This window comes from Paenibacillus sp. V4I3 (assembly GCF_030817215.1).
GTDB lineage: Bacteria > Bacillota > Bacilli > Paenibacillales > NBRC-103111 > Paenibacillus_E.
Genome location: NZ_JAUSZA010000001.1, coordinates 2,556,810 through 2,614,480 on the forward strand (window position 1 = coordinate 2,556,810; position 57,671 = coordinate 2,614,480).

Sequence of the window (57,671 nt, forward strand, 5' to 3'; positions counted from 1 at the left end):
TTACAGAGCGATCATTCTTTTTGATTCCCGAAACATTCTCTCTAGCAGGCTATACATTTATTTTCTCGACGGGTACGTTGTTTACAAGCATTGGTGTAACAATCTACATCACGGTCGTAGGGACCTTAGTTAACCTTCTCTTTACCGTCACAATGGCATACCCGTTAGCCCGCCGGAATCTGTGGGGCAGAAATACGGTGTTGAATCTAGTTGTATTTTCTATGCTTTTCTCCGGCGGCATGATTCCCACCTATCTCGTAGTGAAAGGCTTGGGGTTGCTGGATTCCTTCTGGTCTTTAATGCTTCCAGGTGCAATAAGTGCATTTAACATGATTGTCGTGAAGAACTTCTTCCAAGAGCTCCCTCCGGCTTTGGAGGAATCGGCCAAAATCGATGGTTGCACAGAGATCGGTGTGCTATGGCGAATTGTAATTCCATTATCTAAACCGGTTCTCGCTACGTTTGGGCTTTTCTACGCAGTCGGGCACTGGAATAGCTTTTTTTCTGCACTGCTGTACATCAACGATCCAACCAAATGGCCGCTGCAGGTTATGCTTAGACAAATTGTTTTGCTTTCCCAAGGAACGCTTGGCGATATGTCACAGTTGGATCCAAATTTCGTTCAGCCTCCGGATCAAACGGTCAAAATGGCAGTCATCGTAGTAGGCACACTTCCGATTCTGATGGTATATCCGTTCCTACAGAAGCACTTTGCTAAAGGGGTATTAATCGGATCCATCAAGGGCTAACCCAGTAGCTTTTCGCAATGCCGCAAGGTGATAGAGTAAGGCAGCGCGGATTTATTATAAGCTTGTACAATGAAGTTTAAAAACTAAGGGAGGCAAATTATCATGAAAAAGAATAACAAAGGAATGAAGCGTTGGGCGTCTAGCATTATAATGACTACATTAGCTTTGTCTGTTACGGCATGCTCCTCAGGCAGCGGTGGAAACGAGAAGCCTTCCGCTTCAGCTCCAGGCATTTCTGGAAGTCCGGCGAAAGAAGCTCCAATCGATATCAGTATCATGGCACCTATATTTAAAACAACTTTTCCGAAGGATGATAGCCCTGTAGCGGCAGAGCTTGAGAAATATACAAACGCTAATATTCACTTCGAATGGGCTCCAAACTCTTCCTACGGCGACAAATTTAACATCACGTTGGCATCAGGCAAGCTTCCTTCTATTATGGTTGCTACGGATAAAGGATCGAGCTTTATTAATGCGGCAAGAACAGGTGCTTTCTGGGAACTTGGACCTTATTTAAAAGATTATCCAAACCTTAGTAAAGCGAATCCTATCGTACTTAATAATACGACAATAGACGGCAAAATCTACGGAATATATCGCGGAAGAGCCCTGGGCAGAAACGCCATTGTATATCGTAAAGATTGGCTTGAAAACGTAGGTATGAAGCCGCCGCAATCCATTGATGATTTTTATAACATGCTGAAAGCGTTCACTTTAAACGATCCGGACAAAAACGGGAAAAACGATACCTATGGGATGGTTGTATCCAAATGGGCTGGAAGTTGGGCCGGTCCTCTTGATCAAATTTCCATTTGGTTCGGCGCTCCGAACAAATGGGGCGATGATGCCAGCGGCAAGCTTCAACCTGCATTTTTAACCAAAGAATATTTGGATGCACTCAAATTCATGAAAAAGCTGTATGATGAAAAATTGATCAACCAAGATTTCGCTGTCTTTGACACAGCCAAATACAATGATCCTATTTTCAACAGCCAAGCTGGCGTCATCGTTGATGTTGCGGACTCTGCAGCGCGTAATGAGGAGAAAATCCATCTTGCTATGGAAAAGGCTGGTAAGGACGATAAGAATAAGCAATATATGGATGTTATCGGTTCAGTAAGCGGTCCGAAAGGGCTGCGAGCTTTACCAACCTCCGGTTATGCAGGTATGGTGGCCATCTCTAAATCGAGCGTGAAAACGGAAAAAGAGCTTCGCCAAGTTCTTTCATTCCTTGATAAAATGAACGATGAGAAAGCACAAATCCTTGCGAGTAACGGGATTGAAGGAAAGCACTACAATAAAGTTGAAGGCGGTATCGAGTCTAGCAAAGATGCGGCATTGATGGAGTCCGAAGTGGAAGGCTTGAACCAGATACTGAACTTCCTTCCGGAAGATAAGTCGTTGCGCGTTGTACAGACACCGACACGGAAAAAGCAGGATCAGGTTCAAAAAGATAATGAGAAAATCGTTCTGGCTAACCCGGCTGAACCGTTAATCTCGAATGTATACACACAAAAAGGTCCGCAATTGGACAACATCATTAACGATGCACGTGTTAAATTTATTGTTGGTCAAATCGATGAAGCAGGCTTCAAAGCTGCGCTTGACCTTTGGAAGAAGAGTGGCGGCGACGATTATGTGAAAGAAATCAATGAACTTTACGTTAATATCAAAAAATAAAGGATCTAAATAACAAGGAAGCTAGCTGCTTCGTCAAGTGCACCCCTTATAGTAGACATTGGATAAACACCACTGGTGTTAAAACCGATGAGTGCTATAGGGGGTGCTCTTTTTAATGATGAAAACCTTCAATTAAAGTAGTGTTATGAATGGATAACACAGATGAATGCTATGATATAATGGAACACAGGAGGGGTGATATGGAAGCGCTTGCACTTCTGCTTTTTGAGCGTATGGGTATTCTGTTGATCGTAACATTTATCCTGACGCGAATTCCTATCGTTCGTCAGCTTCTGGACAGAAAAATCTCCGTTATGAATACGGTTTATTTCATCTGTTTATTTGGCCTGTTTGGCATTCTTGGCACCTATGCAGGTGTGGTGATCGAGGGGGGAGTTATCTCGTCTTCCTTTTGGATCTTTCCTCTGCAAGCCGATCAAGCATTAGCACATTCCGCTCTAGTTGGCGTTGTCATCGGAGGTTTAATGGGAGGTCCTATTGTGGGGATCGGTGCAGGTTTAATTACTGGAAGCCACTTATATGTGATGAGTGGATTTACAGGTTTGGCGGGCGGAATCGCCGCTCCTCTGACCGGATTATTAGCAGGCGGAGTGGCGAGATTCTTCTTGCAGGAACGGGTCATTTCTCCGGCTAAAGCCATTTTTATTGGCATGTTCGCGCCCATCGTGCAGATGGGAATCATCCTTATTGTATCAGCGCCATCCGAGAAAGCAATTGAACTTGTGGACTTGATCGGAATTCCGATGGTGCTTACGAATAGCATCTCCATCGCGATATTCACAACTATGCTGCGTGTTGTATTTCGGGAAGAGGAACGCGCTGTTGCTTATGAAACTCAGCGCGCCCTGCATATTGCAGAAGCTGCGCTGCCTCATCTGAAGCAGGGACTAACTTATCAATCCGCAGATGCGATTGCTAGGTTACTGCTAAGGGAGCTTAAGACGGCTGCGGTTGCTGTTACCGATACGGAGAACATTCTTGCTCACGCTGGGCTCGGTGATAGGATTCTCATACCCGGTGAGCCGATTCGCTCTGAGCTTTCGCGGCAAGCCATTGGCACAGGTATGCTGCGAATCGCTCTTAACCACGAGGATATCCAACCGAATCATAGATTGCTTAGAGCTGCGATCATAGTTCCGATCAAGCAGGCTGGACAAGTTGCTGGTTTGATCAAGCTATATTTTAAAAAACCACAGGAAATTCGTTCGGTTGAGATCGTACTTGCAGAAGGATTAGGCAAACTATTGTCTTATCAACTTAGTGTGGCTATGCATGAGAGTATGGAGGCATTAATGAAGGAATCCGAACTAAGGATCCTGCAGTCGCAAATCAATCCTCATTTCTTATTCAATACTTTGAACTCAATAGTCTCCCTGATTCGAATTGAGCCTGATATGGCAAGGCATATTACCATGCAGCTTAGTACTTATATGAGGCTTAACATCAAGCTTATTGCGTCTCATACCATTTCGATCCAACAGGAAATCATGCACCTTAACTCGTATTTGGAAATTATCCAGATTCGATTTAAGGATCAGATCACGATGGAAGTTCAGTTGGACTCTGATTTGCTGATAGCTATGATTCCTCCCGTTACGCTGCAGCCCTTGGTTGAGAACTGTATCAAACATGGATTGAAAGATAGGAATCACGGAGGGCGAATCCGAATAGAGGTGTTGAACCATGAGGATACTTTACAAATCTCAATCGAAGATAACGGAAGCGGCATACCTCCTGAATTGATAGAGCAACTAGGCAAAGGTCCGGCAAATAGCAGCGAGGGGAACGGGATTGGTGTTTACAATGTCAATCAACGGCTGATCGGCTTGTTTGGCGAGGAATCTCGACTTTTTATCGAAAATAATGTAAATGGCGGATGTAGATTTTCATTTAACATTCCAGGGACAAGTACCGAGAGGAGGGGATACGTAGGTGAGAACCATTAAGGTCATGATTGCTGAAGATGAGTGGTTAGCCCGTAAAGAGCTGATCTACCTGTTGGGGATGGAAGAGGATATAGAGCTGATGCCGCATGCCTCCAACGGTAAGGAGTTATTAGAGCTTGTAAATGAATGGGAGCCAGACGCTATATTTTTGGACATTCAAATGCCGGAATTAGATGGCATGCAAGCCGCCCGTATGCTGAAAACTGCTGCACAAGTGCCCCTAATTGTATTTACAACGGCCCACGATGATCATGCGGTTGAGGCGTTCGGGTTGAATGCTGTTGATTATTTACTTAAACCTTATAGTCATGAGCGTCTAAAGGAATCACTGGCACGGATTCGCAGCAAGCTTTCCAATAGCCCACTGACGACATCGCTGCCTAGCAAAATGCAATTTTCCTCCAAAGCAAGGAACTGGAATAAACTATTGATCATAGATGGGGAGAAGCATGTCCTGCTTGATCCTGAGACCATCCTTTATGCCGAGAGGGAAGAGAAAAGCATCCATATCTATACGTATTCCAATCAGATTTATATGTCCAAAATGAGCCTGCAGGAATTGGAAAATAAGCTCAGGGAATTACCTTTTTTTCGTCCTCATCGCAGTTATTTGGTTAATTTAAATGGTATCGATGAATTAGTACCGTGGTTCAATGGCGCTTTTAATTTGATTTTAAAAAATGAAAAAAGAACGCAAATACCCGTTTCGCGGGAGATGGCCAAAGAGCTATTTAGGCTGCTCAAATGAAAATGAAACCGTTTAAAGCTCCTTTTTAGGCAATTCAGACAGGAAATATGACGATTCGCGACAGTCTTAATACAAAGGGCAAAAATTCGCATATAATCAATTTGAAGACGCTTACATTAGGGGGGCTAAGCAAATGTCAAACGGCAAGCCTATTCAATATGGGGAAGTGGCACAGTCAGAAAAATTCAAGAAATTAATCGGCAGCAAAAAACGATTCATCATTCCGATGACAGTCTTTTTCCTCCTTTTTTACTTTACTCTACCCATCTTAACCTCTTACACCAAAGTATTGAATAATCCGGCAATCGGCCCTATTTCGTGGGCATGGGTGTACGCATTTGCCCAGTTTCTGATGACTTGGGCACTCTGTATCATTTACTCCAGGAAATCTAAGGAATTCGACCGACAAATTGAAGAAATAAAATCGGAAATGGGGGGTAATCCGTCATGAGTCCAACTGCCGTCATTCTATTTCTTTGCATTATTTTATTAACGATGATTATTACGTATATATGCAGCTAAGAAAACCGATAGCTCGAATGAGTTCTATACGGGTGGCGGAGGATTAACAGGGTGGCAGAACGGGCTTGCCATTGCCGGAGATTATATGTCGGCAGCATCTTTCTTGGGAATCGCAGGGACGATTGCCTTGACTGGATTTGATGGATTCTTCTACAGTCTAGGTTTTCTAGTTGCTTATCTTGTCGTCCTTTATTTAGTGGCGGAACCGCTTCGGAATTTAGGGAAATATACGATGGCGGATATGATCGCGGCCCGATTTGCTAATCAGAATGTTCGTGGGGTTGCCGCATTAAACACGATCACCATTTCCATCTTCTATATGATCGCGCAGCTTGTTGGTGCGGGTGCCTTGATCAAACTATTATTCGGCTTTAATTACTATACCTCTGTATTAATTGTGGGCATCCTGATGACCATCTATGTGGTATTTGGCGGAATGCGGGCCACGAGTTGGGTGCAAATTACGAAAGCTGTTCTTCTGATGGGTGGGACGCTGATCCTGTCACTTATCGTTCTAGCTAAGTTTAATTTCAGTATTTCCGAAATGTTTACCCAATTGAAAACTGCGACACCCTTGAAAGAGGCATTTCTAAATCCTGGTAACAAATATAAGATTCCGATTGAAACGCTCTCCCTCAACCTTGCACTGGTGCTCGGAACTGCCGGATTACCGCATATTCTTACTCGCTTTTATACCGTAAAAAATGCGGCTACGGCAAGAAGTTCGGTCGTCTCTGCAACATGGGTTATCGGTATTTTCTATGTCATGACCTTATTCCTTGGCTTTGGAGCTGCGGCATTTGTTGGCGCAAAAGATATTACAGCGATAGATAAAGGCGGAAACATGGCTGCGCCGCTATTGGCCAAAGCACTAGGCGGGGACTTCTTGTTTGCTTTTATTTCCGCAGTTGCTTTTGCCACGATATTAGCGGTAGTTACCGGATTGGTGCTTTCTGCTGCATCGGCCTTCTCCCATGATTTTTACGGTCAAATCGTTCGTAAAGGCAAAGCGACGGATAAGGAAGAATTGAAAATAGCCCGTTTCGCTTCGATTGGTGTAGCCATGCTCTCAATTATCTTGGCACTGTTTGCTCAAAAGCTCAATGTAGCATTCTTGGTATCCATTGCCTTCGCTGTTGCGGCGAGCGCTAATTTACCAGTCATTCTCTTCACCGTCTACTGGAAAAGGTTTAACACGACGGGCGCGATTGTCGGTATGTTAAGTGGACTATTAAGCTGTATCCTTCTTGTTGCTGTGGGCCCAAATATTTGGGGAGAGGCAGGGAAGGCGATTCTGGTTGGTAATCCGCTTATTAATTTGGCCAATCCTGGCATTATCTCCATTCCGCTTGGATTCCTTGGAGCCTATATCGGAACGATGCTTTCCACGCAAAGAGATGATGTCAAATATACGGAAATTAATGTAAAAGCAAACACGGGTATGTAAGCAGCCCCTTCTCTTGAACGCCAAGAAACATGCAGTCAGCCTTTCCTAAGGCTTGCTGCATGTTTTTACTTTTTTGTGGGCCTAAATATGCTATTCTTTTAGTAGTAAATAAAGAGCAGCCTAGGAAGGAATCGGGTCATTATGAATTTTTCCGCGTTTGTCTTTTTCGTGGCCGTAGTGATTGGAACGCTGGTTATTACGTACCATTCTGCTAAACGTACAATGAATACGAATGACTTTTACGTAGCTGGAAATCGACTTACTGGCTTGCAAAACGGGCTGGCCATTTCCGGTGATTATATGAGTGCCGCTTCTTTTCTTGGTATTACGGGGACCATTGCGATATATGGCTTTGATGGTTTTTTCTATTCAATAGGTTTTCTAGCATCCTACGTGATTGTACTCTATATAATCGCAGAACCGCTGCATAATCTGGGACGTTTTACGATGGCAGATGCAATCGCAGTGAGGTTTCAAGAGAAGAATCTTAGAGGTTGGATGGCGATTAACAATATTTTGATCACGATCTTTTATATGATTGCTCAGTTGGTTGGCGCAGGGGGTATCATTCATTTACTGCTAGGTGTGGAATATTCCTCTGCAATCCTTGCAGTCGGCAGCTTGATGACAATCTATGTGGCTTTTGGCGGTATGCTTGCCACTTCTTGGGTACAAATCATTAAGGCTATTTTACTCGTGTGCAGTACTTTTATGATCAGCCTGATGGTACTTTCCAGATTTAATTGGAATCTATTTGATCTGTATGCGTATGTTTCGCAAGCAACTCCGTTAAAGGAGAAATTTGTGCAGCCTGGGAATTTATTTTCGGGACCCTTGGATACGCTTTCCTTTAATCTGGCTTTGGTATTGGGGACAGCAGGGCTGCCGCACATCATCTCCAGATTCTATACAGTCAAGGAGGCGCAGACCGTCAGGTCTTCCGTCATTCATGCAACTTGGCTAATCGGTGCATTTTATGTAATGACCATCTTTCTTGGTTTTGGTGCTGCTGCCTTCGTTGATCGAACTTTATTATTGGGTGAGGATAATATGGCGGCACCTTTACTCGCAAAGGCGCTTGGCGGCGAATTTTGGATGGCGTTCATTTCAGCGGTTGCTTTTGCCACCATTCTGGCTGTTGTTTCTGGGTTGGTGCTAGCCGCAACGTCCGCTTTTTCGCATGATATTTACAGTAGTATACTGAAAAAGGGAAAAGCCACGGAGGCCCAGCAGATGCTGGTTGCCAAATGTTCGGCGGTAGTGGTCGGCGTATTGTCTATCGTACTTGCTTTAGGTGCGCAGCGGTTAAACGTAGCATTCCTTGTCTCGCTGGCTTTTGCGGTAGCCGCTTCCGCGAACTTGCCTCTGCTGCTGCTAACGTTGTACTGGCGCCGGTTCAATTCAACCGGTGCCATAATCGGGCTGTTAACGGGACTTATCGCTTCGATCTTGTTCGTGATTCTGAGTCCCAATGTAATGGATCCATCGTCTGGCTGGATTCGCCGTGAAGCACTGTTCCCTTTGAATAATCCAGGAATTGTTTCTATACCGCTTGGATTCCTTGGAGGGATTCTGGGTACCTTACTGACTTCGAAGAAGAATGATCCAGATCATTACGATAAGATGATGGTTCAATCCCAATTGGCACGGGTGGAATTGAGAGAATAGGTGTGGGAATGTGATTAGGACATAAAAAACTGCTTGAGTTGATCTCAGGCAGTTTTTTTATGTTTATTTTTTTACATGGACAATAATATCTTACACCATAACTATTTAATCATTTTGTGCAAATGATGGTCATTACATGAATGGTAAGGAAGCCGGTCCTGGGAATATAATCATAGAACGAAAGGATAAAATCATTATTTATATCAAATAGAGGAGAGGTGTTCACTTGAACCAATTTGGAATTATAGATCATCCTTCAATTCGCCCTATTCAGATACAAGATCGTTGGTGCGTGCACAGTTATTATACTTTATCCCCCTATGCACCGGACGGGTCAGGTCGTATTCTGTTAGCGGGCGGTGATTTAGAGAAGCACACCGGAGAGGTGTTCATTGTTTCTCCGAAAGGAGAAGTGCTGGATCGTTTTGGACAAACTGCACTCCACTCCGGGTTCTTTCATACGGGTCTATGGCAATCTTGGAGCCCGGATGGAAAATATGTATATTACCAAAGCGGAACCTTCAATCGACCGCGAATTATTAGACGCGAATTAAGTACAGGAACAGATCTGACAATGGAAGGCGACATGGAGGGAGCGCCACCATTCGGCGAGCCGATTATTTCCGGTTTAATGGGGATGCTCTATGCGGCTGGCTACGGATATGACCGATTTCAACCCAAGCTGTCACCTGTCCCTTTCCAGATGAGGGGAGATCATGGATTGTTCCGATACTCGTTTGATCCGAACAAGAAGGAGCTAGCTCTAAGTACATCGGAAATATTGGAACGGCATCCACATCGCGATCATCTGCTTCAAAGCGATCAAGAGGTCAAGCAGCGGCTGGGAAGCGCCGAAGGCTTAACGTTGATGAGCTATTGCGTCCGGTGGAATACAAACGGTAGTCGGCTGCTATTCTACTTTGGAAACCATTGCGTGGACAAAAGCAGAGGAGAGCCTAGATTGGCATACGTATTTACGGCAGACAAAGATCTGAAGGAACTGCATCTGGCCGTTGATCTAAGCTATGGGAAGCAAGGCGTTCACTGGTTTTGGCATCCAGACGGAGAGCACTTGATCGGATATGGGCCGGATCCGGAAGACTTGTCTCTTTTATGTCTGGCGCAAGTTCGTTACGACGGTAGCTGTTACCAAAGAATCAGCAAGCATTGCAGCGGGGGACATCCAAGTATTTCGCCGTCGGATCATAATCTGCTCGTAACGGATACAGGAACAATACCTGGAGAGGTTCTATTCATTGATGTACGAACGGATCAGGTCATTCAAAGCTTATTCCTGCCTCGTGTATTCGGTGAGAAGGAACCAAGCGGCAGAAATCCTTATCGTGTATGCCATCATCCCGTGTTCTCCCCGGACGGCAAAAAGGTACTTGTGAATACACTTCCTAATCAGTACGCTGTTGTATGCGAGATTGATGTCGCGGAGGCATTGAAATGAGCCTTTGGACGATTTTGGATGGAGCATACAGCATGCCGGGTAAACAAACATGGGGCCGGAGATTGGCTTGCAGATTCGGGTACTGGTTGGCATCGCGTCACCCGAGGTCAAATATACACCCGACTTGCCTAATTAGCCCCGAAGCGAGAATTTGTCCGCGGGACGGAGCGATTGAGATCGGTGAACATTCTACGGTCGCTCTTGGAGTATTGCTACAGGGGAATGTAACCGTTGGGAAATACTGTTCGATACAGGCTTATTCCAATATCGTAGGATATGGATTTTCTCAAGATACAAGCGGGCGAATCATGATTGGAAATTATGTGCGCATTGCTTCACATGCCATCATCATCGCAGGCAACCACCGATTCGATGACGTGGATAATCCGATTTACAAGCAAGGGGTTGAATTTGCGCCGATTACGATTGAGGACGATGTTTGGATCGCCGGAAGGGTAAACATTACCGCTGGAGTTACGATCGGCAAAGGCTCAGTCATTGGAGGAGGTTCTGTTGTGACGCGGGATATACCTCCTTACAGTGTTGCCGTTGGTGTACCCGCCAAGGTTATTAAACGAAGAATAGCTAATGATTAAATCAAAGTGCAGTCTCACTAATCAGGGGGGGCTGCATTTCACTTTTATGCCATGTACTTATTTCGCAAAAATGTGCAGCAAAAGAGTTGAACATTTTTGCCAGAAGAGAGAAGAGGCGTTTGGAAATGGCTATGTATCAAGGTTTCAATAAGATATGGAGGCAAAAGAGTCGCGTAGACGAACAGCTTTGACGTGGGGTAAATTGAAGCTATCAACTTCGAGACAGAAGGACCGACCAAGGATAGGAGGAGCATTAACCATGAGTAAGGCATCAATTTCACCAGATTCAATTCTTCATGGCAAAAGAGGAAAGTCACCAACGAAGTCGCGAATGAAATGGAAGCAAACCATGAACATTTTATTTCGTGACCGTTTTTTATATCTACTCGCATTGCCAGGCATCTTATTTTTTATCATTTTTAAATATGTTCCCATGTGGGGCTTGGTCATTGCTTTTCAAAATTATTCGCCTTATGCGGGTATTCTGAAGAGCGATTGGGTGGGACTTGAACATTTTGCGCGGTTTTTTGGCAATGAGGATTTCTATCTGTTGCTGCGGAACACATTAGCTATCAGTACTTTAAATATATTGCTGTTTTTTCCGGCACCGATCCTCTTTTCCATTATGTTAAATGAAGTTAGGCAGATGGTTTTCAAAAGAGTGGTCCAAACGGTTATCTACTTCCCTTACTTCCTGTCATGGGTCATTATTGCCGGACTCAGCTTTATCATGCTCGGACAGTCGGAAGGCGTGGTTAACGCAATCCTTGTGTTCCTCGGTTTTGACAAAATAGCGTTCTTGACTTCTCCTGGATTGTTCTGGATTATGTTAACCCTGCAAACAATTTGGAAAGATGCCGGCTTCGGAACGGTCATATTTCTGGCAGCAATCGCCGGCATTGATCCAACCCTATATGAGGCCGCCAAAATGGATGGGGCTAGCAGATTGAAACAAATCAGGCATGTTACTTTACCAGGAATACGTAATGTCATTATTGTTCTTTTGATATTACGACTGGGGGACGTTATGGATGTTGGATTTGAACAAGTATTCCTAATGGGCAGCGCGGCCGTATCGAACGTTTCGGATGTGTTCGACACGTATGTGTACAGAAATGGCATATTAAATGGGGAATTCAGCTATACGGCATCTGTTGGTTTGTTCAAGTCGTTTGTTGGGTTAATTATGGTGGTAGCAGCCAACAAGCTTGCTAAGATGTTTGGCCAAGATGGTCTATATTAACAAGAGGGGGGAGGAAGCTATGCATAAACAAACCTTTTCGGAGAAAATGTTTGAAAGAACGAATACGTTGCTGTTGGTCTTAATTGGAATTGTTTCGATCTTTCCCCTTTATTATGTATTCTGTGTTTCATTCACAGACCCTGCTGTATATTTGAAGGGTGGACTTATCCTATATCCGCAAGGTTTTACCTTAGAGAATTACCGATACCTGCTATCTACGCCGCTGTTTCCGCGTTCCATGGGCATAAGCGTTTATCTTGCCGTAATAGGCACGGCAATGAGTTTGATGGTTACTTCCGCGCTAGCCTATGCATTATCCAGAAAGCGCATGCTAGGCAGAAAGTCGATACTGCTGCTGATCTTGTTCACAACTTTATTTCAGCCCGGTTTGATTCCGAATTATTTGTTAATCAAGGACTTGGGCTTGATTAATTCCTTGTGGGCGCTCATTCTTCCCGCGTTAAGCAGCGGTTGGAATGTGTTTCTGATCAAAAGCTTCTTTGATAGCATTCCCTCAAGCTTGGAAGAAGCAGCTGTTATTGACGGATGTAACGATGTTCATGTGTGGTGGCGGATTATTTTACCGCTATCTCTTCCGGCGTTGGCTACATTCGGATTGTTTTTTGCGATAGGTTATTGGAATGTATTTTTTAATGCGGTTCTTTATATCAATGATTTCCAAAAATGGCCGCTGCAGCTGGTGTTAAGGCAGATGCTGATCGATTCCAGTACTTCGGCCGGTGGGGGGAACATTCTCGAGGAAGGGCAAATCATAAACCCGCAATCGATCAAGATGGCGGCCGTCCTTATTGCTACGATCCCCATTCTAATGGTATACCCATTCCTTCAAAAGCATTTTACCAAAGGAGTTTTGGTAGGCTCTATCAAGGAATGAGATCATACAGTATGTTGAGTTGCCAAAAAGGGAGGAAAAAAACAATGAAACACCTCACATCCATTCGAAAGAAGTCGGCCGTACTTCTGGTTTTAACGCTTGCAACAGGTACACTGCTGGCGGCATGCGCTAAAGAAAGCGGCACACCCGCTACGAATACAAGTGGCAGCTCAATGCCAACTGCCAGTGCGAAAGCGTTAGAACCACCAACACCCATTAGCATTATGTCTACGTTCTATGGAGCAGAGCCTCCTGGCCCGGATAATGTGGTGATCAAAGAAATCGAGAAACGGACCAACACCAAGCTCACCATTACATGGGTGTCTCCAAACAGCTATAACGAGAAGGTAAACGTTACCCTCGCATCCGGAGAAATTCCGGACATTACTTTAATCGGGGATAATTTTGCGTCAAATGTAAGAACTATGGCCGCTCAGGGCGCCTTTTGGGATTTGGAGAAATATATAAACGACTACCCTAATTTGAAAGCTTACCCGAAGGAAGCCTATGATAATACCCGGTACCAGGATGGTAAAATGTACGCCATCCCCCGCGTTCGGGGATTGGAAGCGGGCATGTTGTCCGTTCGTAAGGATTGGCTGGATAAGCTAAATCTGAAGGTTCCGCAAACGATGGACGATCTCTATAAAGTGATGGAAGCATTTACAAAGAATGACCCTGACGGAAATGGTAAAGCGGATACGGTTGGATTGGTTGGCAACATTGATTCAGGCGGCTTAAGTTTGGGCAGTTTCAATGGGATTATAAGTACGTTCCAAAATGCCAATGACAGTTGGAAGCTCGACAATAGCGGTAAATTGATCAACATGACAACGGATCCATCGACGAAAGAGGCGATTGCTTGGCTGCGAAAAGCGTATGCGGATGGGTTGATTCACAAGGATTTTGCTACGCTCAAGAATACACAGGCGAGAGAATCTGTCATGGCAGGTAAAGCAGGGGTTTCCTTTGATGCTGTCTCGACAGGATGGGTGCTCACGGAAGGAATAAGAAAGACGGATCCTAAGGGAGACATGCTTCCTCTGGTTTCATTAACGGGTCCAAGCGGAAATAAATATAATAGTAAAAGCTTGGGCTACAGCGGTGTATTTGTCATTCCGAAGTCAGTCCCTGAGGCTAAATTGAAGAAAATTTTGACATTTATTGATTACGGCGCTTCCGATGAAGGCTATGAGTTGGGTGCATATGGGTTTAAGGACGTTCATTTCACTAAAGACGGCGACTTCTATAAACAGACGGAGCAGGCTCAAAAAGATATTGTTTCAACGTCGGCCTTCGGCCAAATTTTCACTAAGTACAATAAATATACCTATGCGGTTGCTCCCAATATCGCAGCAGATTATTACAATCGAAATAAAGGAATCATTGATGAAATAAGCAAGATCAGTATTTCTAGCCCAGCTACAGGACTTTATTCCGAGACATGGACCAAATACCGAAATGAATTTTTTAAGAAGACAACAGATCTTCAGGTGAAAATCATTTTGGGAACAGAGCCGCTAGAAAGCTGGGATGCTTATGCGACGAAACTGGCGGCGGATCCGAATTGGGTTAAAGCGATGGAAGAGATGAATGCAGCGTATAAGAAGAAAGCTGGCAAGTAAAGCAGGTATGGCTTGGGATTTGTTTAATACTAACATCTAAGAATCTTACTAATGTTACTAGAGGTGGGCAGATCGCCATGAGGAAGCTAAATCTGAATTATTATTATAAAAACTTAATCATTGTATTTATAGTAACCTGTCTTCCCATGGCGATCATTGCTGCTTGTAATTATTTTATTGCTGTTAAACAAATAGAAACGGAAGTAAAGCGAAGCCATCAACTGCAGCTTCAACAAATCTATAACAGTATGGAAAAACAACTGTCTCACCTGGAATTAATTGGCAATCAATGGGGATTTAATCCGATTTTTAACAGCGACTTGCTTAATGGCGATTTGCGCCAGAAACCAGATGCGACGCGAGAGTTGCTGGTGTCTTTAAGGATATTGAAGGAAACCAACCCTTTGATCGACAATGCGGTGCTGTATTTGCAAAAAGACCAATTATTAATTTCCGATGATGAAGGGATCAATTCAATAGCAGAAGAACCAACCAAGCAAACGTTTCAACAGCTTTTAACTACGAAATCATCCCTTTTCTGGTGGGATCATCCTGTCAGCGCGCTCAAATATAAAAACAAAGTGAACGTAGCTCTTGTTCACAAAGTTCAGGGACTGGAAGGAGCTCCCTTCGGTATCATCATTCTGTATATCAATAAGAGCCAGTTAGATGATTTGTTATTTCCTCTTAATCCTGATGGGGAAGGGGTCGCCTTCATCCTAAATAAAGAGGGTGAATGGGTAACAAACGGCAGACGTCAAAGTTCGGGACCTAACGAAATGGATGAAGCCGTTCGGCAGGAAGTATTACAACAAGGACGCCAAGGCGGCGATTTTATCTATAATCAGAACGGGGCAAGTTATTCCGTTACGATAGGGGTGTTATCGCGAAACGGTTGGAAGTATGTAGTGGCTACGCCGCTTTCCAAACTAACAGCACCAGTCATTTTGGTTTCGAAGCTTGGCCTTGCTGTCAGCTTGATAGGGTTACTGGTTGCTGTTGTCCTTTCCTTGTTGGCATCCCGAAGCATTTACAGGCCGGTTAAGCATTTGGTAGGTATGTTCATGGATAGCGTTGGGGGAGGAGCAGCACCTGCTGAGAAAAATGACGAATTCCAATTCATCGAAGGAAAATGGCGGAAGATGATTCATGAAAGCAGAGAGCTGCACGTGAATCTGGAGCAAAGCCGTCAATCGTTGAAGGAAGGGTTATTGCTGCAATTAATACAGGGACACTTATATTTCTTCTCCGAAGCTGAGCTGAAGAAGAAGATGTCGCTCCACGGCTGGAATGCAGACGATAAGGGCTTTGCTATTATCCTGGTCCGGATGGATGGCATCGCAGATAAGAAAGGAAAGTTTCATGAAGGCGACGAACAGCTTGCAACCTTCTCTGCGGTCAATATTTCACAAGAAATATTGAAAAGCAGTTCTAAGGATGCAGAAGTGATCAATTTCTATGATCTTTCTTTTGCTGTTTTACTTGCTTATCCGTCAGAGCTTCCCAAGGAGCAGGTCAAGAGCGATGTATTCCGACTGTCTGGAGAATTGATCAATATTCTGACTCGATTTACGCAAATGAGATTTACCGTAGGCGTAGGAAAGCTCGTATATCTTGCACAAGATATTCATAAATCATTGGAGGAAGCAAGGGAAGCACTGAGGTTCAGAGATTTAGACAAAAACGAACAGATCTTAGATATGGATAATTTGCTTCCGCAGGTAGCCCCTCATGTTAACTATCCGTTTGATATTGAAAATGCGATCATTCAATCCATGAAAATGGGTGTGGAAAAGGAAGCAGTTAGGCAGCTAGAGAGTTTTGTTAAAATGTTAAAGCAAAGCCAAGGCAAGGAGATGCTGTTCCAACAAGGAATGCTGCAGCTTCTGGGAAGTATTCTGCATGCTTTACTGAAATCAGGTGTGTATTCGGCAGCACTGCATCGCGATGGTAACCTATTCGAACAATTGAGCGCCATTAAAGTCCCGGAAGAGATGCTTCGATGGATGCGATCAAGAATCATACAACCGTATGTCGCCGAGCTCTCCAACACGCGGCAGAAGATCATGAAGCAGATCGTGAATAAGGTGATAGACGCCATTCATGAGCATTACCATACTCCGATTTCTCTGGAATCCTGCGCGGATGCACATGGGATCACTTCCTACAATTTAAGCAAGGAATTTAAACAATACACGGGGACGAACTTTATCGACTTTCTGACAAATATTCGTTTGGAGAAAGCCAAGGAGCTTTTGCGGACAACCGATATGAAAATGAACGATATTGCCGAGCAAGTAGGCTATCAGCCGACTTATTTTATACGGATTTTCAAGAAGGTGGAAGGGAGTACTCCTGGTCGTTACAGAGAGATGAATGTTACACATTTTTCTGTTGATTCATGATAAATTTATAAAATAACACAATGGCTGATTGTGAAAATGAGCCCAATGACCTGAGGCAAAGCCTCAGGTTTTTTGCATTTTATAAACTAAAAATTTCGGCGAATAAGACAAAAAATAATTGTTTCATTCATGTTGCAGTTTAACTTGAAAGTATAGAATAAATCTGTAATTACAGTCGCTTATCTCTGTGATAGGTTCCTTTCCTTGGTTAGTTAGGAGAAACAAATTTTACAAATTTATTTAAGGAGGTTGGTTGTGAACTTGTTGGACGTGTAATGTAATTTCCAATCATGAAAACGCTATCAGCATGTGTTTTCGTAAAATCAAATGGGTTTCGATACATCCATTTAATTAGGAGGTAAAAGATGTTAATAAAAGTAATTAAACATTTGATTCGATTTGTTGAGCTTACAGCTCTGGCTTTGTTACTATTTATTTTCAATCCTTTTGTTTATAACTCGGTATCAGCAGAAGAAACACAACCACAAGAAATAGTTTATGTATCCCCAAGCGGTTCAGATATGACCGGAAATGGGATGGAAAGCAGTCCTTTTCTAACCATAACAAAAGCACGTGACACAGTCAGGGAATCTATCGCCAATCATACCATGACCGGGGATATTACCGTATATCTACGGGGAGGAACATATTTTCAAAGCAGCACGCTTACATTTGAACCGGAGGATTCCGGACTAAACGGCTATAACATTATCTATAAGGCTTATCCGGGGGAAACCCCGATCATTAGCGGGGGCCAGCCTATCACTGGGTGGCAATTAATGTCGGCAGGGCTTTACAAGGCCCCGGTCGATTCACTTGACTTCCGGCAGCTATATATCAATGGCGACCGTGGCGTCAGGGCGCGTACACCGAATGCAGGAAGTTTTTATAGATTAAAATCCTTTGATAACGACAACAAGACCATCAAAGTGAACCTCTCCGAAGCCGATGGCTTGGTTGGGGGATCAGGCACTGCTGAAATGGTCATTCAGACCCATTGGGCGGACCGGCATCTTCTAGTTGAATCCGTCAATATCGGAAATACTGAGGCGACCATAACCCCCAAGGAGCCTGAAAGGGACCAGGTTATCGGCAATGAAAATCCAAAAAGCGAATCCAATCAATCCTATCATTTTGAGAATAAATTGGCCTTTTTGGATCAGGGCGGGGAGTGGTTCTTAGACAAGGAGAATCAAGAAGTCTATTATCAACCTCGTCCGGGCGAGGATATGTCTACTGCTGTCGTTATCGCCCCCAAATTGGAAACCGTGGTCAAACTTACGGGCACCGTGGATAATCCCGTACATCATATTCAATTCCATGGTGTGAGTTTCGAGCATTCCACCTGGCTGAAGCCTAATGATGGTTATGCCGCCGTACAGGCGACATATTATACGGTCGGAGGCCTCTGGTATGGCGGCAAGCTTCCCGGAGCGGTACTGATGGAAGCTGCAGGCAATATCCGGTTTGAGCGCAATACGTTCAAGCATTTGGGCGCAACGGGGTTGGACCTGAGTTACGGCAATTTCGATACATCCATTGTGGGCAATGTGTTTACGGATATTTCCGGCAACGGTGTTGGGGTAGCAAGCAAACTCTATACACTAACTGCAGCTCCGACCGATCCTCGAATGATTGATAAAAGAATTCAAATTAATAACAACTATGTCTCAAAAACTGGGCAGGACTATTATGGCGCCGTAGGAATTTTTGGAGGCTATGTGGAAGAACTGACGGTAGAGCATAATGATATTACAGATTTGCCTTATAGCGGAATGTCGGTAGGCTGGGGCTTTACCACTACTCCAACGGCACTGAAGAATAACATAATAAGGAATAACCATATTTATAATGTCATGAATTTGCTGGATGACGGCGGCGGAATTTATACTTTGTCCTATCAGCCCGGCACCCAAATCAAAGAAAACTATATCCACGACGTTGTCCGTTCGCCCTGGACCACTGTCAACTTTCCGGATAAAGAATGGTGGCGGAACCTTGGGATTTACCTGGATAATAGAAGTTCAGGAATGACAGTTATGAATAATGTTATTTTGAATGCGGAAAGAACGATTAAAACCAACATTGAACCGTACGGGTCCAATACCTTTATACGTAATCACAACGACCTTCAGTGGGTCAAGGATCTTGCTGGGATCGAGCCTGCCTTTCAGGACATCCGTTTGACGGTAGCGGGAAACCCACCGCCTGCTGTGCTGGATACTATGCCGCCGACCCTGTTGAGCGCTGAGACGAATGAAACGGGAACTGAGATTTTGCTGACTTTTAATGAACCGTTGGAAGCCATCTCGGACTCGGGAATCTTGGACGCTTCCAAATTTATCTTAAACGGTACGACTGCCGTGGTATCTTCCGCTGTTTTGGATTATGCGGATGTCAGAAATGCAAAGGCAAAGCTTTTACTGAACAAGACCGCTGGTTATGGCAAGACGGTTACTCTCACACTGTCGGCAGGCGCAGTAAAGGATGTAGCATTAAATAGTATTCAAGAAGCAAATAGTTTCAGTATCACCAATAATACGCTTATCCCATATTTTATGAAGGTTTCCATGGTAGGGTCGCCGATTCTGCATGTTGGAGAGACTACACAAATTAAAGCTGCTTTTACAACCAGAGACGGCATGCCGGTAGAAATATCGCAAGGTATCCTTGCCTATAACTCTGCGGATAGCAGCATTGTAACGGTAAATAACGGTAATGGTATGGTGACAGGGATAAAAGCGGGAGAAACTAAAGTAGCTGTTAGTTTCCAAATTGACGGAATTGAATTCCTGTCTAACGTAAATCTGCTTGTTATCCCTGCGGGCACTCCCCGGCCCGAGCTTGTGAACATTGCAAAAGGAAGGTCGGCAACGGCAACAAGTGAATATAGCTCAACCTATGCCGCAAGCAAGGCTATCGATGATAATATCAATACGGCCTGGATTACAGCCGGAACAGCATCATGGACGGTAGATTTAGGTGAACAGGTTGACTTATATCGGCCTCGTAGAATCGAATTTGTAACCAGACAGGATGCTGATCAAAATTCTTCGCGAATCAACTTTGAAATCAGGGCGTCGAATGACAGTACATTCGCAACTTATACAACATTGGGAAGCCAAGGGCCTGGTGTATTACCGTATAGATCGACATGGTCTGTTGATTTGACAGATACAAGCAGCTATAGATATATACGCTTTGTCAAACCGGTGAATTTTGCAGCGGTAGCTGAACTCAGGGTACTGGCTGAGCCCAAGGATTCTCAGAATGAGGTTTCATCAATAACCGTTCAACCGGGAGATGCGAAATTGACAGTCTCATGGGACGAACCGTCGGATGCAAACTTTGCTGGAGTTAAAATTTATCACGACGGTGCGGTTGTGAAATCGGTTGCCAAAGGCACGAAGTCAGCCGTCATTGAGAACTTGGCAGGTGGCGTACCTTATACTTTTATTATGAAAACCTTTACTAATTCTGGCGTAGAATCATCCGGGATAAGTGTTACCCGGACACCCATTCTGGTAGATGTTATTGGACCGACACTTGTGAGCGCAGTAACGGATGAGACAGGAAAGGTTATTGCTGCGACGTTCAGCGAGGCACTGGATAAAGCTGCTTTGCAAGCATCAAGATTTATCCTCGGAGGAACAGATGCTATCGTCACGGAGGCTGCGTTGGATAGTACCGACACCCAGAACAAAACAGTAAAGATAACGTTGAATAAACCGATCGGTTATAAGAAAGTAATTACACTTTCGCTTGCAGAAGGCGCAGTGAAGGATGCAGCGTTAAATCCAATTCTAGCTGTAAATAACTTTAATATAGTGAACAACATGCTTATACCTTATTTCATGCAGCTTTCTATGCAAGGGACGCCGATTCTGAATGTTGGAGAGACTGTACAAATCAAAGCGGCCTTGACAACCAGAGCCGGCGAGCCAGTGGATTTATCACAAGCCATTTATGCCTTTAACGCTGCGGATAGCAGCATTGTAACTATAAATAACAGCAATGGAAGGGTGACAGGTGCGAAAGCGGGAGAGACTACGGTAACTGTCAGTGTTACCATTGATGGAGTTGAAGTCCGGTCTATTGTAAATATCCTTGTCATTGCTGCAAACACGACAAAGCCTGCACTTGTGAACATTGCAAAAGGAAGACCGGCAACGGCAACAAGTGAATACAGTGCGACTTACTCGGCAAGCAAAGCAAACGACAATAATATCAATACGGCTTGGGTAACAGCCGGTACTGCATCATGGACGGTAGATATGGGTGAACAGGCAAGCTTGTATCGGATTCGCCGAATCGAATTTGTAACCAGGCAGGATGCCGACCAAAATTCTTCGCGAATCAACTTTGAAATTCGGGCATCGAATGACAGTACATTCGCAACTTATACCGTACTGGGAAGCCAAGGAGCTGGTGTGTTGCCATATAAATCAACATGGTCGGTGGACGTGACGAATATAAGCAGTTACAGATATGTACGTTTTGTCAAACCTGTCAACTTTGCAGCGGTAGCAGAACTGAGGGTACTTGCAGAGCCAATTGTTGACAATACGCCACCGGTTACAACTGGCTTATTAGAAGGTACCAAGAGCAGTGATGGGATCTATACTTCCGATGTGATGTTAACCTTAGCAGCATCGGATGCTTCGGTAGGATCAGGAATTGATAAGACGGAATATAGCTTTGATGGAACAAACTGGCATATTTACAATGGCCCATTGGTGTTTACAAATGAAGGCATAACCAATGTGAGCTTCAGGTCATATGACATAGCAGGCAACATAGAAATCCAACACACGATAACGATTCAGATTGATCAAAAACCTCCAGCAGATGCAACCTTAGTTGCCGATCTTACTGCGCCGACTAACAACGGTGTCACTGTAACGGTCAGCTATCCAACTGACGCAACTATGAAAGAATACAAAGTGGGCATGAATGGTGCATGGACCGCGTACACTGCTCCTGCCCTCATTTTGGATAATGATACCGTGTATGCAAGAGGAACGGATGCTGTGGGCAATGTATCCAATATAACCAACTACGCAGTAACTAATATCGATAAGATTGCACCGGTAAGTATCGCATCTGTAAGTCCAGGCATCCCTAATGGAAGCAATGGATGGTATACGTCCGCTGTAACGTTAAACGTATATGCAATGGATAATTTATCAGGCGTGGCGAAAATCGAATACCAAGTGAATAACGGAGAATGGATAACTTATTATGGTTCCATTCCTGCCTTTGAGGAAGGAACTTATAAGGTCGGTTATCGCAGTATGGATCAAGCAGGAAATGTAGAACAGATCCAGAACGTCGAGTTTATGATTGACAGAACGGCACCAATTCTCGCTATTCAATTAGACAAAACGTCTATATGGCCGCCAAATCATCAAATGGTCACCGTTAGTGCAGTGGTGTATTCGAGCGATGCTGCATCAGGTGTTGCCTCTGTGGTATTAACCTCCATTACATGCAATGAACCGGATAGCGGCGAAGGTGATATTGGGGCAGATTTGGGGACAACGGCTACCTCTTTTAGTTTGCGTGCTGAAAGATTAGCTACTGGTACGGGACGCATATATACAATTACTTATACGATAACCGACCAAGCGGGCAATAAATCAACATCAGTAAGCACAGTTATTGTACCGCATAACCAATAAGTTAAGTTATACCAGACAGCAAATCCGTGAGTTTGCCCAGCTTGTTGAGAAACTTCAACAGGTTCTTTTTATTTAACTGGCATGCAGCCAATTATTCGGCGAATAAGATAAAAAATAATTGTTTCATTCATGTTACTACTAGACCTTAAAGTATAGAATAAATCTGTAATTGAAGTCTTTTGTCTAAATATAAAGATCCTTCTCTTTGCTAAAAGGATAATCAAATTTTACAAACTTATATTTAAGGAGGCTTGCTATTCATGAACCCGTTGTACATATCGCAAAAGCTATACGAGCACTACGAGCATATGGACGAGGTAAAGCATTATTACGGATTGTTGTCCATCTACGCGCTGCTGCAAACTGCTGAAGAGAAGCAGGATCGGGTACTGTTAGAGAAATGCAAACACATCTTGTCTCGCTTTCCGGACCGAATTGAGCACCCGCGTTACAATTTTCCAAGCTACCGTATTGGCGGTATCCCCAAGGCTTATGCGCTGATGAAAGGCTATATGCCGGAGGCGAGCAATCAGGTAAGAGAGTATGCCGAGGAAATGATGACCGCCACAAGGGATCGTAAAGGCATTATGTCGTATCCGTATGCTCCAGAAGAGGAATTGATATGGATCGATGTCGCTATGGCAGTGACTCCATATTTGCTGTTCGCGGGACTTGCGCTTGACGAACAGCGGTATATCGACGAAGCGGCCAATCAAACGTTTCTTATGTATGAGGAATTTCTCGACTCCGAAAATGGCTTGCTTCATCAAAGCAAGAATTGGGCAGGACCTGGGAAATTTTCCGAGGATCATTGGAGTAGGGGAAACGGATGGGGATATATGCCTCTAGCCGAGCTCGTGCAGCATCTTCCGCCAAGTTCCGTCCATCGGCCGAAGGCGGAGAAATACTTCAAGGATTTATCGACGGCACTGCTTCCCTATCAGTCCAAACGAGGCTTATGGAGACAGGAAATTCCGTTTGAATACTCCTATGAGGAAACGTCGGGAACAGGACTAATCCTATATGGAATTGGCATTGGATTGCGTATGGGGCTATTAGACAAGGACACTTATTTCCCCGTCCTTCAGAAAGGTATAGAAGGGTTGAACAAGATTAGCATCAATCCGGATTATTCAACAGAACGCAGTTGTCCAGGATGTTTGTGTCCTGGCGAAGGCGAGGATAGAGGTACTGTGCAGTCCTATGTAACGTTGATGCTGCCGCATCGAGATGAACATCATAGCTTCGCACCGTTAATGTTTTCTATGGTTGAGGCTTACCGAAACGGAATCTATGATGTTCCTCGTAATGACTGAACATGAATCAGGCAGCAACGGGGCATGCCGAATAGGTCATGACAATGGGAGGTCTGGTTTTGGGAAGAATTCTCGGAAACTTGGAAGAATTACGCAGTCGTATTTACAAGGATACAGGTAAAATAAGAGATCTTTGGACATCGATGGAGGAGCGGGTCAGGGAGCATACGAAATCTCCAGGTTTGATGCAGCCGGGAGATACACAGGAGTGGTGGCACCTGATTTGGGAAAGACTCAGCGATGCCGCATTTGTGCAAGCTGTCAAACCGAGTGAAGAGCTGCAAACGTGGCTTAGAGAAATTGTACTTGAGGTCTGTGATAAACCAATCAATGAATGGATAGGCCCCTGGTTCAGGTCAAGAAGCCTTCCACTAATGGGAACTTTGGAAACGGCTCATACCTCAATCGCCATCGCAATCGTGATTGACTTATGCCCTGAGCTATTCAGCGATGAGGAATTGTTGATTATTAAGGTCAACTTGAGAACCAAGGGGATGGATCCGTGTAAGGCTGCTGCTAATCAATATTTGAATGCGAGAGATCAAATTAGCAATTGGTTTATGGTTCTATTAAACGGTATAGGGACGGTCGCAGCGGTACTGGATGATCGGGAAACCGTTGCGGAAACCGTAGAATATTACAAGGCAGCGGCTATGCTCTATAACGAAGATAGCTACGGCGAGTCGGTGCAATATAGTAATTATGCAACCATTCATTTAAGCCATTTGCGAGAAATCTTGACGCGATACGATCCGAACCTCGAAGAGAATCTGGATATTGGGTGTTATGCGAAGCTGATGCCTTGGTATGCGGCGAGCTTTATGTATATGAAGCCGCTTGAGGGATGGGGATTGGAGCGATATCCCAGAACGGTGAACTTTGGCGATAGCTCAGCTATGTTTCGCCCTTCTGGGGATGTACTGCTCCATGTAGCTGCCCGAGCCAAACGACAGTTCCCGATTGAATCCGGTATAGCACGCTGGTTATTCGAACGAATGTACGCAAATCCACGATTAGGACCTGATGAGGGTGCATCTTTCGGTTTTAATAATAGCTCCCAGTTTCTCAGCATTCTACTTTATCAAGAAGCAGCGGAAGCGTTGACGCCGGAGCAGGCAGGGATTCCGCTCCTGTCATCGTTTGAGGTGGGTAACATTATTGCAAGAGATCGCTGGGAGCGGCCGGTTACTGTGCTGGCAATTCAAGGGGGCTTCAAGCCGCATCATATCACTGCCCATCGGCATGAGGACCAAAATAGCTTTATTCTGTCACATAGGCAGGAACGTTTCTTTGTCGACCCGGGTCACTGCTGCTATAGATTGAGAACACAGGACTTCACGAAATCAACAACTTCGCACAATACATGGAGTTTTGAAGCGGAGGATAAGGTTGGAAACCCGTTTGTGATCGAACAGAAGCCCGTACACGGGAACATTTACAAACCGACATCCCTGTTTAATCATAATCGCATTGTCAAAGAATTGGATGGCATTCATGTAGTCCGATCGGATGCGGCAGAGCTTTACGGCGAGCCGATCCGCAGTGCAGAGCGGACATGGATCGCGGCGATGCCGCACACCCTTTTTATCATCGACAGGATTCAAGCTGACCGTCCGGTTAAGGTGAGGAGCCACTTTGTGATCAATAACCGTGATAATCGGTTAAAGGCAAAGGTAGCCGCAGAAACGAAGCTAGTGTTCAGGCGAAACGAAGCAGGAATGAAATTTTTTCAAGTGAGCGCTACGTCAGATGGGGAGATTAACTCAAACCGACTGTCGTTGGACTGGGGATATGTTCACGATTGTTATCATCCGCTGCCGAATCAAAAGGGGCAAGGGGCGGAAGGTAGTGCTTCTATATTCCGTTATAAGAGCGAGAGGTATCAGACACAGCACACCATCATTTATGCCATTGCAATGGATGATACGGAAACGGTAAGGCACTGGCACATACTGCCATTATCGGACCATCATTTCTATGTTGAGCCTCCGGCAAAGACGGGGGGATATTCCTTACAATTGATGGAGAATGAAGATTTGATTGTTAAGGATCATTCGAGTGGTCGGGAGTACCTCATTAGCCAAAGCGATATGACTCCGCGGTAAGGTAAAGACTTAGCGATATCTTTGCATGTCATCGCCTATTATCCTGTGATGTAATCTGAAGGGTTCGCGCCTGTCAGCTTTTTGAATAAGCGGCTGAAATAGTAGATATCCTGAAAGCCTACCGACAACGCTGCTTCCGTCACGTTACATTCTCCGCTTAGCAGGAGATCCTTGGCTTTGTTGATACGGATATGGTTCTGGTATTGTATGGCGGTCATACCGGTGATTTTTTTGAACAACAAACGAAAATGAGAATCGCTCATGTCCGCAAGCTTTGCAAGCTCATCGATGGAAAAATGGTTCTTATAATTGGATAGAATCAAGTTGGCTGTTTGCTCGATCGCGTTATAGTGGGCAGACCCGTGAATCGTCCGATCCTGTTCCTTGATAAGGTGATACAGAATATCCATAATGATGCTTTTGCATTTTATAACGAAACCGCTCCGCTTGCCGGACCAAACCAGATTAAGCTCTGCGAAAAGGGAGGGAAGCCTGTATAGATGCGGGCTGCGAGTCACATGATCCAATCGGTCCAAAGATTCCTGGGAATTCTCGTTAAGGAATTGAATATCGAATGCCACTGTATAAAAGGACCAGGGATTCATCGGATTAGAGGAAGCTGAACGCACAAGGCCTTTTGGAAAAAACAGCAGATCCCCTTTTTTAACACTTATTTCTTTTCCATTAATACCGTATAAAGCCTCACCATCCTTGCAGAAAGCGATAATATAGGCATCGTGATTGACGATCCGGTCATATTTCCAATGTGGATTCGGTTCCCGTTCGTAGACATTTCCGATGCTTGATATGTTGAAGTCATAATCATTTTGTACATGAAGATTAGACATTGGTTCATCGCTCCATCGAAATAGGATTGTTATTTTTATTATAATAACGCGATTAGATGAATGTCCAGCACTATGTAAGCCTTATCATTAATAATCAATTCGTACAAATCAAATAGTGGAGGGAAACAAGATGAATTTGGATCAATTGAAAGCCAATCGAAGCAAAAGGGAGCTCAAGCCGCTTCCTATCTCCGATAAGGAGCTATGCGAGCGCTTTGGCCAAGTGTTTACAGCGGCCGTAAACGATGTATTAAGGGAGAACGGCCTTCTTCATCAAGTGCTGCCGAGCAACATCATGCCATTGAAGGATGAGATGGTGTTATGTGGGGTGGCGTTTACCGTCAAGGGCTCGAAGAATCTCACTTTGGAAAGCGAAATGGAGCAGCGGGCTAAAATGCTTGAGGAGATCGGTGCTGGATCGGTGGTCGTCTGGGATACGAGTGAGGATGATGAATCGGCGCAGTGGGGGGAAGTGATGACCATGGCGTCCAAACTGCGAGGGTGCAAGGGGGCTGTGGTTGACGGAGGTGTCCGGGATACGAACAAGGTCCTGGAGCTTGAGTTCCCCTTGTTTTGCAAATACAGGACATCCAATGGTATGCTCGGAAGATTTCGCATGATCGATTGGCAAATACCCGTCATGATCGGCCAAGTGTTCATTTATCCAGGGGATATTATTTTCGGAGACATTGACGGCGTTATCGTAATTCCCAGAGACATGGCCTATGACGTCCTTCTCAGGTCAGAATATATCAAAGAAAACGAGAAAGAGATAAAGCAGATGGTGCTAGATGGACTAACGCCGACGGAAGTTGTGAAAAAGGGCGGATATTTTTAACGCAAAAAATCAAAGGGAGGAATGAACATGAAAGCAGCCGTATTAACGAAATGGGAAAATATCGAAATCCAAGAAGTGCCGGTTCCCGAACTAGGAGAGGAAGAATGCCTCATCAAAGTCAGGTATGCGGGAATCTGCGGTACGGACCTCCATATTTATGAAGGGCATCATCCGACAGCGAAAACACCTGTCACAATGGGGCATGAGTTTGTCGGGACAATCGAACAAATAAACACGAAGAGCGAGACTTCTTTTAAAATAGGCGACAGGGTGGTTATGGAGCCCCTAATCAGCTGTGGCACATGCGAAGCTTGCAAGGAAGGTAATTGGCATGTCTGTCGGAGCCTTAAGCTCTTCGGCATTCATACGAACGGAGGTTTTGCCGAATATTTGAAAGCATCACTGGCTAAGGTGATTAAGGTTGACGACGCGCTTTCAGACCGGATTGCGGCCATGACGGAGCCGTTTGCGGTGGGATTTCATGTGAATCGAAGAGCCGGTGTGAAAATTGGTGATCGTGTATTAGTGATTGGTGGAGGCCCTATTGGCTTGATCGTTGGCTTGGTCGCACGGGAAGGTGGTGCTTCACAGGTGGTATTCTCGGAGATCAATCCTGCTAGGGTCGAACAAATCCGCTCGTTTGGTTTTAGGGATGTGATTAATCCAGCTGAGGAAGACGGTGTGAAAAGGGCGAACGACTTGACTGCTGAAGAAGGCTTTGACATTGTCATTGAAGTATCCGGGTCCCAAGCGGGAATCCTCTTTGCCACACAAGCGTGTAGGATAAGGGGGACAGTTGTCTTCGTAGGTTTTCCAAGCAAACTACCACAATTAAATGTACTGCAGGGGATTTTTAAAGAACTTACCATGATTGGAAGCCGAGTGTATACGTTTGGTGATTTTCAGAAAACGATTAAAATGCTTGGGAATATGGCCGCTTCAAATCAATGTGATCTGGAGAAGCTTATCAGCGACATTTGCCCATTGGAACAACTGGAGACATCTATTCAAACGATGAAAGCAGGCAAAAATAACGGGAAAATTTTAATTGAATTTTAACGGAAAAAGGATGTGGTTCGGATGAATCGGTTAAAAGATAAAGCCGTTGCCATCATCGGCGCTAGCGGGGGTATGGGCCAAGCTGTCGCCAAAGCATTAGCTGCAGAAGGGGCTAGGCTTGCATTGGGATCGCGAAGTGAGCAAGCTCTAGCAGAACTGACTGCCTGTCTTGTAAGGAACGGAGCCGAAGCCGTTTGTAAGGCATTAGACGTAACAAGTGAGCAAGAAGTACAGGCATTCTTCGACATGGCATCACAGGCTTTTGGCCACCTTGATGTACTATTGAATTTGGCGGGTTTAAGTATTCCTGCTTCGATTGCCGAGATGTCCGTGGAGCAATATGAACAATCCATCGATGTGAATCTGAAGGGTACTTTCCTTTGCTCTAAACATTTTATTCCGCTTGTGAACACGGAGCACGGGGCTTTGATTGTCAACATAGGTTCCATGGCTGCCAAACGGGCGAACTCTGGAGCGCCCCTCTATTGTACTGCCAAGGCTGCCGTCAATATGTTCTCGCAGGGACTGGCCTTACAGTTGGTGGAGAAAAACATTCGAGTCACCACGTTAAACCCGGGAGCTACGGATAGCGGCTTTTGGGGGACGCGACCGGTCGCGAGGGACAAATTCATGACGACCACCGACGTAGCTGAAATGCTGATGTTTGTTCTTCAAATGAATCCACGAGTCGTTGTTCATGAAATCAATTTCGAGTCATTTGCGGTTTTTAAGTAGGTTCAATAAACGGATAGCCGCCCTCTGGTATTTTTTCCAGAGGGTTGGACTATGACTGCTCATACCTAGCCAAAGCTCTTTTGGCCGATTCAAGCATTCTCCTTTGCAAATGATCGCCTTGGGTGACACGCACGCGCTTACCCAAGAAACGAAGTTTGCTAAGGACATATTCGGCTTCATTATTTTGAAAGGTTAATCGGATTGTATATGATTCTTGAATTTCATCGTAATCAACTTGCTTCTCAAAACAAGAGAAGGCATACAAAATCCGGGATAATTCTCGATTGTACTCCTTTATAACCTCAATCGTTGCATGAATCTGACGTTTTTGCAGCAGTTTCTCTATATCTAAACCAATTTGGGCAACTCGCTCAGGAGAAATGGACAACTCTTTGATCGATTCAATTTTTTCGAGTTTCGTACTCATCATTGCTCGATGTCTGATGTGATACCAGAGCAAGTACCATTCTTTTTTCACCAAGGAATACTCAAGCTTATAGGGAAAAGCCATTTCATTGGTAAAAGTCCGATCATCCTTCACTCTGTAAGTAAGTTGGATAGCGGCTTGACTCGTAATGAATCGACGTAATGCGCGAAGCATCGGGTGATAGACTAGCTTCTCCTTACTTCGAGCTTTCTCAATAAAGGCATCAGAAAAATCCAAGGTATTCTCATCAACTAGGACAGATTCAAGCTTTTCCAATGTCACTGAAGTGAAAGCATAGGACGCAGAGGGGTGGTTAAGCATGGTTTTCAGCCATGACCTTTCCTGTGAGGTAATCATGAAAGTGCCCGAATTCTCTAGCCGCGTAATCATTTGATAGTTAAATATTTTCTCGAACAGGTTCATAATACGTCTCGAGCTCCTTCCACTCCGCAATCATCTCATTCCGAAAATAGATCGGTTCAAGCACTTCGCAGCTAGATCCGAAGCTTCTAATCCAAGGCTTAATTTCCGTAGTTCCATTAACCTTAATTTCGAAAATAAACGAATCGATCTGTTCTTCCGTAATCTCTCCCCACTGCCCCTGAAGAAGGACACGATCTTTAATGAAATTCGGCCCCGTATGCGCCTGGGTTAAAAAATCTTACTTTCAAGATAACCGATCGTCCGGTATCAAGGACCCAACTATGCTTGATACTCTCCTCCAATACACTTTTCTTCTCATCAAAAAGGATTGAGTCGACAGTCTCACCTTGCTCAATTTGAGTCATGCCTTCCATACGATATTTCTTGATACCATGCCGGTAATCATAAGCAAGAAGATACCATCGTCCATATTGGTGATCGTAGACAATTTTGAGTGGTAGTGTTTTCTGCAGCTTCCCTTCCATTTCGCGTTCAAACAATGGATTTGTGTTTTTCGATGAATAGGACTGCGAATTTTTAGGCGAAAAGTATAAGAACTCGATTTTGCGGCGTTTTTGGATCGCTGATAGAAGGATGGAAAGATGCGCTTCATCCAAAATACGTGAGTGGTAATGATATTTATAAAGGAATGGTTCTATGGATGTTGGCTCGGATGAGGTCCGATTCATATGCTTTTTTAGCCCGTCTCGCAGTAAATAGCCTTGAACGGACGGTACCTGTGTATTCGACATCACATCAACAAAATCATAGAGGTCAAGAAGCTCATCCTGGCTAAGTTCATGGATTAAATCATTATGTATGCGATAACGATAGGGGCGTGGTCCAGGCACTTTTTTAATGACACCGACTTCTTCGAGATATTTCAAGTCGTTTCGAACCGTTTTCTCATCAGGAAGTGAGGAATCGGTTTGGATATCTTTACTACATACATCCAGCAGCTCAATAGCGGTAAGTGCCTGCTCATTCAAAGCAGTAAGCAAAGTAGAAATTCGTTGACTTTCGGATTCTTTCAATGACTTTGCTCGAAATAAGAACAGCAGCATAGGATCAGTTGAATCGAAATAGCTGTAGCGCAGCATCTCGGCGAATTCTTTCCTTTGCGTGTCCGGTGCTTGTTGATACATAGTCGCTACGATTTCTTTTAACCGGCGTAAGGTTTTATCAAAGGTATGAACCGAGATACCGAGCCTCTCCGCAAATTGCTGACGACTGTACGCACCGCTAGTGAGGACAAGCATTCGCAGAAATTGAATTTCTTTATCAAAGCTTTCCTTGGCCATTTGTATCCCTCGCTCTTCATTTCAACCTTTACTTATTGTAACAGGGGAGCGATATGGAGAAAATGGAAAACTTTTCACCTGTCGTCATACTTTCACCATGTTCGTTCGAAAGGAAATAAGCGAAGATAGCTTTAGAAGAAAAACGGAGGTTAACCAAATGGATATGAAAACAATCGTACACGGCGGTAATCATTATGAAAAGGAACTAGAGCATGGCAATCTACATGTTTTTGCTAACCCGGATGTTTTCCAATCCTTTGAGAACAAAGTATTCGAAATGGCAGATAATAACCTGCGTATTCCGCGTAATGTGCATATGAGCTATACCCCGGACGCCCATGTTGGTATTGGTACTTGCATTGGGACAACGGCAGTTTGGAGTATGAAAGACGGGTTCGTTTCCCCATCAATTGTTGGCGTAGATATCGGCTGTGGCATGCGCGTACATACAACATCCCTGCACAAACGTGATATTCAAGACAAGGGTGTTCGTAGAGCGCTAATCAAAGCGATCGAGAAATATGTTCCAACGAATGAACGAACGAATACGAATTATTCCGATATCGATATCATGAATGTGGTACAGGACGGGTTAAAGGGACTTCCCGAGAAATACGTTCCGAATGAACAGTGGTTGTCACATGTTGAGGAGTCAACATTCAAGTTTGACCATGCCTACCTTGAGAATTTGCCAGCAAAAATCCGTAAGTATGCCCATGGGCAGCTGGGGACGCTTGGCGGCGGGAACCATTTTATAGAAATTCAATATCTAGAAGTGGCGGAGGCTCATAAGGATGTAGGGGCAAAATGGGGCTTGTTCGACGGTCAAGTTGTCGTCATGATTCACTCCGGGTCCCGTGCATGGGGAGCTATGTTGGGTCAAGAATTCACCAAGGTTTTCAGAGAAGCCATGCAAAGCTGGGGAATCGAAAATCCCGACCGGAATCTCTTATATGCTCCTATTGCAAGTCAAGAAGGGCAAACCTACTTAAATCTGATGTATTCCGCTCTAAACTTTGCGGTAAGTAATCGACATATGATTGCCTTTGGCGTGCGTGAAGCTTTCAGGGAAGTATTTGGCGGGGATGAAGAGTTGCCTGTTCTATATGACCTCATGCATAACTATGCGCTAAAGGAATTTCACCGCAATCAGCCGATGCTCGTTCATCGAAAGGGAGCGACAAGAGCGCTGCCGCCAGGTCATTTCCTGAATACAGCTGCCTATAAAGAAACGGGACATCCGGCATTAATCCCCGGTTCAATGGGAACCTCATCCTACATTATGGTTGGGAAAGAGGAAGGACTGAAAAACTTCTACTCCATCTGTCACGGTGCGGGCAGAGCGAGATCACGGAAAGCAACAAAAGAGCTTGTCACCGTCGATCAATTCGCGCAATCGATGAAAGTTGGAACGGATGATGAGATTCTCGTTAATCATCGTTCTCTGCAAACCATCCTTGATGAATGTCCGCAAGCCTATAAAGATGTGGATCAGATTATTGATAGTGTTGTGGGTGCATCGTTAGCTGATGTGGTGGCGACTTGTAAGCCGATGGTTGCGATTAAAGGGGTTTAAGAAATTGTAGTGATGATAGACGTCAATGGACGTATAATCATAAATTTGGATGTATGTACGGATGACTTTACCTAGGCTAGGATTTCAAATAGTCCGGCAGTGCTCACACATCTCTATGTGTTTGTATACTGTAATGTTCATTTCGGCGTACATTCCCCAGGTGCAGGGGTTCGAATCCCCTATCGTGTGGAACGATTAGCTCAGTGGTAGAGCACTCGACTTTTAATCGAGCGAAAAACATCCCCTATTGATTGTGTATTGGAGTCTTCTGTGGCTCTCAGATAGCACACTGCACTAAGGCTATGCAGTCTGCAGATACCGATTGCAAGAATGCTTAAAACCGTTTGTTAAATAAAGGGAAGATAGACGGTTTGCTAGTGAAACCCGACATCTCCAACTAGTTTCAAATGGCTGTTATTCATTACTTGTATTCTTAAGCAGAATTCCGCCCTACTCGCAGGAGGACTCCAAATACGTGATCTATCATTCAAGGAGGTTTAACATGTTTAAAAAAGTGACGATACAAAATGACGAACGAGGACTGCTTTTTCGTAAAGGCAGCTACTATAAAAGCTTACAACCAGGCACTTATCGGTTGTCTCCATTTTCGGATGATAACGTTGAGATTCTAAATATCATGCACCCTTTTAATGTAAAAGGGAAAGATCTTCAGTTGTTTATGCATGACGAAATACTCATACAAGAGCTGGATATTGTGCAAGTTCAAGACTATGAATACGTTCTGCATTATGAAGATGGCAAATTTGTTGGTTTGTTGACAGCTGGAAGCTATGCCTTTTGGAATGCTTTGAAAAAGCACACCTATCTTCGTACAGATATACGTAATCCTGAATTACCAAAGGAAATTGATCCAGCTATCATTCCTAAGCTAATTGGTTATTATCAAACATTTGATGTGGCTAGTTACGAAAGTGGAGCTTTGTTTTACAACCATGTCATGCAAAAGGAGCTTGCTCCCGGCAAATATTATTTCTGGAAGGGACCTATAGGAGTCTCTGTGAAAACCATCGACCTGCGCCAACAACAAATGGATATGACGGGGCAAGAAATGATGACGGAGGATAAGGTAACTCTTCGACTTAACTTTGTGTGCCAATATCGTATTGTGAATCCACTTCGAGCGCTTGAAATCAAGTCGTTTGAAGAGCAAATGTACATTCAACTGCAGCTTGTTTTACGTGAGTATGTTGGTACGTTGAGATTAGATGAATTGCTGAAAATGAAACAGGAAATCACCACCTACGTTTTGTCACGCTTGAATGAGAAAAGTCTAGATTATGGCGTGCAGTTCTTATCCGCAGGTGTGAAAGATATTATTCTGCCGGGTGATGTTAAGGATATTCTGAATACGGTCTTGTTGGCTGAGAAGAAGGCTCAAGCCAATCTCATTACGCGGCGTGAGGAGACAGCTTCTACTCGGAGCTTGCTCAATACGGCTAAGCTTATGGATGAGAACCAAACCCTGTTTCGTTTGAAGGAGCTTGAATTTCTTGAGAAGATATGTGAGAAAATCGGGACGATCTCTTTCAATGGTGGAGGTAACTTACTAGAGCAGCTGAATTCGCTTGTTGGAGATAAAAACATTTCTAAGTAATGATAAATTTTATTAATAGGCACGATCATTATAATTAATCTTTCCGCCGCAACGGATTGACAGTACTTAGGTTTGACTCGTATGATGTTTGTAAATGAATGGAAAGGAGGCCGACGATATGATTCGCAATCAAATTTCTATGAATAACCTGACAATTGAAAAGCAATTCATACCATCGGTCTCAACCGGACTTTTGACGAATACGTAGGTACTCTTTGAGTAGGCCTAGTTTAAATTTGACATGATAAAGCCGTAGACGATGTTGGTCTATGGCTTTTTTTGCGTCCGCATAATACGAAGAGAGGGTGAGTCCCATGACATTTGATATGAATAAAATAGATAGTGAGCTTAAACGAATTGAACAAGAGGAAGGCGTGCGGATCCTTTATGCCTGTGAATCGGGTAGTAGAGCGTGGGGGTTTCCATCGAAAGACAGTGATTATGATGTGAGGTTTATCTACGTAAGACCTGTGGATTGGTACCTATCCATATTTGAGAAACGAGATGTCATTGAGCGTCCGATCAGCGATCAGCTGGACATCAACGGTTGGGATTTGAAAAAGGCGCTGAACTTGTTTCGCAAATCGAACCCACCTTTGCTCGAATGGCTCCAGTCGCCGATTCAGTACATGGAGCAATACGGTGTAACGGAGCAAATCCGCCAGCTTTCACCGTTAACCTTTTCACCGCGGTCCAGTATGTATCACTATTTGCATATGGCCAAAGGGAACTTTCGGGAATATTTACAGGGTGAGTATGTGAAAATCAAAAAGTACTTTTATGTGTTACGCCCAATACTGGCTTGCCAGTGGATTGAAGAGCGCGGCAGTATGCCGCCGATGGATTTTGAAGATCTGGTGGAGCAAATGCTGCCGGAATCGAAATTAAAACAAGAAGTATATACGTTGTTGACGCGTAAGAAGGCTGGCGTCGAATTCGACTTAGAGCCGAAAATTACGGTAATCAACGATTATCTAGATCGACAAATCGCTTATTTTGAAGAAACTGCCAAACATATCGCTGTCTCTGGTGAAAAGCAAGAAGCAGCATTAGATGCTTTATTCCGAGATGCGCTGAGGGAGGTTTGGGGTTCATAGAGAGGAACAAAACGAATGAAAGAAAATTATTTTCAGCAGGTCCAGCTCCCATCGGGAGTCGTCCATGTATACGCAGGACCTGAGTTGTTTAAAGCCTTAGAGTATCAAGTATTTCAGATGGCCAACAACAATTTGCAGATTCCAAATCAAGTGTATATGAGCTATACGCCTGACGTACATGTCGGAGTTGGTACTTGCATAGGCACGACAGCAGTATGGAATTCGCATGACGGCTATGTGTCACCATCTATTGTAGGCAGCGATATTGGCTGTGGAATGCGAGTGCATATGACGAATTTGCACAAGGATGAGCTGAAGGATGTGAAGCTGCGCCGCAAGCTGGTGAAGACGATCGAAAAGTACTTACCCGTGGAAGATCATGCACGTGGACATTTCTCGGACATCCGATTGGAGAACATCGTCACCAAAGGACTGCATGGGCTTCCAAAGAAATATATTCCCGACGGCTATACGCCTCGAAAGGCGACTTCGTTTACACATGTAGAAAGCAGCAAATTTACTTTGGATGAAAATGTATTGAATCGATTTCCGAGCCATGTTTGGCATCGATCACACCGTCAGCTTGGGACGCTCGGGAATGGGAATCATTTTGCAGAGATTCAGTCGATAGAGATTGCGGAAGAGAACCGGGAGGTGGCTGAAGCATGGGGGCTATTTGATGGTCAAGTGGTCATTATGATTCACTCGGGCTCGCGTGCATGGGGTGGCTCTGTGAGTCAATATTGCAGCAGTGACATGTTGAAGGTGATGCGGATGAACGGATTAGGAACGGCCGATCCTAAGTTGTTATTTGCACCTTTAGATCATCCGGCAGCCCAGACTTATGTAAATCTGATGTATTCGGCCCTCAATTATGCTGTTGTAAATCGCCATCTCATTGCTTATGCCATTCGAGAGGCTGGTAAAGATGTGTTTGGGTCGAAGTTTGAAATGACCACCTTGTATGATCTCATGCATAACTATGCTTGGGAGGAGAATCATGAAGGGCAGTCCTATTTTGTTCATCGCAAAGGGGCGACGAGGTCGCTTCCGGCAGGCCATCCAAGCAATCCGCAGCCTTATCTAAACACAGGTCACCCTGCGCTGATTCCGGGTTCAATGGGGACATCTTCCTACATTATGGTAGGAGCTCCGGGTGGCAAAGCCAACTTTCACTCCATCTGTCATGGAGCAGGACGAATTCGCTCGCGTAGTGCGACGAAAAGATTGATAACGCTGAATGAATTTGCCTCTTCCATGCGAGTAGGTACAGATGAGGAAATTGTCGTTAACCAAAGGTCGTTAGAGTCGATTCTAGATGAATCGCCTCAAGCTTACAAGGATGTTGATCAAATTATTGAAAGTGTCGTCGGAGCGGGGTTGGCTGAAGTTGTAGCCAAGTGTAAGCCTATGGCGGCAGTAAAAGGTGCCAAATGAATAATGCGCAAAGTATAAGAATTAATGAAGAATCAGCGGCTGTATCAGCTCCGTTTAGGTCTGAAGGTGGCTCGCTTACAGCGTATAGGGACTATGCCTATGTATTAGAACGTATTCAATATGTGCTGGGAGATAAATATGGTCACCAATTCGAACCCTATTTGAGTGATGATGGAAAAGAAGAGTATTGGGAGCTGCTTGAACAGGATGTGAAGACAGGGTCTAGTGATGTGCAGTTCGTCACTAAGATCTTAGACCATATGGAGTCACGTGCATTCGGAATAGATGCGGAAAATGAAGCATCGGCTTATCGGACGTTTCCTACACTGCGCAATAACGTTTTCGCTTACCCGTCCTGGGGAATCGCGTTAGCTAGAGTACCTATCTTTCGCATGAATGGCGTCGGAGAAGAGGATTTTGTTTTTGCTGTGGATGATGCGAGTCTGCTGCGTTTTTTGGAGCACGCTCGGCAGCGTCGAAGAGACTTGGATCGGCGACAAGTGACTGTTTTCACGGATGGACCTCATGGAATGGAAAAGGAACTGGCTCCTATTACACGCATGGTCGACCGTACGGAGGTCATCATGAAAGACGAAGTGAAGACAGATATTTATCGCTCTATCGATCAGTTTTTTGCTGAGGATCGTGCCTTTTTCAAAGAGTATGAGCTTCCTTACAAAAGAGGCATCCTGCTTTATGGGAAGCCTGGTAATGGAAAAACAACGCTTGTTAAATCGATTGCCGGCAGCGTAAAAGCTCCTGTTGCTTATTGGCAAATAACGGAGAACACCGGTAGCGAATCTATTCAAGAGGTGTTTCAAGCTGCGGCTAAAATGGCGCCAATGATTCTTGTAATTGAAGATATCGACGCTATGCCTCAGCGGGCAAGGTCGTACTTTTTAAACATTTTGGATGGTGCGACTTCCAAAGAAGGCATTTTTCTCATTGGGACAACGAATTATCCGGAGCAAATTGATCCGGCACTTATGAACCGGGCAGGGAGATTCGACCGTGCTTATGAAATCAAACTTCCTGACCTAGAGCTGAGACAAATCTATTTGGAGCAAAAGGGGATAGGGAAGCTTCTGAGCGAAGAGATGATTCGCGTAACGGCGAAGCAAACAGAAGGGTTTACTTTTGCCCAGTTAAATGAATTGTATGTATCGGCTGCGCTTCAGTGGCATTATGAGCAATGCGTGAATATCGAGAAGTTGGTGAAATCGATGAAGTCGGATCTGCATAAAGGGCAGACAATGTCATGGATGAAAGAGGATGCGGATGTGAGGGTTGGGTTTTTGGTTAGTTGAGGATGCAGGTGAATTTCCTAGGAAATTATTTGCAACGACAACAAAGGATTTTTTTGGATTAAATGAACTCAATATGTGAGGATTTCCTCTTTGGCTTCAACCTCCTAGTCATGTAGGTGGTATGAACAGTCACAAGGGATATCCTTTTTTTTGTTTTTCTAGTCCTTCGTTCTATTTTAGGAGGAAATTCCATACCCATGAAAAAGGAAAATTAGGAACAGTGTGGAAACTGTTTGTATAACCAAGTTATGAGGGGTACAAGATGAATTATTTAACGGAATCGTATGTAGATAGTTTGGCGCTTAACAGCAGTGCGATCAAGAATGGTAAGGATTTGGTGAAGAAAAATAGTTTTCCGCTGCTCTGTCAGTCGGAGGATGGGACGATCATTTTTGGGGAGTGTAAAGGCAGTGGAAAGGACCCGTATCGATGTTCGGTCGATGTGGCGAAAGAGGGGAATCCCGTATTCCGCTGTTCATGCCCGAGCCGTCAGTTTCCGTGCAAACACAATCTGGGTTTGATGTATGCCTATACGTCAGGCAAGACATTCATCACTGCACCCGTTCCACAAGATATTGTGGACAAAAGGGAGAAGGCGGAGAAGCGGGAGGAAAAGAAGAAAGAACCTGTCGACCCGGATGCTCCAGTTGTTAAGCGCAAGACGAACAAGTCAGCGTTAATGAAGAAAATAGCTGCACAGCTGGAAGGGATCAGTATTGCTGAGAAGCTTATCCTGCAGCTAGTACAGTCAGGGCTAGGAGGCCTGGACAAAAAGGCGCTGCAAACCGCTGAAGAGCAGGCAAAACAGCTCGGCAACTATTATATCCCTGGGATCCAAACGGCGCTTCGTGATTTGACGCTGCAGTTCCGAGCAGAGGAGGATCGGGAGACCGTGTATACAAACGTGATCGAGCAGCTTACCACGCTGCAAGCATTGATCAAGAAAAGCAGGGAGTACCTCAACAGCAGATTGGAAAATCCAGATCATCCTATGGATACGGAATCAACGTTGGAAGAATGGATTGGGCATGCCTGGCAAATCGCAGAACTGAGGGAGTATGGTCGCGTTCGCAGCGAGTCCTCGGAATTGCTGCAGTTGTCGTTCCGATCCTATACGGATCAGGCGAGGGGCGAGTTCATAGATGAAGGATACTGGTCGGACCTACAAAACGGACAGCTCCACATCACAAGAACGTATCGGCCATTCCGTGCAGCGAAATACATACGAGAAGAAGATTCTGTATTTCAAGTCGTTGAAGCGAAAGAACTTGCGCAATACCCCGGGGAGCTTAACACGAGAGTGCGTTGGGAGGAAGCGACGTTCCGCGAAGCTGACTCACTGGATTTTCAGAAAATCCGTGCGTCAGCTCACAAGTCATTCCCAGAAGTCATTAAACAAGTGAAGAATCAGATTAAAAATCCACTTTCGGACAAGCGCCCTGTCGTACTGCTGCAATTTGCTGAGATCAAGAAGACGGAAACTGCCTATATATTGTTAGATGAACAGGGCAAGCAGATTCCTCTTGCGGACATTCCATATCTCAGCGAGCCTACGACTCATTTGCTGTCTATGCTAAATAAGACGTTCTTACAGAATCAGGCGATTATGGTTATGTTCGAACACAATTGGAAGCATAACAGGCTTGAGGCTCAGCCTTTAAGCATCGTAACGACAAATGAAGTCGTTCGCTTGCTTTATTGAAGAATAGAATTAGGAGACGAACCCATGAGTATAGATCTATTGTTTGAGCTGCAGCATGAGGTGCGGCGTTTGTTTATAGCGGGGAGCGGGATGGCGGCGGGCGATTTACGTTTGCAGAAAATGCTTCCCCAATTGCAGAAGTTAGGCGAGTCGGCTCCGGTGTTTAACCGAATGGCTCAGGCGGTTAGCCAAGTTCTGGACACGGATACGAGTGGTTCAGCGAGCAGACTTCTAGAGTTAGGCATGCTGTTAAATTCCGTGCTGTACACGCAAGGGAAAACGGAGACGAAAGAGGACCTCGTACCTATGGAAGGAACGGAAGCGAAGCTTTCGACGTCAATTCCTTACCGCAAGCTGAATCCACTCATTGAGGCATTGACGCAAAAAGGTCAGGGCCGAATGGAGCAGGTTCGTCAAGGGTACGACGATGGGTTGTTTCATGATTTCCGGGTCATACCTGCCGCTGTTTCTGCGTTAGACGATAGTTATGTAGAAATACCCGATTTTCTTCATCGAAAGGTGTTGCCCACACTCGGAATGGAGGCACTCCCCGCGCTTCAGCAGCAATTCCGGCTGGGTGGAGGGAAAGGTGACGCCCGCAGATTGGAACTTATCCATGAGTTGCTTTCGCTATCTGCCTTAGACATCCTTTTGCAAGCTGCCAAACAGGGTTCAACGGAAGTCCGCTCCACGGCGATTGAGCTTCTGGGGGATTACCCTGATCAAGAGGATTTTATTTTGGAGCAAGCTGATGATAAGAAAAAAGAGGTACGCAGAGCGGCCTTATTCGCCTTATCTCGGCTTGGGACGGAGCAAGCGATCGCTCGCCTTTACAAGGCACTGGGTTCGAAGGATCAGGATCTTGCCATAGAACCAATTCAATTATGCAAGGCCAACGATTTGACTCTCAGCGTCATCGGGCATGCGGAAAGTGTGTTGGAGCGAATCGTTCAACGTACAAAGGTGGAAGATTCCGCACAACAGTTGTTGGCGGACATCCGCAGCTTACAAGGCAAAAGAGTACCGGAAGTCGTAGATTTCCTAGAAAAATTGCTGTCTACGACTAGTTTTATTGTTCTGGAAACGGAAGCCGTACAGGAGGTAGCAGCTGATCTTCTATTGCAATTAGATCTGCCTGAGGCAGACAGTTTTGCTGTTACTTTGCATGAGGCGTACAATCGCAAATTTATTGCTTACAGCTTTAGAGCGGCTATCAAGATTCTTCCTCCAGAGGACGTCTACGAACGCTTTTGCCATGACCTTAAGGATAAAAAGCAGCCTGCGGCTAAGGATTTATTGCGAGTATTGTATGAAGTGACACCGACGCTGCTTTACCAAGTAGATGAGCCAGGAGTGGCTGCTTCATCATCCGATTTTACAACATGGGATCCACGATGGGTGCATCTTTTTGTGAAATTGGACGAGGAAGAGCTCGTGTGTAGATTTGCTCAAGTCCCGGACCCGAAAGTCACGGCGTATCTGGTCAAAAAATGCGAAGAGCTGCCTAATTTTAACCGAAATAAAACAGCTAATATGTTGTTGATCCTCTTCAGCCAACACTATCAGGATGCGCCAAAGCTGCTCATGGATATATTGGAAAAAGGCGGAGCCAAGCAGTTCTATTATTTGGATCGAGTCCAACTTACATTGCTTTCTTTACTGCCAAGGCCTTATGCAGAGAGATTGCAGCTATTCGCAGAAGGGCTATCCTATCAGGGTATGAAAAATCAATTGCTAGAAATCGCGGAAACGATAGCTGCGAAGCCGGAGCAAACCGAACCGTCAGATAACGAAGAGAAGGGACAGGGATTATGGGGATGGATCAAAAGCAAGATGTCGTAAGGTTACCCTCTGAACGTTTATACATCGAAGAATTGGAAGCTTTGAAGAAATTGGATCAGGATGCGAAGCCAGCCGGGTGGCAGCTTTCTCCGAAGGCGGTACTGACGTTTCTGATTGGTGGAAATGTAAAAGGGGTCGCGATTACGCCAAAATATATTGGCAATAAACGGCTGGTAGAAATGGCGATAGCCACGCTGCTGACTGACCGTGCTCTCATGCTGATCGGGGAGCCGGGAACGGCTAAATCCTGGCTTTCGGAAAATCTGACAGCAGCCATCCATGGGGATTCTGGCAAAGTCATTCAAGGAACGGCAGGCACGAGCGAGGAGCATATCCGTTATTCTTGGAATTATGCCATGCTGCTAGCGCAAGGACCTTCCGATCAAGCGATTATCAAAAGCCCGATTTTCCGCGCAATGGAAACAGGCGGGATCGCCAGATTCGAAGAGATCTCGCGCTGTGCGTCCGAAGTACAGGACGCTTTGATCTCCATCTTGTCGGAGAAGACGATCTCGATTCCGGAACTGGGCAGAGAAGTGTTCGCTGCAAGGGGATTTTCTATCATCGCAACGGCCAACACGCGCGACCGTGGAGTGAACGAGATGTCAGCCGCCTTGAAACGTCGATTTAACATCATCGTGCTTCCAGCCCCTTCGGATATTGATACAGAAGTGGAGATTGTTCGCAAACGTGTCAGAGAGATTTCGACGAGCTATGAATTGAGAGCGTCACTCCCAGGGGAGGAGGCGGTGCGCAAGGTTGTGACGATTTTCCGCGAGCTGCGCAGCGGGATGACACTCGACGGCAAAGAGAAGGTGAAAGGGCCGAGTGGTGTGATTTCGACGGCTGAAGCGATTTCGCTTCTAACGGGCAGCATGGCGCTTGCAGGAAGCTTTGGCAGCGGACAGATTAGTGAAGAAGATATTGCCGCCGGGCTGCAGGGAGCTATTGTGAAAGATGAAGAGAAAGACCGCCTCGTATGGAAGGAATATCTAGAAAATGTGATGAAAAAGCGGGGATCGACATGGAGAAATCTGTACTTCGCGTGCTCGGAGATGAACAACTAGATCGCAGTCAGGGGGTTCATGTTTTTGGTATAAGACATTTATCTCCTGCTGGCGCTTTCCACCTGCTGGCTTTCTTAGATGAAGTGAAGCCTACGGCAGTGCTCGTTGAAGGACCAAGCGACGCAAGCGGGTTTATTGCTGAACTAACCTCGCATGGCGTTGTTCCGCCGATTGCCATTTTGGCGTATACGGATCAATTGCCAGTAAGGACCCTGTTGTACCCATATGCTGATTATTCGCCGGAATATCAGGCCTTTCAATGGGCAAGCCGCAACGATGCGCAGGCTGAATTTATCGATCTACCTTCCGAACATGCCTTGGCTCTCTACGAGCAAAGGAAACGGAGGTCATCCTCTGCTGAGGAAGAGAGCAATCAGACGGAGGACGACGCTTTTCGGGCGTATGTCCACGAACAGAGGACACTGTATCAACAGCTTGCTGAACTGTCGGAAGAACCGGACTACGAGGCTTATTGGGAGCGCCATTTTGAACATAATATGCAAAAAGACGCCTACCGCCATGGCATTTATCAATTTTCGGCTCAAATGCGTGATCTGACTGCGGGGCAGGAGTGGCAATTTGCGCCACAGGAAGCGGCTTACAATGAAATTCGGGAAGCTTACATGCGGCGCAAAATTCAGGATACTATTGAAGCTGGGCACGCTCCTGAGAAAATTGTAGTCGTAACCGGCGCGCATCATGCCTCCGTATTAGACTTCCGCTTTCCAGTGATGACGGATGAAGAGATGAAAGGGCTGCCCAAGTCGACAACTAAGCTTACGTTGATGCCTTTTTCTTACTACAAGCTGTCTTCGCACTCAGGCTATGGGGCGGGGAACCAGGCACCCGCTTATTATGAATTGTTCTGGCAGTGCCTCCAAAAAGGTGATCTGAGCAGGCTACCTTCCTTGTATTTCTCACAGGTAGCCGCGTATCTCAGAGAACATGGCACTTATAGATCCACAGCTTCGCTCATCGAAGGTGTGAGACTGGCAGAGGCTCTTGCTGCTTTGCACGATGGTAGTCATCCTACGTGGAAAGACCTTCGGGACGCTGCAACCGTATGTCTCGGTCATGGGGAGCTTTCGACAATTGCGGAAGCTTTGGCAAGGACAGACGTGGGCACGGCCATCGGCAGATTGCCAGAAGGAGTCAGCCAGACGCCAATTCAAGATGATTTGAACAGAGAGCTCAAGCGGCTCAAGCTGGAGAAATTCAAAACTACGGTTGCTACAACCTTGGAGTTGGATTTACGTGAAAACCGCAGGGTGAAGTTGGAGGAAGCTGCTTTTCTGGATTTGAAGCGGTCTGTTCTCCTGCATCGGCTGGAATTGCTGGGCATTAACTTTGCCAAGAAGCAAAGAGTGAATCAAGACTCCGCATCGTGGGCGGAGAACTGGGTGCTGCAGTGGACGCCGGAAGCTGAGATTCAAGCGGTGGAGTCGACCTTGAAGGGGGAGACGATTGAGCTGGCCGCGGCTTTCGTGCTGAAGGAGCGGCTCGATGTTTGCGGCGATATCGCGGAAGCTTCGCGCATCATTCGCATCGCCTGCGACTGCACGTTGACGCAGCTGATGGAGCAGGCCAAATCCACGCTGCAAGGGCTTGCGGTGGATACAGGCAATTTCGAGCAGGTCGCAGGGGCGGCCTACGAGCTGTCGGTGTTGATCCGTTATGGATCGATTCGCCGAATCGAAACGGGTACCTTAGTTCCGCTGCTTCAGCAGTTATTCCTGCGGGGAACGCTGCTTCTCGTAGATAGCGCGGGCTGCAACGATGACGCCGCTCAGGGCATGGTTCGAGCAATTCAGTCGCTGCATACAATTGCTCAAGACCATTTTGAAGTGGTAGACGATGGTTTATGGTTGAATAAACTGCAAGAGCTAGCATCGCGTGATGACCGAAATGCAAAGCTGTCGGGCTTCGCTTTTGCTATTTTGCTTGAGCGCAATGAAATACCGGATGAGCGCGTTGCGACGGAAGTTTCACGTCGCCTGTCACCGGGGATTCCCGTTGATCTGGGAGCGGGATGGTTCGAAGGCATGTCGATGCGCAACCGATACGCGCTGCTGTCTAGGCAAACGTTGTGGCAGCAGCTCGATGTCTATATCGGATCGCTGGAAAAAGAGGCCTTCCAACGTTCACTTGTGTTTCTGCGCCGAGCTTTCGGTTCATTCGAACCGAGGGAGAAGGCATCGGTGGCCGAGATGATGGGCGATATTTGGGGCGTTGGCGCCGATAACGCCGGAACTGCTTTGCAACACCCGTTAAGCGAGGAAGAGAAGGAGAAGCTGGATGAGCTCAACGATTTTGATTTTGGGGATTTGTAGCCTATGACCATGATAGATCAAGAACAATTAAAGCGTTGGCGGTTAATTCTGGGTGCTGCTTCTGAAGAGAAGCTGCAGTCTTTTGGGGCTGGAGACGGAATGCTCGACGAGGAGTCGAGACTCATAGATGAGGCGCTTGCCGCGATCTATGATGAGACATCCGGAGGCAATATGGATGACGGATCGAACTTGGGCGGCCCCCGCAAAGCGGGGCTTGGCCCTTCGTCCCCGAAGCTTGCCAAGTGGCTGGGCGATATCCGAACCTTTTTCCCGCCGGACGTGGTCTCCGTCATTCAGTCCGATGCCATTGAGCGCAAAGGCTTGAAGCAGCTGCTCTTCGAGCCGGAGCTTCTTTCCCAAGTGAAGCCGGACATCCAAATGGTAGCCACGTTAATGGCGCTCAAAGGGAAAATACCGGAGAAAACGAAAGAAACAGCAAGGCAATTAGTGAAAGAAGTTGTAGATGAAATCGTGAAGCGGCTTTCGCAGGATCTGCGCCGAGCTGTTACTGGTGCCTTGAATCGCAGGCAGCATTCGCCGCTGCCTTCGTCCACGGGATTGGACTGGAACACAACCATCCGCAAAAATCTAAAGCACTACGACAAGGAGCGCGGTCTCCTGCTGCCCGAAAAAGTCTACTTCTTTGATCGAGCGCGTCGGAGCAAAGAGTGGACGGTCATCCTGGATATTGACCAAAGCGGTTCGATGGCGGGTTCTGTCATTTACGCCTCCATTATTGGCTCGATTTTCGCCAGTATGCCGGCTCTGGACACGCGAGTGGTTGCTTTTGACACCGAGGTGGTTGATTTAAGTGAGCAGTGTGCTGAGGATCCCGTTGATATGCTGTTTGGGATTCAGCTTGGCGGGGGAACGGATATTAACAAATCCATCGCTTATTGCGAGCCTTTTATCACGGAGCCGAAGAAAACACTGTTTATCTTGGTCTCAGATTTGTATGAAGGCGGCAATCGCACAGAGATGATTCAACGGCTTGTCGACATGCATCAGGCTGGCGTGAAGACGATCTGCTTACTCGCTTTATCTGACCAGGGTGTGCCTTCATATGACGATGCTGTTGCTAAAAAACTGGCTCAATACGGTATCCCTTGTTTCGGATGTTCTCCCGAGAAGGTTCCGGAATTGATGGAAGGTGCATTAAAAGGGCATGATCTTGCGGTACTTGCGGAGAGGGTGAAGCATGGTAAGGGGATGTAGCTTATAATGCTAGCTGCTGAAAAGTCTTAAGCGTAAACTCAATGAGCAGTTTTTTTTTGGGAAGGGAGTGTTCTCTTGAGAGGTAGGATTCACGGATTGCTGTTTTTTGTTTGTTTACTGGGTCTGTGTATCGGTTTTTTGACGTCTACGGCATATGCTTGTTCCCGCGGGCCGACAACGTTGGAGGAAGATTTTCTGGAAGCGAGTGCGATCTTTACGGCAAAAGTCACGAGCGTGGATGCTGTTTATCCGTCGCAGAAAGCGGCAGTGGTGGAACCAGATAAAGTATTCAAGGGGCAGTCTCCGGCCTTTGTAGTGACCAATGATGATTCGGACCAATGCGGTGCCGGTATTGAAGTTGGAGAAACCTATCTATTTTACTCGCACGGATGGGATTTACCCTACGTTAGTGTATTTGATACGCATCTTCTTAGTACAGAAAGAGCAGAAAAGCTGACTCAGTGGCTCTCAGATAGGACTGAGAAACAACAACCTAAGCCTCCGCGCACGGAGACTATTCTTGCCCATAGACAGGGAGAGATCCGGGTATTTTTTGAACGTCATGATAGAGGGTACTCGAAAAAGTCGTTCATAACGAACAACTCCATTTATGTTCCTCTTTCCTTTTTCAACGATACTCTTTGGCATTCGGCGAACTGGAATGAGGATAGGAATGAAATTGTTATTGATGCAACGAACCGTTTAGAATTCGAAGAGCTAGATCCCGGCGACCTCCTTGCTCCCCATAGAGGGGCGCCTAAAGAAATTAGCGCAGCGTACAATGATATTAAAATCAAAGTCAAAAGTGAAACCCTACTGGAACATCCGGAAGCGTTTGTTTCGGGCGATGAAATCTTTGTTCCTTTACGCGCGATCGCGGAAAAGTTTGGTTATGAAGTCGAATGGATAGACAGTTCTTCTTCTGTCATTCTCCACCTCCCCCTTGAACAGCAGAGCGGGCCCAAAACTTTGGGAATGAGATATACCAACAATATCGGGTTGGAAGGCAATCTTGAGATAGAGCGTTTAACAGCGAATGAGATTACGTATCGGGCTTATCACGGACATCTTCAGAAAGGTATTGAAGTTAAGCCAGAAACGGTTCCTTTTGCGGAAATGTTAAAAGAAGAGCTTGGATATCGGAAATATGGTGTACAATTTTATTTAAAAATGGATAAACAGGACATTCGGCTGTTAGTGTCTTATGAACTCCTACGCAAAATCGAAAGTGACGCTTCATTTCGTGAAAAAGTTGGGGCGAAATTAGGAGAGCCGGTGAGTGAGATACCTCGCAACAGGTTACTGACAATAAGAGACTTTGAGTGAAAATATCAATACTTTCTCAAATTTCTATCATTTTCTATTAATTAATTCTATCCTATTCGTAGTATAATGTTCCTAATGACATATGGAGGAACTAAAATGACGTTAATTAAGCAATTGCAAGCACCAGAAGAGTTTGTAGGCTACTACCTCATTAAAGAATTAGAAGTTAAACAAACGAATACCACGCCTGCCAAAGATTTCATGGACATTGTGTTATGCGATGCTAGTGGGCAGATCTCTGCAAAGCTATGGGATGTTAGCGCGACTGATAAAGAAACGTTTTTCCCGATGACGTTGGTCAAAGTTCAAGGCTTAGTTCAAAACTATCGTGATAAATTACAGGTGAAAATCGGTAGATTGCGCAAGGCGCTGCCAGAGGATGGCGTACATATTACGGAGTTCATCCGTTCAGCACCGATTAGTCCAATCGATCTTATTCATACGATAAATCAAGTTTTGGAAAGTATTACGAATCCGGCCATCAAGTCGATTGTTTCGTTCTGTGTGACCAAAGTTGAAGAGAAGCTAAACCATTACCCCGCTGCCAAAACGCATCATCATGCCTACTTCGCCGGCCTTGCTTATCATATTGTACGGATGCTGGAGATTGGTGAATTTATTTGTAAACAGCGGCCGTTTCTCAATCCAGATTTAATTAAAGCGGGCATCATTTTGCACGATATTGCCAAACCGGAAGAAATGATCGCGCAGTTAGGTATCGTTTCTGATTACAGTGTGCAAGGAAAGCTGCTCGGACACATCTCGATGGCGTCGAACTGGATTACGGAAGCTGCCTTGCATCATGGGATTGATCTCCAGTCGGATGTTGTCATTGGTCTGCAGCATATTGTGCTGTCCCACCACAACTTGCCAGAATGGGGGAGTCCGGTACTGCCCCAAATTCCTGAAGCTGTTGCTTTACATTACATTGATTCGATGGATGCGAAGCTGCAGATGGTTGAGGATACTCTGATGACAACGCCAGAGACAGAAGCATGGACGCCGATGATCCGCGGACTAGAAAATAAGGCGATGTATCGTTTGAACTTATAATCTATATCAAAATAACGAAAACTGCGTGAGCACAGATGCTCACGCAGTTTTTTTGTCATTTCTCACAGTTCCAATCCAGTTCCTTGTTTAAACCGTTTAATGACGACCTGCGTATTAACGCGTACGACGCCTTTCAATTTGTAGATATTTTGGTAGAGGAAGTCTTCGAGCGCAGCATCGTCTTTGAGCAAGGCATGCATGTGCAGGGAGCTGCTCCCCGTCATTTGATAAATACTAATAACGTTGGAGTCAGCAGAGAGTAGGTTGCCTACTTCCTCAGCAAACCGCGGCTCCACTTCGACTTCGAAAAAAGCGCTGATAACTTTACCTAATTTCGTCGCGTTCAACCGAATTGTAAAGTTTTCGATGACTTCCTTTTCGATGAGGTTTTCGACTCGTTTTTGAATCGCAACACGTGAGAGATTGAGTATTTCCCCGATTTTTGCATAGGATATCCGGCCATTCTCATGTAGTAACTTGATGATTTCTTGATCTACTTGATCGAGGTGAGGAAGCTCCAACATAGGTAAGACTCCTTTGTCGTAAAATATATACAGTTGTTAATATTATCATAGTATTCTCATGAAAAGAACAAATTTTACGTTCGAAATCGAACTATGTTAATCAAAACAATTAAAATTATGATAAAAACGTAACTATATCTAGTGTTTCCGTTTACAAATGGAGTTGACGATAAAAAGGTTCATTCATATAATAATGTTAATTAACATAACACATAAATAAATATAAACAAATTTATGTTAGATTATATAACATTTGAGGGGGTGGTAAAATGTCAAACAAATTAATTTACAACGGTACGGTGTTGACCATGAATGCCACCAATCAGATTTTCAAACCAGGCTATGTGTATATGGAGCACGATGTGATCCGTGAAGTGGGGGAATGGAAATCAGACGGGAGCTTGGACCATTTAATCTTACAATCATCCTATACGTACAATGCTTCGGGTAAAGTCGTCATTCCCGGGATTATTAATGGCCACACCCATTTGTTTCAAACATTCATGAGAGGGGTATCGGATCACTCGCCGCTCACACAGTGGCTGAAGGAAATTATTTGGCCGATGAGTCTCACGATGGAGCCTGAAGATTTTTATTTAGCTGCTTTAATTGGGTGTATCGAAAATTTAAAATCGGGCGCGACATATATGATGGATCACCATTATATCCACACGTTTCCAGAGAATGATGCAAGTGTACTGCAAGCGATGGTGGATTCAGGGATTCGCGGACATTTGGCGAGAGGCGGCTCGGATTTGGCAGGAGAAGTCCGATTAAGGGAGACCGAGGAACAGATCTTTGACAGTACAGATCGATTGCTCGATGAATGGGATGGCGCTGCTTCCGGCCGGATTCGAATTGCACTGGGGCCGCTTAATTTATATGGATGCTCCCGAGGGTATTTAGAACGGGCCGCTGTCTTTAGCCGGGATCGCAAGCTGATTTCTCACGTACATGTCGCTGAAACGAGCGAACAGATCGACACGACGATGGCCCGCTATGGCCTGCGCAATTTGGAATTGCTGAATGAAGTTGGACTGCTGGGTGAGCAAACTCAGGTTGTTCATGGAGTGTGGCTTGATGATGGAGAACTAGAAATGATTCGTACAAAGCAAGCTTCCGTCATTCATTGTCCTGTATCCAATATGTACTTAGCTTCTGGTGTTGCCAGAGTACCTGAAATGCTGCGTATGGGCATTAATGTCGCCCTAGGTACGGATGGTCCTGGCAGCAATAATTGCCAAGATAACTTAGAAGTGCTGAAGTTCACGGCATGCTTGCATAAGGTGAATGAGCTGGATGCTACCTTATTACCGCCGATGGATGTGCTGCGTATGGCTACAGTGAATGGTGCAAAGGCCGTTGGAAGGAGTGCTGATTTGGGCAGTCTTGAGCCAGGAAAGAAGGCAGATCTAGTGACCGTAGATATGATGAAAGCCCATATTAGTCCCGTGCATCGTGCTTCTTCAGCGCTGGTTTATAACGCGAACGGCAATGATGTCGATCTCGTTATTGTTGGCGGTCAGGTTGTTGTTGAGAAGGGGATAAGCACGTGGATCGATGAGCAAGTAATTCTACAAAGAGCCCAAGTAAGGGTTGATGCTCTGCGCAATAAGCTGGCTGGGCAATATCCTGTTTTTGCAAATATAGAGTAGGAGGATGATTTCAATGGCTTTACAACGTCTACATGATCCTGTACTTGAAAACGATTGGCATGCTGTGTACCTCGCGTCTGAGCTGAAAGACCAACCTGTGGGTGTCATCATTTTGGGTGAAAGAGTAGCGATTTACCGCTCTAGCCAAGGGGTTCATGCCCTGCAAGATCTATGCGTTCACCGTGGAGCCATGCTTTCCAAAGGGTGGGTACAAGATGATGTCCTTGTCTGTCCATACCATGGCTGGCAGTATGATTCATCTGGACAATGTGTCTGTATTCCAGCACAGCCTAAGGGGGAGAAGATTCCTCTCAGAGCTAAAGCGCAAACCTATGCCTGTGAAGAGAAATACGGTTTTATCTGGGTATGTATAGGTGAACCCGTGGCGCCTTTGCCTCATTTCGAAGAGTTTGCTAATCCAGAATTTCGTCCATTACCATGTGGCCCATACAAAGTTACAGCAGCTGGAACGAGAGTGATTGAGAATTTTACAGATTTTGCGCATTTGATGTTCGTCCATCAGAATCTGCTCGGACACCCCGACTATGCGGAGCTGCCCGACTTTCAGGTTATCAAGGAGAAGGAACGCATTTATATCGATAATATCCCGATCTTTCAACCGGTTGCCCATTCCGGCTCGGATAAGAGTGAAGGTACGACTTATGTCTATATGAAAGAAGTTTATCGGCCTTTATCCGCTCGATTGTCCAAAGCAGATCCGAGCAATGGCCAAACCTTGTGGATTATGTTGACGGTATTGCCTGTTGCTGCAGAAGAATGCGTTGTATTTATGATGGTATCGCGGAATTATGCCTATGACGTAGATGATGCGAATTTTATTCGCTTCCAGGATATCGTGTTTGAACAAGATGCGAGGGTAATAGAGACTCAGAAGCCGGAGCTGTTGCCACTGGATCTGCAGGTCGAACTCAACCATAAGGTGGATCGTTTCTCCATTGCGTATCGTCGTTGGTTGAAAGAATTAGGCGTGGTGGTTGGTACAATATAAGAGAACGTTCGTCTTCCATGCAATATTAGTGTGTTTTTCTAAAATAATTCTTGGAAAAGTAATAAAAAGACGTACTTTTATTGTGTGAAAATACAAAACGTTAGTCTATTCGTTGACTTGAACAGGCCATCAACTCTATATTTGACTAAAGATTGACTTTTGTAGAGAAAACCAAATATGGAGGGGAAGTTTAATATGAAACCATTTAATCTTACTAATCCGCTTGCAGCGAAACGCCCAGTTGTTTTGTCCATTAGCTTAGTTATGATCTCAAGTATGCTCGCCGCATGCGGTAACGCGGGCTCCTCGGTTTCAACGTCAGCGCCATCTTCAGCACCATCGGCTGCAACGACGGCTTCCACTGCTCCAGCAGCTTCACCGGCTTCGACTACAGCTACCAAAGCAGTCTTACCTGCAACTGTTGTTTTAAACTGGTTCGCCGAACCCGAACATGGTGGGAACTTTGCGGCCTTGGCCAAAGGATTCTATAAAGATGCAGGATTTGATATGACGCTCATGCCGGGTGGTCCACAGGTTTCTTCTACACAAATCGTCGCTTCAGGCAAAGCGCAATTCGGTATGGCGAATGGTGATGATATCCTGGTAGCCAGACAAGAGGGTATTCCGATTGTAGCCATTGCAACCTCCATGCAAAAGAGTCCGCAAGCTGTGTTTTATCATAAAGAAGATACTGCGATTAAAGATTTTGGTGATTTAAACGGACATAAGGTATATGTGGCTTCAACGGCCAGCTTCTGGCAATTTATTAAGAAGAAATACAAATTAGACAGTGCCCAAGAAATGAAATACACAGGTCAATTAGTTAACTTTGTCAGCGATCCAAAAGCTCTTACGCAAGGGTATGTAACTTCTGAACCGTTCACGCTCACTCAGCAAAAGGTAGAGCATGGCACGCTCTTGGTTGCCGATTCCGGTTATAACATTTACGCTGGCGTATACTTCACTACGGAGAAAATGATTGCTGAACATCCAGACCAAGTGAAGGCTTTCGTCGAAGCCACGGTTAAAGGCTGGGATTATTACAAGGATCATTCCGAGGAGATCAATCCTTCCATTCAAGTGAAGAATCCAGATATGGGCTTAGATATGATGAAATTTAGCGCTGCTAAAGAGATGGACTTTGTATTCGGCGGAGATGCAGCAACCAAAGGTACGGGCATTATGACGAAAGAACGTTGGTCAGAAGTTCAAAAGCAGCTTGTAGATGTAGGTGTTCTCAAAACAGCAGAGAACATCGACAAAGTGTTCACAACGCAATTTTTACCTAAGAAGTAAGAGATAAAATAAGAAATAAACAGGGGGTGGCGGCATTGGCTTCTATTATGAATATGGATTTAGTGAACGTTCGATTGCCAATGGAGGATGAGGGGCATTTGTTTCGTCTCTCGATTCGTGATGGCGTTTGGACTCAGATTCAGAAGCAAGAAGCTAATGCTGCCCATTCTGGTGCAATGTCATTAGAACAATGGAAACCTCAGATTGCTACAGGCGAATCGGGCGTCTCGTTCATTGACCTTGAAGGAAAAATAATACTGCCAGGCTTCGTAGATGCCCATATGCATTTAGACAAATCATTCTCGCTAACTTCGGTTGAGAACCGGAGCGGGACATTAGAAGAGGCCGTACGCAATTATTCAAGTGCATCACCGTCTTTTACCAAAAATGAGATTAAATCAAGAATAATGCGTTCGGCTTTGCAAGCTTTGTCATTTGGTACTACGCATATTCGTACACATCTTGATTTTAATTTGAGAGCCTCACGTGAGGTAGCGTTACGTACAATTGAGGCTGCTTTGGAAGCCAAAGAAGCATTAGCGCCTTATATCAGCTTGCAGCTGTTTCCGATGTGTCCCTACAATTTCATGTCGCTAGATGTTGATGCCGTAGAGGAAGCGCTAAAGATGGGCGTCGATGGGATTGGTGGAGCGCCGCACTTGTCATTAACTCCTAAGGAAGATATCGATTATATATTCAAATTAGCAGAGAAATATGATGTGCCGATTGATCTGCATTGTGATGAAACAGACAACCCAGCTATGCGCACAATCGAACATATCGCTTTGCGAACGAAATCAGAGGGCTATTCAGGAAGAGTTACCGTCGATCATTTATGTGCGCTAGCTTCGATGACGGATCAGGATGCTCACGGCATCATTGAACGCATGGCTGACGCGAGGCTCAAAGCAGTCTCATTACCTGCTGTCAATTTGTATTTGCAAGGAAGGCATGACGGATTCCCCGTTAGACGTGGAGTAACTCGTTTGAAGGAAATCTGGGAAGCAGGTATTCCTATTGCCGTGGCTTCTGATAATATTCACGATCCCTTTCACCCTTTTGGCAGAGGCGATTTATTGCAGATTGCTCTTATTGGCTCCTATGCCGCTCATATGGGGCGACCGGATGATCTTCGCACACTGCTGCGCATGATCACAGATGTGCCCGCCAAGGTGCTCGGTCTAACTTCCTATGAGGTAATGGCTGGTAATCATGCGAATTTTGTTATCATAGACGGAAGTACCCCGGAAGAGCTCTTTACCATGCTGCCTGAACGCCGCTTTGTATATAGTCAAGGAAGCTTTGTACGAATGGCTGCAAATAAAGCCGAGTGGCAGGATAAGACCTTAGCTCATTATTGGCAAGAAGCAGTTGAGAATGTATCCTTCCATAAACATGAATTCGCGAAAGGGTGAGCGTCTTAATGGCTAACCTGTTGGTCATCTATTACAGCGCATTCGGTCACGTATTCCAAATGGCGCAGGCTGTCGCAGATGGAGCTAGCCAATCCGGAGCGCATCAGGTCAGGATCGTTCGTATTCCGGAAATGATTGCTGCTCAAAATCGTGTTATTCAGCAAGATAATGAAAGATCCAGAGCGGGAAATGAGCAGTTGGCAAGCCCAGCGACGCTTTCTAAGCAATTCCGTTTAACAGATCGTTACAGTAAATATGAAGCTACGAAAGCCTTGCAGCAGGATATTCCTATCGCGACGAACGATGATTTGCGTTGGGCGAATGGAATTCTATGGGGATTTCCGACGTATTATGGCACAATGCCTGCCCAAGTTAAGCTATTTCTTGAAATGGCTGGGGAGCTTTGTATAGAAGGTGCTTTGGAAGGAAAACCTACGGGCATTTTTAACAGTACAGCCTCCATTCATACGGGACATGAAGCCGCTATTTTAACCGCTATGGTTCCCTTATTTCATTTTGGCATGATATTCGTGGGACTGCCTTATTCGGAGAATCCCGAATATTTAACGGCTGATGCGATTGGCTGCTCACCTTATGGGGCATCGACATTGGCTGGGCCTGACAGTTCGCTATCTCCGGATCCAAGAGAGCTTCTGATGGCAGCTCGATTAGGAGAGCGGGTTGCTGATGTAGCCGCTGCTTTACAGCTATTCCAATCAAGATAAGCATAATTTTCTTAATTTTGAACGACGCTAATTTGAAAGCTTAAGATCCGCTCTTCACTTTGAGTTTGGGTCTTTTTTCATAAGAGCTTATGCGTACTATAATGTCCACTCACTTGGAGGTGCTCAACTTGTCATTCAGTCGTTATCAAGGTAAGGCGTGGGATCGCTGCTTTTTTCCCCGCTTAAGTAAGCTCGAGGTTGCTCAGGTTCCCAAAGATAATGCGCTCATCGTTCTGCCGGTTGGCGCGATTGAGCAGCATGGTCCGCATATGCCGGTGTTTACCGATACTTTAATTTCCGAAGTGCTCTTGACCGAGGCTTTCGAACAGCTTCCCGATCATGCGAATATATGGCTGCTGCCGGCCATTCCATACGGGAAAAGCACGGAGCACCTTGGCCATCCAGGGACTATAACGTTATCGGCAACTACATTAATGGCTGTCGTGATGGATATAGCGAAAAGCTTGAGTAAAAGCGGATTTCAGAAATTAGTACTAGTGAACACGCATGGGGGTAACACGGATTTATTAAATATGATGGGCCGGGAAATCCGTATTGAAACGGGGCTGGCTGTATTTCGATTAGATCCTGGCGGACTCGGTGCCGCTGATGAGTGGATAACGCCGCTGGAGAAGCAGGCTGGTATTCATGCGGGGGACATGGAAACTTCCTTAGTGATGTCTGCTAAGCCTGATTGGGTTCATATGGAGCTGGCTCCTACGGAATATCCGAATTACCCGGATTCGCGTTATTTGGCTCTTCGCAATCGTGCCTTTGCTTGGGTGATGGATGATTTATCTTATTCGGGGATATCTGGCGATGCTACGCAAGCAACGATAACGAAAGGCCATGCGATGGCTGAAAGGTACGGTGCTTTTATCGCCGAGGCTTTGCTCACCTTTCAAGCTTTTGAGATGAAGTCATTGAAAAAGGAACAATAACGGAGGAAAGTTCCAAAAATCAAATACAGGAGATGAAGTAAATGGCTATGAATTCTTCTCTGATCCATACATCCAATTCACAAGTATCCGGCCCTAAATTCGTAATCATGGATAATCTCTCTAAGACGTACCCAAACGGTACAATTGCCTTGCAAGATGTGAATCTAACGATACAAGAAGGGGAGTTCCTTTGTTTTGTTGGTCCGTCTGGGTGTGGGAAATCAACAATTTTCAAAATGATTACAGGTCTTGCCAAGCCGAGTAAAGGGACGTTAGATGTGTTTGGAACGACGCCCAAAGAAGCGCGCAAACAAAGTGATATCGCTTTTGTTTTCCAGGATCATACGCTGCTGCCTTGGTCTACGGTAGAAGCTAACGTAAGATTGCCGCTTGAATTGCGCGGTGTAGATAAGAAGACACAGAAAGAAGAGGCTCAGCGCGTGTTGGAGCTGGTCGGCTTGAAGGACTATATGAAGGTGCTGCCTAGACAGCTTTCCGGAGGAATGAAGATGCGTGTCTCCATCGCGCGTGCGCTCATTTCGAGACCTAAGCTGCTTCTCATGGATGAGCCCTTCGGCGCCTTAGACGAAATTACGCGTCAAACCTTGCAAATGGAGCTGCTTAATATTTGGCAGCAGGATAAATCCATGACGGTGCTATTCGTCACGCATAACGTATTCGAATCGGTATTCTTATCCACAAGTGTTGTTGTGATGACACCGCGTCCAGGTAAAATATCGGCGAGGCTTGATATCCCAGTCCCTTTTCCACGAGATGAAAGCTTCCGGACAACGACGCAATTCAG

Annotated in this window: 40 protein-coding genes and 2 pseudogenes (2 of these 42 cut by a window edge); 38 read left to right on the forward strand and 4 right to left on the reverse strand. The window is 45.3% G+C overall.

Annotated elements, in window-relative coordinates:
• From QFZ77_RS11785 to QFZ77_RS11860, 16 genes and pseudogenes are all read left to right on the forward strand, one after another.
• Positions 1 to 749: the 3' portion of a carbohydrate ABC transporter permease gene (locus tag QFZ77_RS11785; RefSeq protein WP_307439637.1), read on the forward strand. 136 nt of this gene lie to the left of the window's left edge; only the last 749 of its 885 coding nucleotides appear in the window; the start codon falls outside the window, past its left edge; its stop codon occupies positions 747 to 749.
• Between the two features lie 102 nt (positions 750 to 851).
• Positions 852 to 2,429, forward strand: a complete 1,578-nt coding sequence (locus QFZ77_RS11790) for an extracellular solute-binding protein (RefSeq protein WP_307439639.1) — start codon at positions 852 to 854, stop codon at positions 2,427 to 2,429.
• A gap of 200 nt (positions 2,430 to 2,629) precedes the next feature.
• Complete coding sequence (locus tag QFZ77_RS11795) at positions 2,630 to 4,396, forward strand: LytS/YhcK type 5TM receptor domain-containing protein (RefSeq protein WP_307439641.1); 1,767 nt, start codon at positions 2,630 to 2,632, stop codon at positions 4,394 to 4,396.
• Positions 4,383 to 5,144, forward strand: coding sequence for a LytR/AlgR family response regulator transcription factor (locus QFZ77_RS11800; RefSeq protein ID WP_307439643.1), 762 nt, complete (start codon positions 4,383 to 4,385; stop codon positions 5,142 to 5,144). Before QFZ77_RS11795 ends, QFZ77_RS11800 begins: the two co-directional genes overlap by 14 nt.
• Before the next feature lie 133 nt (positions 5,145 to 5,277).
• Entirely contained in the window at positions 5,278 to 5,595 is a 318-nt protein-coding gene (locus QFZ77_RS11805; protein ID WP_307439645.1) for a DUF485 domain-containing protein, read from the forward strand.
• Positions 5,592 to 7,113 (forward strand): annotated as a pseudogene (locus QFZ77_RS11810) (solute symporter family protein). The gene QFZ77_RS11805 and the pseudogene QFZ77_RS11810 overlap by 4 nt, the downstream one beginning before the upstream one ends.
• A 141-nt stretch (positions 7,114 to 7,254) precedes the next feature.
• Entirely contained in the window at positions 7,255 to 8,781 is a 1,527-nt protein-coding gene (locus QFZ77_RS11815) for a solute symporter family protein (RefSeq protein ID WP_307439647.1), read from the forward strand.
• 226 nt (positions 8,782 to 9,007) lie between these two features.
• Positions 9,008 to 10,237, forward strand: a complete 1,230-nt coding sequence (locus QFZ77_RS11820) for a hypothetical protein (RefSeq protein WP_307439649.1) — start codon at positions 9,008 to 9,010, stop codon at positions 10,235 to 10,237.
• The gene (locus QFZ77_RS11825) at positions 10,234 to 10,833 is read left to right on the forward strand and encodes an acyltransferase (protein WP_307439650.1); all 600 of its coding nucleotides are present in this window, start codon (positions 10,234 to 10,236) and stop codon (positions 10,831 to 10,833) included. Before QFZ77_RS11820 ends, QFZ77_RS11825 begins: the two co-directional genes overlap by 4 nt.
• A gap of 259 nt (positions 10,834 to 11,092) precedes the next feature.
• On the forward strand, positions 11,093 to 12,076 hold the full coding sequence (locus QFZ77_RS11830) for an ABC transporter permease (protein WP_307439652.1): 984 nt from the start codon (positions 11,093 to 11,095) through the stop codon (positions 12,074 to 12,076).
• Between the two features lie 19 nt (positions 12,077 to 12,095).
• Complete coding sequence (locus tag QFZ77_RS11835; protein WP_307439654.1) at positions 12,096 to 12,971, forward strand: carbohydrate ABC transporter permease; 876 nt, start codon at positions 12,096 to 12,098, stop codon at positions 12,969 to 12,971.
• A gap of 44 nt (positions 12,972 to 13,015) precedes the next feature.
• A complete protein-coding gene (locus QFZ77_RS11840) occupies positions 13,016 to 14,596 on the forward strand; it encodes an extracellular solute-binding protein (protein ID WP_307439657.1) in 1,581 nt (526 codons plus the stop codon).
• 77 nt (positions 14,597 to 14,673) lie between these two features.
• Positions 14,674 to 17,001: a helix-turn-helix domain-containing protein gene (locus QFZ77_RS11845; RefSeq protein ID WP_307439658.1), complete on the forward strand. Its 2,328-nt coding sequence runs from the start codon at positions 14,674 to 14,676 to the stop codon at positions 16,999 to 17,001.
• Positions 17,002 to 17,366: 365 nt separating this feature from the next.
• The gene (locus tag QFZ77_RS11850) at positions 17,367 to 22,682 is read left to right on the forward strand and encodes an OmpL47-type beta-barrel domain-containing protein (protein ID WP_307439659.1); all 5,316 of its coding nucleotides are present in this window, start codon (positions 17,367 to 17,369) and stop codon (positions 22,680 to 22,682) included.
• Between the two features lie 260 nt (positions 22,683 to 22,942).
• Positions 22,943 to 23,998, forward strand: a complete 1,056-nt coding sequence (locus QFZ77_RS11855; RefSeq protein WP_307439661.1) for a glycoside hydrolase family 88 protein — start codon at positions 22,943 to 22,945, stop codon at positions 23,996 to 23,998.
• A gap of 59 nt (positions 23,999 to 24,057) precedes the next feature.
• Positions 24,058 to 26,103, forward strand: coding sequence for a heparinase II/III domain-containing protein (locus tag QFZ77_RS11860; protein ID WP_307439663.1), 2,046 nt, complete (start codon positions 24,058 to 24,060; stop codon positions 26,101 to 26,103).
• Between the two features lie 38 nt (positions 26,104 to 26,141).
• Here the strand turns inward: QFZ77_RS11860 and QFZ77_RS11865 are convergent, their stop codons facing one another.
• On the reverse strand, positions 26,142 to 26,951 hold the full coding sequence (locus QFZ77_RS11865; RefSeq protein WP_307439665.1) for an AraC family transcriptional regulator: 810 nt from the start codon (positions 26,949 to 26,951) through the stop codon (positions 26,142 to 26,144).
• A gap of 130 nt (positions 26,952 to 27,081) precedes the next feature.
• Between QFZ77_RS11865 and QFZ77_RS11870 the strand changes: the two genes are divergently transcribed.
• The 3 genes from QFZ77_RS11870 to QFZ77_RS11880 are packed head-to-tail and all read left to right on the forward strand — an operon-like array spanning position 27,082 to position 29,583.
• Positions 27,082 to 27,789, forward strand: a complete 708-nt coding sequence (locus QFZ77_RS11870) for an RraA family protein (RefSeq protein WP_307439667.1) — start codon at positions 27,082 to 27,084, stop codon at positions 27,787 to 27,789.
• 27 nt (positions 27,790 to 27,816) lie between these two features.
• Positions 27,817 to 28,848 (forward strand): zinc-dependent alcohol dehydrogenase, encoded by a 1,032-nt coding sequence (locus QFZ77_RS11875; protein WP_307439669.1) that lies wholly within the window; start codon positions 27,817 to 27,819, stop codon positions 28,846 to 28,848.
• A 21-nt stretch (positions 28,849 to 28,869) separates the two neighbouring features.
• On the forward strand, positions 28,870 to 29,583 hold the full coding sequence (locus QFZ77_RS11880; protein WP_307439672.1) for an SDR family oxidoreductase: 714 nt from the start codon (positions 28,870 to 28,872) through the stop codon (positions 29,581 to 29,583).
• Between the two features lie 49 nt (positions 29,584 to 29,632).
• Here QFZ77_RS11880 and QFZ77_RS11885 read toward each other — a convergent pair whose 3' ends face one another.
• Positions 29,633 to 30,433: a WYL domain-containing protein gene (locus QFZ77_RS11885; RefSeq protein WP_307439674.1), complete on the reverse strand. Its 801-nt coding sequence runs from the start codon at positions 30,431 to 30,433 to the stop codon at positions 29,633 to 29,635.
• Positions 30,408 to 31,734 (reverse strand): annotated as a pseudogene (locus QFZ77_RS11890) (helix-turn-helix transcriptional regulator). The gene QFZ77_RS11885 and the pseudogene QFZ77_RS11890 overlap by 26 nt, the downstream one beginning before the upstream one ends.
• A 163-nt stretch (positions 31,735 to 31,897) precedes the next feature.
• On the opposite strand from QFZ77_RS11890, the gene QFZ77_RS11895 reads away from it, so the two are divergent.
• The 12 genes from QFZ77_RS11895 to QFZ77_RS11950 all read left to right on the forward strand — a co-directional run bounded on the left by QFZ77_RS11895 (position 31,898) and on the right by QFZ77_RS11950 (position 49,301).
• Entirely contained in the window at positions 31,898 to 33,310 is a 1,413-nt protein-coding gene (locus tag QFZ77_RS11895; protein WP_307449445.1) for an RtcB family protein, read from the forward strand.
• Between the two features lie 502 nt (positions 33,311 to 33,812).
• A complete protein-coding gene (locus tag QFZ77_RS11900) occupies positions 33,813 to 34,925 on the forward strand; it encodes a slipin family protein (RefSeq protein WP_307439676.1) in 1,113 nt (370 codons plus the stop codon).
• Positions 34,926 to 35,239: 314 nt separating this feature from the next.
• Positions 35,240 to 36,022, forward strand: coding sequence for a nucleotidyltransferase domain-containing protein (locus QFZ77_RS11905; protein ID WP_307439677.1), 783 nt, complete (start codon positions 35,240 to 35,242; stop codon positions 36,020 to 36,022).
• Between the two features lie 15 nt (positions 36,023 to 36,037).
• Positions 36,038 to 37,459: an RtcB family protein gene (locus tag QFZ77_RS11910; protein ID WP_307439679.1), complete on the forward strand. Its 1,422-nt coding sequence runs from the start codon at positions 36,038 to 36,040 to the stop codon at positions 37,457 to 37,459.
• Complete coding sequence (locus QFZ77_RS11915) at positions 37,456 to 38,766, forward strand: AAA family ATPase (RefSeq protein WP_307439681.1); 1,311 nt, start codon at positions 37,456 to 37,458, stop codon at positions 38,764 to 38,766. The genes QFZ77_RS11910 and QFZ77_RS11915 overlap by 4 nt, the downstream gene beginning before the upstream one ends.
• Positions 38,767 to 39,028: 262 nt before the next feature.
• The gene (locus QFZ77_RS11920; RefSeq protein ID WP_307439683.1) at positions 39,029 to 40,468 is read left to right on the forward strand and encodes an SWIM zinc finger family protein; all 1,440 of its coding nucleotides are present in this window, start codon (positions 39,029 to 39,031) and stop codon (positions 40,466 to 40,468) included.
• 24 nt (positions 40,469 to 40,492) lie between these two features.
• Entirely contained in the window at positions 40,493 to 42,310 is a 1,818-nt protein-coding gene (locus tag QFZ77_RS11925) for a HEAT repeat domain-containing protein (RefSeq protein WP_307439685.1), read from the forward strand.
• The gene (locus QFZ77_RS11930; protein WP_307449447.1) at positions 42,286 to 43,377 is read left to right on the forward strand and encodes an ATP-binding protein; all 1,092 of its coding nucleotides are present in this window, start codon (positions 42,286 to 42,288) and stop codon (positions 43,375 to 43,377) included. The genes QFZ77_RS11925 and QFZ77_RS11930 overlap by 25 nt, the downstream gene beginning before the upstream one ends.
• Complete coding sequence (locus QFZ77_RS11935) at positions 43,335 to 45,707, forward strand: DUF5682 family protein (RefSeq protein WP_307439687.1); 2,373 nt, start codon at positions 43,335 to 43,337, stop codon at positions 45,705 to 45,707. Before QFZ77_RS11930 ends, QFZ77_RS11935 begins: the two co-directional genes overlap by 43 nt.
• Before the next feature lie 3 nt (positions 45,708 to 45,710).
• Positions 45,711 to 46,922 (forward strand): VWA domain-containing protein, encoded by a 1,212-nt coding sequence (locus QFZ77_RS11940; RefSeq protein WP_307439688.1) that lies wholly within the window; start codon positions 45,711 to 45,713, stop codon positions 46,920 to 46,922.
• A gap of 75 nt (positions 46,923 to 46,997) precedes the next feature.
• Positions 46,998 to 48,248, forward strand: coding sequence for a stalk domain-containing protein (locus QFZ77_RS11945; protein WP_307439689.1), 1,251 nt, complete (start codon positions 46,998 to 47,000; stop codon positions 48,246 to 48,248).
• Between the two features lie 96 nt (positions 48,249 to 48,344).
• Positions 48,345 to 49,301, forward strand: coding sequence for a 3'-5' exoribonuclease YhaM family protein (locus tag QFZ77_RS11950; RefSeq protein WP_307439692.1), 957 nt, complete (start codon positions 48,345 to 48,347; stop codon positions 49,299 to 49,301).
• 62 nt (positions 49,302 to 49,363) lie between these two features.
• Here the strand turns inward: QFZ77_RS11950 and QFZ77_RS11955 are convergent, their stop codons facing one another.
• The gene (locus QFZ77_RS11955; RefSeq protein WP_307439694.1) at positions 49,364 to 49,825 is read right to left on the reverse strand and encodes an Lrp/AsnC family transcriptional regulator; all 462 of its coding nucleotides are present in this window, start codon (positions 49,823 to 49,825) and stop codon (positions 49,364 to 49,366) included.
• A 269-nt stretch (positions 49,826 to 50,094) separates the two neighbouring features.
• Between QFZ77_RS11955 and QFZ77_RS11960 the strand changes: the two genes are divergently transcribed.
• The 7 genes from QFZ77_RS11960 to QFZ77_RS11990 form a co-directional block, all read left to right on the forward strand.
• Positions 50,095 to 51,480 (forward strand): amidohydrolase family protein, encoded by a 1,386-nt coding sequence (locus tag QFZ77_RS11960; RefSeq protein WP_307439696.1) that lies wholly within the window; start codon positions 50,095 to 50,097, stop codon positions 51,478 to 51,480.
• A 13-nt stretch (positions 51,481 to 51,493) separates the two neighbouring features.
• Positions 51,494 to 52,489, forward strand: coding sequence for an aromatic ring-hydroxylating dioxygenase subunit alpha (locus QFZ77_RS11965; protein ID WP_307439698.1), 996 nt, complete (start codon positions 51,494 to 51,496; stop codon positions 52,487 to 52,489).
• A gap of 195 nt (positions 52,490 to 52,684) precedes the next feature.
• On the forward strand, positions 52,685 to 53,785 hold the full coding sequence (locus tag QFZ77_RS11970; protein ID WP_307439700.1) for an ABC transporter substrate-binding protein: 1,101 nt from the start codon (positions 52,685 to 52,687) through the stop codon (positions 53,783 to 53,785).
• 35 nt (positions 53,786 to 53,820) lie between these two features.
• The gene (locus QFZ77_RS11975; RefSeq protein WP_307439702.1) at positions 53,821 to 55,200 is read left to right on the forward strand and encodes an amidohydrolase family protein; all 1,380 of its coding nucleotides are present in this window, start codon (positions 53,821 to 53,823) and stop codon (positions 55,198 to 55,200) included.
• 8 nt (positions 55,201 to 55,208) lie between these two features.
• Complete coding sequence (wrbA, locus tag QFZ77_RS11980; protein ID WP_307439704.1) at positions 55,209 to 55,925, forward strand: NAD(P)H:quinone oxidoreductase type IV; 717 nt, start codon at positions 55,209 to 55,211, stop codon at positions 55,923 to 55,925.
• Positions 55,926 to 56,044: 119 nt separating this feature from the next.
• Positions 56,045 to 56,866, forward strand: coding sequence for a creatininase family protein (locus QFZ77_RS11985; RefSeq protein ID WP_307449449.1), 822 nt, complete (start codon positions 56,045 to 56,047; stop codon positions 56,864 to 56,866).
• 47 nt (positions 56,867 to 56,913) lie between these two features.
• On the forward strand, positions 56,914 to 57,671 hold the 5' portion of the coding sequence (locus QFZ77_RS11990; protein WP_373462736.1) for an ABC transporter ATP-binding protein. 40 nt of this gene lie beyond the right edge of the window; the window shows 758 of its 798 coding nt (coding positions 1-758); the start codon lies at positions 56,914 to 56,916; its stop codon lies beyond the right edge, outside the window.

Bases quoted from the DNA above. Each gene is read 5' to 3' on its own strand.
- QFZ77_RS11915 (WP_307439681.1), top strand. From the start codon at position 37,456: ATGAATAATGCGCAAAGTATAAGAATTAATGAAGAATCAGCGGCTGTA.
- QFZ77_RS11925 (WP_307439685.1), top strand. From the start codon at position 40,493: ATGAGTATAGATCTATTGTTTGAGCTGCAGCATGAGGTGCGGCGTTTG.
- QFZ77_RS11835 (WP_307439654.1), top strand. From the start codon at position 12,096: ATGCATAAACAAACCTTTTCGGAGAAAATGTTTGAAAGAACGAATACG.
- QFZ77_RS11870 (WP_307439667.1), top strand. From the start codon at position 27,082: ATGAATTTGGATCAATTGAAAGCCAATCGAAGCAAAAGGGAGCTCAAG.
- QFZ77_RS11950 (WP_307439692.1), top strand. From the start codon at position 48,345: ATGACGTTAATTAAGCAATTGCAAGCACCAGAAGAGTTTGTAGGCTAC.
- QFZ77_RS11930 (WP_307449447.1), top strand. From the start codon at position 42,286: ATGGATCAAAAGCAAGATGTCGTAAGGTTACCCTCTGAACGTTTATAC.
- QFZ77_RS11805 (WP_307439645.1), top strand. From the start codon at position 5,278: ATGTCAAACGGCAAGCCTATTCAATATGGGGAAGTGGCACAGTCAGAA.
- QFZ77_RS11790 (WP_307439639.1), top strand. From the start codon at position 852: ATGAAAAAGAATAACAAAGGAATGAAGCGTTGGGCGTCTAGCATTATA.
- QFZ77_RS11830 (WP_307439652.1), top strand. From the start codon at position 11,093: ATGAGTAAGGCATCAATTTCACCAGATTCAATTCTTCATGGCAAAAGA.
- QFZ77_RS11815 (WP_307439647.1), top strand. From the start codon at position 7,255: ATGAATTTTTCCGCGTTTGTCTTTTTCGTGGCCGTAGTGATTGGAACG.
- QFZ77_RS11795 (WP_307439641.1), top strand. From the start codon at position 2,630: ATGGAAGCGCTTGCACTTCTGCTTTTTGAGCGTATGGGTATTCTGTTG.
- QFZ77_RS11875 (WP_307439669.1), top strand. From the start codon at position 27,817: ATGAAAGCAGCCGTATTAACGAAATGGGAAAATATCGAAATCCAAGAA.
- QFZ77_RS11940 (WP_307439688.1), top strand. From the start codon at position 45,711: ATGACCATGATAGATCAAGAACAATTAAAGCGTTGGCGGTTAATTCTG.
- QFZ77_RS11900 (WP_307439676.1), top strand. From the start codon at position 33,813: ATGTTTAAAAAAGTGACGATACAAAATGACGAACGAGGACTGCTTTTT.
- QFZ77_RS11880 (WP_307439672.1), top strand. From the start codon at position 28,870: ATGAATCGGTTAAAAGATAAAGCCGTTGCCATCATCGGCGCTAGCGGG.
- QFZ77_RS11920 (WP_307439683.1), top strand. From the start codon at position 39,029: ATGAATTATTTAACGGAATCGTATGTAGATAGTTTGGCGCTTAACAGC.
- QFZ77_RS11855 (WP_307439661.1), top strand. From the start codon at position 22,943: ATGAACCCGTTGTACATATCGCAAAAGCTATACGAGCACTACGAGCAT.
- QFZ77_RS11960 (WP_307439696.1), top strand. From the start codon at position 50,095: ATGTCAAACAAATTAATTTACAACGGTACGGTGTTGACCATGAATGCC.
- QFZ77_RS11905 (WP_307439677.1), top strand. From the start codon at position 35,240: ATGACATTTGATATGAATAAAATAGATAGTGAGCTTAAACGAATTGAA.
- QFZ77_RS11970 (WP_307439700.1), top strand. From the start codon at position 52,685: ATGAAACCATTTAATCTTACTAATCCGCTTGCAGCGAAACGCCCAGTT.
- QFZ77_RS11910 (WP_307439679.1), top strand. From the start codon at position 36,038: ATGAAAGAAAATTATTTTCAGCAGGTCCAGCTCCCATCGGGAGTCGTC.
- QFZ77_RS11825 (WP_307439650.1), top strand. From the start codon at position 10,234: ATGAGCCTTTGGACGATTTTGGATGGAGCATACAGCATGCCGGGTAAA.
- wrbA (WP_307439704.1), top strand. From the start codon at position 55,209: ATGGCTAACCTGTTGGTCATCTATTACAGCGCATTCGGTCACGTATTC.
- QFZ77_RS11865 (WP_307439665.1), bottom strand. From the start codon at position 26,951: ATGTCTAATCTTCATGTACAAAATGATTATGACTTCAACATATCAAGC.
- QFZ77_RS11935 (WP_307439687.1), top strand. From the start codon at position 43,335: ATGGAGAAATCTGTACTTCGCGTGCTCGGAGATGAACAACTAGATCGC.
- QFZ77_RS11955 (WP_307439694.1), bottom strand. From the start codon at position 49,825: ATGTTGGAGCTTCCTCACCTCGATCAAGTAGATCAAGAAATCATCAAG.
- QFZ77_RS11895 (WP_307449445.1), top strand. From the start codon at position 31,898: ATGAAAACAATCGTACACGGCGGTAATCATTATGAAAAGGAACTAGAG.
- QFZ77_RS11845 (WP_307439658.1), top strand. From the start codon at position 14,674: ATGAGGAAGCTAAATCTGAATTATTATTATAAAAACTTAATCATTGTA.
- QFZ77_RS11840 (WP_307439657.1), top strand. From the start codon at position 13,016: ATGAAACACCTCACATCCATTCGAAAGAAGTCGGCCGTACTTCTGGTT.
- QFZ77_RS11885 (WP_307439674.1), bottom strand. From the start codon at position 30,433: ATGAACCTGTTCGAGAAAATATTTAACTATCAAATGATTACGCGGCTA.
- QFZ77_RS11850 (WP_307439659.1), top strand. From the start codon at position 17,367: ATGTTAATAAAAGTAATTAAACATTTGATTCGATTTGTTGAGCTTACA.
- QFZ77_RS11965 (WP_307439698.1), top strand. From the start codon at position 51,494: ATGGCTTTACAACGTCTACATGATCCTGTACTTGAAAACGATTGGCAT.